At 71.0% G+C, this 57,671-nt stretch carries 46 protein-coding genes and 3 pseudogenes (1 of these 49 running past the window's edge); 37 read left to right on the top strand and 12 right to left on the bottom strand.

Annotated elements, in window-relative coordinates:
- The 3 genes from LCH29_RS21475 to LCH29_RS21465 form a co-directional block, all read right to left on the bottom strand.
- Positions 1 to 493 carry the 5' portion of a hypothetical protein gene (locus LCH29_RS21475; protein ID WP_446463366.1) on the bottom strand. 326 nt of this gene lie to the left of the window's left edge, so only the first 493 of its 819 coding nucleotides appear in the window; it begins with the start codon at positions 491 to 493; its stop codon lies beyond the left edge, outside the window.
- Positions 494 to 779: 286 nt separating this feature from the next.
- Positions 780 to 1,031 (bottom strand): DUF397 domain-containing protein, encoded by a 252-nt coding sequence (locus tag LCH29_RS21470; RefSeq protein ID WP_446463365.1) that lies wholly within the window; start codon positions 1,029 to 1,031, stop codon positions 780 to 782.
- Positions 1,028 to 1,903, bottom strand: coding sequence for a helix-turn-helix domain-containing protein (locus LCH29_RS21465; protein ID WP_446463364.1), 876 nt, complete (start codon positions 1,901 to 1,903; stop codon positions 1,028 to 1,030). The genes LCH29_RS21470 and LCH29_RS21465 overlap by 4 nt, the downstream gene beginning before the upstream one ends.
- Before the next feature lie 45 nt (positions 1,904 to 1,948).
- Here LCH29_RS21465 and LCH29_RS21460 point away from each other — a divergent pair, with 45 nt between their 5' ends.
- The 6 genes and pseudogenes from LCH29_RS21460 (at position 1,949) to LCH29_RS21435 (ending at position 6,590) form a co-directional block, all read left to right on the top strand.
- Positions 1,949 to 2,245 (top strand): hypothetical protein, encoded by a 297-nt coding sequence (locus LCH29_RS21460; protein WP_446463363.1) that lies wholly within the window; start codon positions 1,949 to 1,951, stop codon positions 2,243 to 2,245.
- 30 nt (positions 2,246 to 2,275) lie between these two features.
- Positions 2,276 to 2,491, top strand: a pseudogene (locus LCH29_RS21455) (LOG family protein); the annotation flags it as partial.
- A gap of 186 nt (positions 2,492 to 2,677) precedes the next feature.
- On the top strand, positions 2,678 to 4,225 hold the full coding sequence (locus LCH29_RS21450; RefSeq protein ID WP_446463362.1) for an IS200/IS605 family accessory protein TnpB-related protein: 1,548 nt from the start codon (positions 2,678 to 2,680) through the stop codon (positions 4,223 to 4,225).
- A gap of 49 nt (positions 4,226 to 4,274) precedes the next feature.
- Positions 4,275 to 4,385: pseudogene (locus LCH29_RS21445) on the top strand (TIGR00730 family Rossman fold protein); the annotation flags it as partial.
- 33 nt (positions 4,386 to 4,418) lie between these two features.
- Positions 4,419 to 5,756, top strand: coding sequence for an AAA family ATPase (locus LCH29_RS21440; RefSeq protein WP_446463440.1), 1,338 nt, complete (start codon positions 4,419 to 4,421; stop codon positions 5,754 to 5,756).
- Between the two features lie 51 nt (positions 5,757 to 5,807).
- Positions 5,808 to 6,590 (top strand): RloB family protein, encoded by a 783-nt coding sequence (locus LCH29_RS21435; RefSeq protein ID WP_446463361.1) that lies wholly within the window; start codon positions 5,808 to 5,810, stop codon positions 6,588 to 6,590.
- A 30-nt stretch (positions 6,591 to 6,620) separates the two neighbouring features.
- On the opposite strand, the gene LCH29_RS21430 is transcribed toward LCH29_RS21435, so the two are convergent.
- Positions 6,621 to 7,229 (bottom strand): SRPBCC family protein, encoded by a 609-nt coding sequence (locus LCH29_RS21430; RefSeq protein WP_446463360.1) that lies wholly within the window; start codon positions 7,227 to 7,229, stop codon positions 6,621 to 6,623.
- 138 nt (positions 7,230 to 7,367) lie between these two features.
- Between LCH29_RS21430 and LCH29_RS21425 the strand changes: the two genes are divergently transcribed.
- From LCH29_RS21425 to gatB, 9 genes are all read left to right on the top strand, one after another.
- Complete coding sequence (locus LCH29_RS21425; RefSeq protein ID WP_446463359.1) at positions 7,368 to 8,018, top strand: TetR/AcrR family transcriptional regulator; 651 nt, start codon at positions 7,368 to 7,370, stop codon at positions 8,016 to 8,018.
- 42 nt (positions 8,019 to 8,060) lie between these two features.
- Entirely contained in the window at positions 8,061 to 8,750 is a 690-nt protein-coding gene (locus LCH29_RS21420) for an SDR family oxidoreductase (RefSeq protein WP_446463358.1), read from the top strand.
- A gap of 26 nt (positions 8,751 to 8,776) precedes the next feature.
- Positions 8,777 to 9,790 carry a methionine synthase gene (locus LCH29_RS21415; protein WP_446463357.1) on the top strand — a complete coding sequence of 338 codons (1,014 nt, stop codon included), beginning with the start codon at positions 8,777 to 8,779 and terminating at the stop codon, positions 9,788 to 9,790.
- A gap of 15 nt (positions 9,791 to 9,805) precedes the next feature.
- Complete coding sequence (gene ligA, locus LCH29_RS21410) at positions 9,806 to 12,016, top strand: NAD-dependent DNA ligase LigA (RefSeq protein ID WP_446463356.1); 2,211 nt, start codon at positions 9,806 to 9,808, stop codon at positions 12,014 to 12,016.
- A 327-nt stretch (positions 12,017 to 12,343) separates the two neighbouring features.
- Complete coding sequence (locus LCH29_RS21405) at positions 12,344 to 14,437, top strand: putative bifunctional diguanylate cyclase/phosphodiesterase (protein WP_446463355.1); 2,094 nt, start codon at positions 12,344 to 12,346, stop codon at positions 14,435 to 14,437.
- A gap of 206 nt (positions 14,438 to 14,643) precedes the next feature.
- Positions 14,644 to 14,940 (top strand): Asp-tRNA(Asn)/Glu-tRNA(Gln) amidotransferase subunit GatC, encoded by a 297-nt coding sequence (gatC, locus tag LCH29_RS21400; protein WP_009714835.1) that lies wholly within the window; start codon positions 14,644 to 14,646, stop codon positions 14,938 to 14,940.
- Positions 14,941 to 14,945: 5 nt separating this feature from the next.
- Positions 14,946 to 16,439 (top strand): Asp-tRNA(Asn)/Glu-tRNA(Gln) amidotransferase subunit GatA, encoded by a 1,494-nt coding sequence (gene gatA, locus LCH29_RS21395; protein WP_446463354.1) that lies wholly within the window; start codon positions 14,946 to 14,948, stop codon positions 16,437 to 16,439.
- Positions 16,436 to 16,675 (top strand): hypothetical protein, encoded by a 240-nt coding sequence (locus LCH29_RS21390; RefSeq protein ID WP_179936925.1) that lies wholly within the window; start codon positions 16,436 to 16,438, stop codon positions 16,673 to 16,675. Before gatA ends, LCH29_RS21390 begins: the two co-directional genes overlap by 4 nt.
- A 14-nt stretch (positions 16,676 to 16,689) precedes the next feature.
- Entirely contained in the window at positions 16,690 to 18,195 is a 1,506-nt protein-coding gene (gene gatB / locus LCH29_RS21385) for an Asp-tRNA(Asn)/Glu-tRNA(Gln) amidotransferase subunit GatB (RefSeq protein WP_446463353.1), read from the top strand.
- 345 nt (positions 18,196 to 18,540) lie between these two features.
- Here gatB and LCH29_RS21380 read toward each other — a convergent pair whose 3' ends face one another.
- On the bottom strand, positions 18,541 to 20,025 hold the full coding sequence (locus LCH29_RS21380; RefSeq protein ID WP_446463352.1) for a M81 family metallopeptidase: 1,485 nt from the start codon (positions 20,023 to 20,025) through the stop codon (positions 18,541 to 18,543).
- 85 nt (positions 20,026 to 20,110) lie between these two features.
- Between LCH29_RS21380 and LCH29_RS21375 the strand changes: the two genes are divergently transcribed.
- The 3 genes from LCH29_RS21375 (at position 20,111) to LCH29_RS21365 (ending at position 25,039) form a co-directional block, all read left to right on the top strand.
- Entirely contained in the window at positions 20,111 to 20,500 is a 390-nt protein-coding gene (locus LCH29_RS21375; RefSeq protein WP_446463351.1) for an oligopeptide/dipeptide ABC transporter ATP-binding protein, read from the top strand.
- A 37-nt stretch (positions 20,501 to 20,537) separates the two neighbouring features.
- Positions 20,538 to 22,655 (top strand): phosphocholine-specific phospholipase C, encoded by a 2,118-nt coding sequence (locus tag LCH29_RS21370; protein ID WP_446463350.1) that lies wholly within the window; start codon positions 20,538 to 20,540, stop codon positions 22,653 to 22,655.
- Between the two features lie 146 nt (positions 22,656 to 22,801).
- On the top strand, positions 22,802 to 25,039 hold the full coding sequence (locus LCH29_RS21365) for an MMPL family transporter (protein ID WP_446463349.1): 2,238 nt from the start codon (positions 22,802 to 22,804) through the stop codon (positions 25,037 to 25,039).
- A 19-nt stretch (positions 25,040 to 25,058) separates the two neighbouring features.
- On the opposite strand, the gene LCH29_RS21360 is transcribed toward LCH29_RS21365, so the two are convergent.
- The 3 genes from LCH29_RS21360 to LCH29_RS21350 all read right to left on the bottom strand — a co-directional run bounded on the left by LCH29_RS21360 (position 25,059) and on the right by LCH29_RS21350 (position 27,621).
- Positions 25,059 to 25,226 (bottom strand): DUF6191 domain-containing protein, encoded by a 168-nt coding sequence (locus LCH29_RS21360; protein ID WP_446463348.1) that lies wholly within the window; start codon positions 25,224 to 25,226, stop codon positions 25,059 to 25,061.
- Between the two features lie 72 nt (positions 25,227 to 25,298).
- Positions 25,299 to 26,495: a PQQ-dependent sugar dehydrogenase gene (locus LCH29_RS21355; RefSeq protein ID WP_446463347.1), complete on the bottom strand. Its 1,197-nt coding sequence runs from the start codon at positions 26,493 to 26,495 to the stop codon at positions 25,299 to 25,301.
- Between the two features lie 127 nt (positions 26,496 to 26,622).
- Positions 26,623 to 27,621: an aldo/keto reductase gene (locus LCH29_RS21350; protein ID WP_446463346.1), complete on the bottom strand. Its 999-nt coding sequence runs from the start codon at positions 27,619 to 27,621 to the stop codon at positions 26,623 to 26,625.
- A gap of 73 nt (positions 27,622 to 27,694) precedes the next feature.
- On the opposite strand from LCH29_RS21350, the gene LCH29_RS21345 reads away from it, so the two are divergent.
- The 10 genes from LCH29_RS21345 (at position 27,695) to LCH29_RS21300 (ending at position 41,167) form a co-directional block, all read left to right on the top strand.
- Positions 27,695 to 28,699, top strand: coding sequence for a 2-hydroxyacid dehydrogenase (locus LCH29_RS21345; protein ID WP_446463345.1), 1,005 nt, complete (start codon positions 27,695 to 27,697; stop codon positions 28,697 to 28,699).
- A 342-nt stretch (positions 28,700 to 29,041) separates the two neighbouring features.
- Complete coding sequence (locus LCH29_RS21340; RefSeq protein WP_446463344.1) at positions 29,042 to 31,969, top strand: putative bifunctional diguanylate cyclase/phosphodiesterase; 2,928 nt, start codon at positions 29,042 to 29,044, stop codon at positions 31,967 to 31,969.
- Positions 31,970 to 32,179: 210 nt separating this feature from the next.
- On the top strand, positions 32,180 to 34,039 hold the full coding sequence (locus LCH29_RS21335; protein ID WP_446463343.1) for an acetolactate synthase large subunit: 1,860 nt from the start codon (positions 32,180 to 32,182) through the stop codon (positions 34,037 to 34,039).
- A 35-nt stretch (positions 34,040 to 34,074) separates the two neighbouring features.
- The gene (gene ilvN / locus LCH29_RS21330; protein ID WP_044569623.1) at positions 34,075 to 34,599 is read left to right on the top strand and encodes an acetolactate synthase small subunit; all 525 of its coding nucleotides are present in this window, start codon (positions 34,075 to 34,077) and stop codon (positions 34,597 to 34,599) included.
- Positions 34,600 to 34,674: 75 nt separating this feature from the next.
- Positions 34,675 to 35,673, top strand: a complete 999-nt coding sequence (gene ilvC / locus LCH29_RS21325; protein ID WP_446463342.1) for a ketol-acid reductoisomerase — start codon at positions 34,675 to 34,677, stop codon at positions 35,671 to 35,673.
- A 273-nt stretch (positions 35,674 to 35,946) separates the two neighbouring features.
- Positions 35,947 to 37,548, top strand: coding sequence for a phosphoglycerate dehydrogenase (serA, locus tag LCH29_RS21320; protein WP_123107773.1), 1,602 nt, complete (start codon positions 35,947 to 35,949; stop codon positions 37,546 to 37,548).
- Between the two features lie 209 nt (positions 37,549 to 37,757).
- Entirely contained in the window at positions 37,758 to 38,420 is a 663-nt protein-coding gene (locus LCH29_RS21315; RefSeq protein ID WP_446463341.1) for a TetR/AcrR family transcriptional regulator, read from the top strand.
- Between the two features lie 34 nt (positions 38,421 to 38,454).
- Entirely contained in the window at positions 38,455 to 39,960 is a 1,506-nt protein-coding gene (locus LCH29_RS21310; protein WP_446463340.1) for an MFS transporter, read from the top strand.
- Positions 39,961 to 40,069: 109 nt separating this feature from the next.
- Complete coding sequence (locus tag LCH29_RS21305) at positions 40,070 to 40,654, top strand: Uma2 family endonuclease (RefSeq protein ID WP_446463339.1); 585 nt, start codon at positions 40,070 to 40,072, stop codon at positions 40,652 to 40,654.
- 33 nt (positions 40,655 to 40,687) lie between these two features.
- Positions 40,688 to 41,167: a serine hydrolase gene (locus LCH29_RS21300; RefSeq protein ID WP_446463338.1), complete on the top strand. Its 480-nt coding sequence runs from the start codon at positions 40,688 to 40,690 to the stop codon at positions 41,165 to 41,167.
- A gap of 9 nt (positions 41,168 to 41,176) precedes the next feature.
- On the opposite strand, the gene LCH29_RS21295 is transcribed toward LCH29_RS21300, so the two are convergent.
- The gene (locus LCH29_RS21295) at positions 41,177 to 42,469 is read right to left on the bottom strand and encodes a PucR family transcriptional regulator (RefSeq protein WP_446463337.1); all 1,293 of its coding nucleotides are present in this window, start codon (positions 42,467 to 42,469) and stop codon (positions 41,177 to 41,179) included.
- A gap of 167 nt (positions 42,470 to 42,636) precedes the next feature.
- On the opposite strand from LCH29_RS21295, the gene LCH29_RS21290 reads away from it, so the two are divergent.
- The 3 genes from LCH29_RS21290 to LCH29_RS21280 all read left to right on the top strand — a co-directional run bounded on the left by LCH29_RS21290 (position 42,637) and on the right by LCH29_RS21280 (position 45,822).
- On the top strand, positions 42,637 to 43,563 hold the full coding sequence (locus tag LCH29_RS21290; RefSeq protein ID WP_446463336.1) for a proline dehydrogenase family protein: 927 nt from the start codon (positions 42,637 to 42,639) through the stop codon (positions 43,561 to 43,563).
- Positions 43,564 to 43,621: 58 nt separating this feature from the next.
- A complete protein-coding gene (pruA, locus tag LCH29_RS21285) occupies positions 43,622 to 45,253 on the top strand; it encodes an L-glutamate gamma-semialdehyde dehydrogenase (RefSeq protein WP_446463335.1) in 1,632 nt (543 codons plus the stop codon).
- A 446-nt stretch (positions 45,254 to 45,699) separates the two neighbouring features.
- Positions 45,700 to 45,822 (top strand): hypothetical protein, encoded by a 123-nt coding sequence (locus tag LCH29_RS21280; RefSeq protein ID WP_446463334.1) that lies wholly within the window; start codon positions 45,700 to 45,702, stop codon positions 45,820 to 45,822.
- A 49-nt stretch (positions 45,823 to 45,871) separates the two neighbouring features.
- Here the strand turns inward: LCH29_RS21280 and LCH29_RS21275 are convergent, their stop codons facing one another.
- On the bottom strand, positions 45,872 to 47,455 hold the full coding sequence (locus LCH29_RS21275; RefSeq protein ID WP_446463333.1) for a purple acid phosphatase family protein: 1,584 nt from the start codon (positions 47,453 to 47,455) through the stop codon (positions 45,872 to 45,874).
- 129 nt (positions 47,456 to 47,584) lie between these two features.
- Between LCH29_RS21275 and LCH29_RS21270 the strand changes: the two genes are divergently transcribed.
- The 3 genes from LCH29_RS21270 (at position 47,585) to cimA (ending at position 51,828) form a co-directional block, all read left to right on the top strand.
- Positions 47,585 to 48,622 (top strand): 3-isopropylmalate dehydrogenase, encoded by a 1,038-nt coding sequence (locus LCH29_RS21270; protein WP_446463332.1) that lies wholly within the window; start codon positions 47,585 to 47,587, stop codon positions 48,620 to 48,622.
- A 209-nt stretch (positions 48,623 to 48,831) separates the two neighbouring features.
- The gene (locus LCH29_RS21265; RefSeq protein ID WP_446463331.1) at positions 48,832 to 49,917 is read left to right on the top strand and encodes a branched-chain amino acid aminotransferase; all 1,086 of its coding nucleotides are present in this window, start codon (positions 48,832 to 48,834) and stop codon (positions 49,915 to 49,917) included.
- Between the two features lie 312 nt (positions 49,918 to 50,229).
- Entirely contained in the window at positions 50,230 to 51,828 is a 1,599-nt protein-coding gene (gene cimA / locus LCH29_RS21260; RefSeq protein ID WP_446463330.1) for a citramalate synthase, read from the top strand.
- A gap of 103 nt (positions 51,829 to 51,931) precedes the next feature.
- On the opposite strand, the gene LCH29_RS21255 is transcribed toward cimA, so the two are convergent.
- Positions 51,932 to 52,489 carry a YceI family protein gene (locus tag LCH29_RS21255; RefSeq protein ID WP_446463329.1) on the bottom strand — a complete coding sequence of 186 codons (558 nt, stop codon included), beginning with the start codon at positions 52,487 to 52,489 and terminating at the stop codon, positions 51,932 to 51,934.
- A gap of 145 nt (positions 52,490 to 52,634) precedes the next feature.
- Here LCH29_RS21255 and LCH29_RS21250 point away from each other — a divergent pair, with 145 nt between their 5' ends.
- From LCH29_RS21250 to LCH29_RS21240, 3 genes are all read left to right on the top strand, one after another.
- Positions 52,635 to 55,034, top strand: coding sequence for a polysaccharide lyase 8 family protein (locus LCH29_RS21250; RefSeq protein WP_446463328.1), 2,400 nt, complete (start codon positions 52,635 to 52,637; stop codon positions 55,032 to 55,034).
- A 416-nt stretch (positions 55,035 to 55,450) separates the two neighbouring features.
- Positions 55,451 to 57,034 carry an acyl-CoA carboxylase subunit beta gene (locus tag LCH29_RS21245; RefSeq protein WP_063728229.1) on the top strand — a complete coding sequence of 528 codons (1,584 nt, stop codon included), beginning with the start codon at positions 55,451 to 55,453 and terminating at the stop codon, positions 57,032 to 57,034.
- 25 nt (positions 57,035 to 57,059) lie between these two features.
- Positions 57,060 to 57,302 (top strand): acyl-CoA carboxylase subunit epsilon, encoded by a 243-nt coding sequence (locus LCH29_RS21240; protein ID WP_446463327.1) that lies wholly within the window; start codon positions 57,060 to 57,062, stop codon positions 57,300 to 57,302.
- 132 nt (positions 57,303 to 57,434) lie between these two features.
- On the opposite strand, the pseudogene LCH29_RS21235 reads toward LCH29_RS21240, so the two are convergent.
- Positions 57,435 to 57,671: pseudogene (locus LCH29_RS21235) on the bottom strand (ATP-binding protein); the annotation flags it as partial.

Below are 57,671 nucleotides of genomic sequence, written 5' to 3'. Positions count from 1 at the left end.
CGCGGTGCCGCAGGGAGCCGAGGACGGCGGCGGCGCGGGGATCGGGCGCGGCACCCGGCTTCGGCCCGGGCTCCGGCTTCGGCGCCGGTTCCGCGACGGGCGCCTCGGGCGCGGGTACGGCCGGGGGCGCGTCGCTTTCCGTACGGCCCGGCGCGTCGTACACGAACGTACGGGTGACGATCCGCCCGCCCGGCCCCCGCTCGACGCGCCGTTCCAGCCAGCCCTCCGCCTCCAGCTCGTTGAGCGCGGCGGAGATCCGGGCCCGGCCCTCCTTGAAGTGCGCGCAGAGCGCGTCGATGCGGATGGAGGCGCCGTCGGGCAGGGACAGGATGTACGCGGCGACGCCGACGGTCACCGCACTGCCCGCCCGCTGGGCGAGCCGATTGGAGAGCACGGTGAAGTTGGCGGTGTGCCGGGTGCGGACGTGGATGACGCCGGACGCGGGAGCGTCGGCGCGAGCGCGCATGGGCGCACTAGACTGCGTATCAGCCATCGGGAAGGGTTCGTCTTCCTAGTTGGTCAGGCCCTCGTTTCGGGATGGCAGTCCCGGCGGGGGCCGACGTCTGTGTGCGGTTGTTGCGGCGAGACTAACCCGACCCTTGGCATATTCGCGCCCAAGTCACCCGATGGGGTGATGAGTTGGGTGGGGTGGGTGGGAGTTCTTTTCCGGGGTTCTTAGGTAGGGCGCGGCCCCACCGGCGGTCGGCTCCCCGGCACCTGGCTCCACCCCACCGGCTGTCGGTCACCCGGCAACCGGTGGAGCGTGCGGTTCGGCTGCGCTATGCGATCGGCTGTCGGGCCGCGAAGCCGACGAAGGCCGACCATGCGGGGGCAGTGACGGTGAGGGCCGGTATCGCGGTGTCCTTGGAGTCGCGGATGTGTACGGCATCAGGGCACGCGGCTACCTCGACGCATGCTTCCCCTTCGGCGCCGCTGTAGCTGGACTTGTGCCATTCGACGGCGACTTCGACGCAGGCTTCGTCTTGGCCGCCGCTGTAGCTGCTCTTGAACCAGGTCAGTTCGCTGTTCATTGGTCTCCCGCCAACAGTCGCTTGATGAAGGCCACCGATGCTTCGGGGTCCAGGGCTTGCGACTGGATCGTGCCATAGCGGTGGTTGAGCACGCTCACGTCTTCGGGGTCCGGTAGGAAGTAACTACCCTGTTGGCCTTCGACGTAGCCGATGGTCTGGTGCACCGGCGTTTCCAGCAGGACAAAGGGCCCTGCGACACCGGCGTTGGTCTCCCGGGAGTCCGGCATGACCTGGAGCTGAAGGTTGTGGAGGTCAGCACACTTCAGCAGGTGGCGCAGTTGCTCCTTCCATACCTCCGTACCGCCGATCGTCTTCCGTAGCACGGCCTCCTCCAGCACGAAGGCCAACCTGGGGGCGGGCTTGCGGTGCAAGAGCTGCTGCGTCTCCAAGCGCGTCTGGACGGCAGCCTCGACCTCCTCCTCGTCCAGGCTGGGGCGCAGGGAACGCAACACCGCCCGCGCGTAGTCATCGGTCTGGAGCAATCCGTGCAGGATGTGGGTGCAGTACACGTAGAGCGACAGCGCCTGGGCCTGCAACTCCCGATACTCCTGCGTCCACTCCGGCGGCCCGTCCTGCCACAACAGCTTGGCCGCTTCAATCAGCAGCCCCTGCGCGGCCAGCGCCTCATCCACCGCCACCACATACGGCGGCTTCGGTACCCGCTCGCCGCGCTCCACCTTGGCGATCATCGATTCGGTGTAAGGGACCCGCTTCTCCAGGTCCTTCATCGTCCATCCGAGCCGTTCCCGCATCATGCGGGACTGCGCACCGAACACCCTCGCGGCCGGTGACGGCTTCTTCTTCCGCTGGGTCAAAGCGAACCCTCCCCATCGCACAGATCGCACCGTCGCGGCGATGTCACGCACCGTCACGCCGATTCTGTGACCAGGCTAGACGCGACCTGTGACAGTAGGCACATGTCACGCGAAGTCACCCCAACGACCGGTCTCCGCTTGCTACCCTGGACGACTCCCGACGGCCGCCCCTGCTATCTCTCCACCGACGGCGACGGTCCCGTGGCCGCTCTGGCGGACGAGGTCGAGGACATGCAGCTCTCCACCGGAGACGAACTGCTGACCCACGCCCGCGCGATGCTCGCCGACCCCAAAGTCCCGCTCGGCGAGTTCCGCTTCCTCTCCGCCCGCCTCGCCGAGGCGCTGCACGACGCGATCCGCGTGGCGCGGAGCCGTGAATGTGTCCGACCCGGCTCGTAGGGTGACGGCCATGAAAACCACCCCCGCCCGGTGGAGTTCCTCGCCGCGAAGGCCCGGGAGGGCGCCGACGAGATGGTGGTCACCAAGGATCTTGCCGAGCGCAAGGCGCAGCTGCTCGCCCGGGTCGACGCCGTCGTGATCATGGTGGGCGGGGCCGGGACGCTGGACGAGGCGACGGAGATCCTGGAGCTGAAGAAGCACGGGCTGCACATCAAGCCGGTCGTGCTGCTGAACGCGGCGGGGTTCGGAACTCCTGCCGCTTGACCTTGTACGAGTGCGCTTTTGCGAGCGTAAATGAGCGCTGGCAATCGGCAGCCGAGGCGTATGGGCGGGCGTCGAGCCCATGGGAACGGAGGTGCGCATGTCGAATGCGTGACCTTTGCGGGTGGAGGTCGTTGGACGGGGCGAGAGGGTCTTCGATGATGGCCGGGGGTGAGGGGTTTGGGCGAGGTGCGGGAGGTGGCGGCGCCGTTCGTGGTCCCTGGCCCGACGGGGGTGGCGGTCCGGGCCCGGTTACGCGTGTCGGAGACCGATGCGGCGGTACTGGCAGAGGTCGGCGTGTTCCTCGGTGGACTGGCCGCGGGTGATCTCGCGGTGCGTTCCCGGCAGGGCTTGGAGCACGGCAGCAAGACCTGGGCGGTGCGGAAGCGGGAGCTGACCGGGACCGCATCGGCGCGGTGGGCGGGCAGTATCACCAAGGCCACTCACGATCAGTGGGCTTTGGCCCGGCGCGGACAGGCAGCCGAGATGGCGTGGCTGCGCAAGCAGATCGCGTCGATCCAGGCGCGGCTGGCCCGTCCGCTGGGGGCGAAGGCGGACAAGCGGGAAGGCGTGCCGCGTGGCTACGGTTCGCGGGCCGAGTGGCATGCCAAGTCCCGGCGCCTGCACGCGCTGCGGGCCCGGCTGGCCGGGGTGGAGGCGGACTGGGCAGCGGGTCGCGTCCGGGTGGTGCGCGGCGGGAAGAAACTCGCGCACCTGCGCCACCACCTGGACCAGGCCGGACTGAGCGAGCAGGCATGGCAGGAGCGCTGGAAGACGGCGCGGATGTTCCTGGGCGCCCACGGGGAGTCCGGCAAACGCCTGGGCAACGAAACCATTCGCATCACCGCCACCGGACAGCTCTCGATCAGACTCCCCGCCGCGTTGGTCCGCCTGGCCAACGCACCGCACGGCCGGTACGTGCTGGACGCCACGGTGGCGTTCCACCACCGGAGTGAGGAGTGGCGGGACCGCATCACCGCGAACCGGGCGGTGGCCTACCGCATCCACCACGACGTCGCCCGGGGGCGCTGGTATGTGACCGCCTCCTGGCAGCGCACCCCCGCCCCCGTCCTTCCACTGGAAGCCGCGCTCGCCCGGGGTGTGGTCGCCGTCGACATGAACGACGATCACCTGGCCGCCTGGCGCCTGGACACCCACGGCAACCCGATGGGCGAACCCCGCCGCTTCGTCTACGACCTGTCGGGGGGCGCCCAGCACCGGGACGCCCAGATCCGGCACGCCCTGACCCGGCTGCTGCACCACACCCGCGCCGCCGGGGCGGGGGCGATCGCGGTCGAGGACCTGGACTTCACCGACGGCCGGTGCCGGGAGAAGTACGGCCGTAACAAGCGCTTCTGCCGTCTGATCTCCCGTTTTCCCGCCGCGAGACTGAAGGCGCGGCTGGTGGCGATGGCCGCCGAGCAGAACATCGCGACAGCCCCTGACCACGAGCAACCGCAAGGTTTCCCGGCACGATGCGGCCAGCATCGCGATCGGGCGACGCGCCCTCGGACACCCGATCCGGCGACGGACGGCACCGCCCCCGCACGACCAGAGCGATCGTGCGGGGCATCGGACTGCCCAGGCCCGACCGGAGACCCGACGGCGCGAGGGACCCCGCCCCCGCCTTCCCGGACCACGGACACGATTCGTGCCGCCCGGCAGCGGAGCGAACGCGGGCGACCAGCATGCCCAACACCGTTCGGGGCACGCGGCTGAGCATGGAGCCTGGCATCAGGACTCACTCCCGCTCAGTCTTTAGGAACGGTTCTACGACGGGCTGAAGCAGCAGTTCCAGCGGATGGAAGCGGAGGGCTTCCTGCCGTGCCCGCTCAGCGACCTCGTCCACTTCGCGGAGAACGGTGTGGAGGCTTGTGCTGACACATCCAGTAGCCGCGTCATAGGCTGTCTCATGTGGGTTTTCCGCATCAGAGAGCATAAGGCGGCGATCTGGGCACCGCCTCACGAGGAGGATGCCGTGCTGCTCAGCTTCCGGGTGGCCAATCACCGGTCGATCCGCGACGAGCAAGAGCTGTCGCTGGTGGCGACCGAGTTCAACGACGGTACGGGCCGAGAGACGAGCGCCCGGTTCGAGGGCAAGCCTGTGTCCGTGCTGCCTGCGATCGGGATCTTCGGCTCCAACGCTTCGGGCAAGTCGAACGCGCTGGAGGCCCTGCGATTCATGAGAACGGCCGTACTCGCGTCCTTCGCCGACTGGGGCAAGGAGCCGGATGCCGTTCCCCGCGAGCCGTTCGCGCTCGACCCCGCGGCCCGCGAGGAAACCAGTCTCTTCGAGGTCGAGCTGCTCCTGGGCCGCGCCCAGACCCGTTATACCTACGGGTTCGAGGTGTCCGACCAGCGAGTAGAAGCGGAATGGCTCCACGCCTATCCCTCCGGGCGTCGCCAGATTTGGTTCGACCGGGAGGCCGGGAGGTCGGAGGACGAGGGTGGCGAGTTCAATTTCCCCGGCAGCGGGCTCCGCGGCCGTAAGGATGAAGCCACGGCCCTTACCAGGCCCAACGCCCTCTTCCTCACGGTCGCGGCCACCCTCAACCATCCGCAGCTCTCCGCCGTTCATCGCTGGTTCGTCGACAACCTGTGGTCGGGCGACACTGAGGACCGCACCCACTGGACCCGCAGACAGCTCGGCCGCTCCGACGTGGAGGGGAAGAGGCTGCGGGAACGGCTGACGAGATTGCTCGCCGTGGCGGACCTCGGCATTACCGGGATGGACCACGACCCCGAGAGCGGTGAAGTGCGCCTGCTGCACCGGGCCCCTGGCGGTGGCAGCATTCCCTTGGACTTCTGGGGTCAGGAATCCCGGGGCACCCATGCCTGGTTCGCTTTCCTCGGCCCGCTCTTGTACACCCTGGACCGTGGTGGCTCGCTCCTGGTCGATGAACTGGACTCCAGCCTGCACCCGCTGCTCGCGGCGGAGGTGATCCGTCTCTTCCACGACGGGCAGGCCAATCCACTGGCCGCCCAGCTCATCTTCACCACCCATGACGCGACCCTGCTCGGCAACGCGACCGCCCAGCGCCCGCTCGACCGGGATCAGGTGTGGATCACGGTCAAGAGCCGGGGCGGGGAGACCGAGCTGTATCCGCTGACCGCGGCGAAGGCCCGCAAGGAAGAGCCTCTTGAACGCCGTTACCTCCGGGGTCACTACGGGGGGATTCCTCAGCTCATCACCGGAGAGATCGCGAACGAGCTGGCGAGAGTGGAAGAGGAGCTGAGGGCGACAGCGTGAGCAGGGGGCGGAGAGGACAACAGGACAACGGCGGGCGGCGTAAGCGGCGGCGTGAAGGGGGAGTCTCCCCGGTCGCCTCGTGGGGCGGTCGGTGCGTACGGAAACAGAGCTCAGCGGGTTGTCTACGTAGCGCACGAGGGCGAGAAGACCGAAAAGGACTACCTTCATCTGCTGGAACGCACCTACCGCACCCGTGAGGGCAAGTCTTCCTTCAGGCTTGTCCTGATAGGAGCGGCCGGCGGTCTCCGGCCTATGGCGACCGTCGACAGAGTGTTGGAAGAGGCCGGGCCGCACGACGAGAAGTGGGTGCTCTTCGATCGGGACGCCGCGGACAGCCGTGACGCCGAGATCCCGCGGGCTATGCGCAAGGCCGCCGAGAACGGCGTGCAGGTGGCCCTGTCCCACCCGTCCTTCGAACTGTGGCTGCTGCTCCACTTCAAGCCGTGGACCAGCCCGGAGAGCGGACTCGACGGTGAGATCAAGAAGCAGCTCCGCCAGCACAAGGACGCCAAGGGCTTCGAGGAGTACGACCGCGCTTCCGGCGAACGGGGCAAGGGCCTCGACGGACAGCGGGCGGAGTCACTGCTGGGCCGAGGCCGGGTGAAGAGCGCCATACGCAACGCCCGCAAGTTGGTGAACGCCTGCCCGTACGGGCAGTGCAAGGCCAAGGTCTCCGACGAGAACGGCCCCCTCGATGTGACGAAGTCCCACTCCTACGAGGAATGGACGAAGTACAGCGGCCATGCTGGCGGGTGCGATCCCCTCAAGCGTGACCCGTCCTCCGACGTGTGGCGGCTGCTCGCCGCGCTGGAGATCGACGGCGAAGACGATTGATGACGTACCTGGAGGCGGTCTGATCCGCCCTCACTGACGCCCGCGGGCCTCGGCGGCGGCTTTCAGGTCGCGCAGCCACTGTTCGAGACCCCTGCCGAGGGCCTCGGTCGCGGTGGGGACATCGCCTTCGACCTGGTCGCCGGTCCACGTCTCCTCGGTGTGGACGCGTACACCGCCCTTGACCTTGGTGAACGTCCACAGGTGGACGCCCTCGTCGATGCGCAGCCCGTCGCCGATCGCGGGTCCCTTCCACAGGATGCAGTCGCCGTGCCGGAGTTGGCGGACGGTCGAGGTGATGGTCAGGGTGGTTTCGGGCGTGGTGGGGGTGGCCTGCGCCGGGGTGGTCCACCGGAACTGCGAACCCCTCCGCAGGGGGCCCGAGTCGAGGCGCCTCATGGTGAGGACGGGCGCCTGCCAGGCGGGCCAGCGCTCCACGTCGGTCTGGAGCTTCCAGATGGTGCTCAGCGGCGCCTTGATCACGGTGTCGGTCCGGTAGCGGATCTGCGCGGCGGGGTCGACGCCTTGTCCACGGCACGTGGACGTACCGCCGGGGGTGGCCTGGGCGGACGGGGCGGCCATCCCGAGGGTGGCGGCAACGGCGAGCGGGATCGCGAACGCTAACGGGCGCATGCTCGGCATGAGGTCTCTCCCTTTGCGGTTATGTGCTCTCGTTGTCGTAAGAAGTTCTAATGCGGCGCGAATCGGGGTGTCAATAACCTTCGTGATAACGTCAAACTCAATCTTGAGGGTGTAGTGGCGCAGGAGGGCGGCAGACCTATGGCGGAACCGGGTGCAGGGACCCCGCGCGAGCGCTACCGCGCCCAGGTGCGCGCGGAGATCAAGGAGCGCGCGTGGGAGCAGATCGCCACGGCGGGGGCGTCCGCGCTCTCCCTCAACGCGATCGCCAAGCACATGGGCATGAGCGGACCCGCGCTCTACCGGTACTTCGCCGGGCGGGACGAGCTGATCACCGCCCTCATCAGGGACGCCTACCGAAGCCTCGCCGACACCGTCCAGGCGGCGGCGGCCGAGCCCGGCGCCGACGTGACCGCGCTGGCGCGCGCCTGGCGCGCCTGGGCCCTGGCCGATCCCCAGCGGTACTTCCTCGTCTACGGCACGCCCGTCCCCGGATACCACGCGCCCGACGACATCACCACGATCGCGTCCGAGATCATGGCGGTCCTGCTCGACGCCTTCGCCGCGGTGCCGACGGACGCCCCCGCGACACGGCTCGATGCCCATCTCGAAGAGCACCGCCAGTGGGCCGAACCCCATCCCGCCCCGCCCGCGGCGCTCCGCCGGGCCCTGACCTTCTGGACCCGGCTGCACGGCGTGCTGTCCCTGGAACTCGCGGGCCACTTCACCGGGATGGGCCTCGACCCCGCCGAGCTGTTCGCGGCCGAACTGGACAGCCTGCTCGCGGGCTGACGCGATTCCCTGTGGCCGCGGAAGGTGCGGCAAGCTGGGGGCATGGGAACGCATCTGATCACTGGGGCAGGTTCGGGCATCGGCACGGCGGTCGCCGACCGGCTGGCCGAGCGGGGCGACGAGCTGTGGCTGCTGGCGCGGGACGCCGGGCGGGCGAAGGAGCTGGCCGGGCGGTTCTCGGGGGCGCGTACGGTCGTCGGTGACCTGGCGGACCCGGAGAAGCTGTCGTGGGCGCTGAGCCACCAGTCGCTGCCCGACCGGCTGGACTCGCTGCTGCACATCGCGGGCGTGGTCGACCTCGGCGAGATCGGCGAGCTGACCCCCAAGGCGTGGAACCGGCAGCTCGCCGCCAACCTCGTCGCCCCCGCCGAGCTGACCCGGCTGCTCCTGCCGCAGCTCCGGTTGGGGCAGGGCCACGTCGTCTTCGTCAACTCCGGCGCGGGCCTGCGCGCCAACGCCCAGTGGGGCGCGTACGCGGCCAGCAAGCACGGACTGAAGGCCCTCGCGGACGCGCTGCGCTGGGAGGAGAGCGGAAACGGCGTGCGGGTGACGACCGTCTACCCGGGCCGCACGGCGACGCCGATGCAGGTGAAGGTGCATCAGCAGGAGGGCAAGGAGTACGACGCGGAGCGCTGGATCGCCCCGGAGACCGTCGCGACGACCGTCCTCACCGCCCTCGACCTGCCGCGCGACGCCGAGATCACCGACCTCCAGGTCCGCCCCCGCGGCTGACGCCCGTCACCCCATAGGCTTTCGGGGTGAGCGAGAAGACCAACAAGCACAGCTGGGGCGCGGCGGCCGCGACCGGGGTCGGGTCGATGCCGGGCGACGACGCGCGGGAGGCCGCGAAGACCGTCACCGGGTCGCTGGAGGCGCTGCCGTATCTGCCGGAGCTGCCCGTACGGGGGCCCGGTGCGGACATGATCGGGCGGACCGCCGGGATGCTCGTCGAGGTGTACGCCCATGTGGAGCCGAGCGGCTGGCGGATCAGCGACCGGCCGGGGCGGGACACCCGGCGGGCGCGGTCCTGGCTCGGGGAGGACCTGGACGCGCTGGAGGAGTTCACCCAGGGCCACCGCGGGGCGCTCAAGGTGTCGGCCGTCGGGCCGTGGACGCTGGCCGCGGGCCTGGAGCTGCGGAACGGGGAGGTCGCGCTGAGCGACCCGGGTGCCTGCCGCGATCTGACGGCCTCGCTGGTCGAGGGCGTGCGCGCCCACCTGGCGGAGGTGCGCCGCCGGGTGCCCGGCGCCGAGGTGGCGCTCCAGCTGGACGAGCCGTCGCTGACGGCGGTGCTGACCGGAACCGTCCGTACCGCCAGCGGCTACCGCACCCATGCCGCGGTGGACCGGGGCGTGGTGGAAGGCGCGCTGCGGGATCTGGTGGCGGCGGCGCAGGCGCCGGTGGTGGTGCACTCGTGCGCGCCGAACGTGCCGTTCGGGCTGCTGCGGCGCGCGGGGGCGAGCGGGGTCTCGTTCGATTTCTCGCTGCTCACGGAGCGTGAGGAGGAGGCGATCGGGGAGGCCGTGGAAGGCGGGACGTCGCTGTTCATCGGCGCCGTCCCCGGCAGCGACGCCCCGTTGTCGGACCCTGCCGGTAGCGTCAGGGGTGTCAGGACGCTGTGGCGCAGGCTGGGGCTGTCACCGGGGACTCTCGCGGAGTCCGTGGTGATCACGCCGTCGTGCGGGCTCGCGGGCGCTTCGCCCGCGTACGCGCGCGCCGCGCTGGCCCACTGTGTCCGGGCGGCGAGATCGCTCGCGGACAACCCTGAGTGACGGGAGGACGACACGGTGGCCGGCGAACAGCAGTCGACGGTGCCCACGGAGGCACGGGATGAGCACGCCAAGCTCGCTGAGCAGGTCGAGGAGCACCGCTTCCGGTACTACGTGAAGGACGCCCCGATCGTCAGCGACGCGGAGTTCGACAGGCTCCTGCGCAGGCTGGAGGCGCTGGAGGAGGAGCACCCCGAGCTGCGGACCCCCGATTCGCCCACCCAGAAGGTCGCGGGGGCGTACGAGACGGAGTTCACCGAGGTCGCGCACCGGGAGCGGATGCTCAGCCTGGACAACGCGTTCGACGACGACGAGCTCGGGACCTGGGCCGACCGCATCGCCAAGGAGCTGGGCACCGGCGCGTACCACTTCCTGTGCGAGCTGAAGGTGGACGGTCTCGCGGTCAACCTCACCTATGAGCACGGGCGGCTGACGCGTGCCGCGACCCGTGGAGACGGGCGCACCGGCGAGGACATCACCCCCAACGTGCGCACCATCGCCAAGATCCCCAACCGGCTGACGGGCGACCGCGTCCCGGCGCTGGTGGAGGTGCGCGGCGAGGTCTTCCTGCCCCGCAAGGCGTTCGAGGAGCTGAACGCGCGGCTGGTGGAGGCGGAGAAGCCGCCGTTCGCCAACCCGAGGAACGCGGCGGCGGGTTCGCTGCGCCAGAAGGACCCGAAGATCACCGCCAGCCGTCCGCTGGACATGGTGGTCCACGGGATCGGCGCGCGCGAGGGCTTCGCCATCGACCGGCTGTCGCAGGCGTACGAGCTGCTGCACGAGTGGGGGCTGCCGACCGCCGCCCACTTCAAGGTGGTGGACTCGATCGAGGGCGTGCGGGAGTACATCGCGCACTACGGGGACGGCGAGCGTCGGCACTCGGTGGAGCACGAGATCGACGGCGCGGTCATCAAGCTGGACGAGATCCCGTTGCAGGGGCGGCTCGGCTCCACCTCGCGGGCGCCGCGCTGGGCGATCGCCTGGAAGTTCCCGCCCGAGGAGGTCAACACCAAGCTGGTCGACATCCGGGTGGGTGTGGGGCGCACGGGGCGGGTGACGCCTTATGCGGTGGTTGAACCGATCACAGTCGCGGGATCGGAGGTCGAATTCGCGACACTGCACAACCAGGACGTAGTCAAGGCCAAAGGTGTGCTGATCGGTGACACCGTCGTGTTGCGTAAAGCGGGCGATGTCATTCCGGAGATCCTGGGTCCGGTCGCCGATCTGCGGGACGGCAGCGAGCGCGAATTCGTGATGCCCGCCGAGTGCCCGGAGTGCGGGACCCCGCTCCAGCCCGCCAAGGAGGGCGATGTCGATCTGCGGTGTCCCAACAGCCGGTCCTGCCCGGCGCAGCTGCGCGAGCGGATTTTCTATCTCGCGGGGCGGAAATCCCTGGACATCGAGAACCTCGGTTATGTCGCCGCGGCCGCCCTCACCCAGCCGCTGGAGCCCGCCGAGCCGCCGCTGAGGGACGAGGGCGATCTGTTCGATCTGAAGATCGAACAACTGTTGCCCATCCGTTCGTATGTCATGGACCCGGACAGCGGGCTGCCCAAGCGCGATCCGGAGTCGGGGGAGGAGAAGGTCGTCACCTTCTTCGCCACCCAGAAGGGCGAGGCGAAGAAGAACGCCCTGGCGATGCTGGCCAATATCGAGGCCGCCAAGCAGCGCCCGCTGGCCCGGATCATCACCGGCCTTTCGATCCGTCATGTCGGCCCGGTCGCGGCCGCGGCGCTGGCCCGGGAATTCCGTTCGCTGGACCGGATCGCCGAGGCCGACGAGGAGGAGCTGGCGGCGACCGAGGGCGTCGGCGGAATCATCGCCGCCTCGGTGAAGCAGTGGTTCGCCGTCGACTGGCACCGCGAGATCGTGGAGAAGTGGCGGCGCGCCGGGGTGCGGCTGGAGGAGGAGGCGGGCGAGGACGAGGGCCCGCTGCCGCTCAAGGGGCTGACCGTGGTGGTCACGGGCACGCTGGAATCGCACACCCGGGACGGTGCCAAGGAGGCGCTACAGAACCGTGGTGCGAAAGTCACCGGCTCTGTTTCGAAAAAGACTGATTTCGTAGTCGTCGGCGACAATCCCGGATCGAAGTACGACAAGGCCATGCAGTTGAAGGTCCCCGTGCTCGATGACGACGGATTTGCCGTCCTCCTCGAACAGGGCCCCGACGCCGCCCGCGAGGTCGCCGTAACGCCTCCGGAGGAGTCCGCGGAGGGGACGGAGGAGTAGGTAGTCCGTGAAGTAGGGGGAGTGGTCCGGGAGTAGTCGATGAGCGCGCGAGGAGCTTACGAGGAGTAGTCAAGTCACCCGTCCGGCGCAGTAGTCCGGCCATCTTCGGTGCGATGACCCCGCAAAGCTGGCCGGAATACGACTGGGAGCACTTCCCGGGCACAGCCAGCGGGCATCACCCTTACAGCGCATACCAGAAGGTTATGGATCGTCGGGCGGCATTCGGGCAACCGCTGCCGATCGCCGCCCACCATGCCCTTCTGCCGCCTACTGTTGAGGTGTGCGCCTGCCGTGGCGCTGGCACCGCCGGCTGTGAGAGGGACGGGTATGAAACCGACCGAAAGCGCCGCACCGGCGTCGCGGCTGCGCCGGGTTCTGCTGCCCGCGTTGCCCGCCGCCGCGGTCGCCATGGCCGCTTTCGCACTCGGCATCGGAGTATTCCGAGTGCTCGACGCGGGCCATGCGCTCTTTCCCGACGGCACCGTGGGCTGGTCGCTCGCGGTCCTCACCGGAATCATCGTCGGCCATCTGGTCGCCCTCGGCCGGGACCGCTGGTGGGGCGGCACCGGATCTGGCGCCGCGTTAACCCTGGCCGCGCTGCTGCTCTACGGCTGGATGCCCGCCATGTTCGTCAGCCTCGCCGTGGTGGTCCTGGTCGGCGCCGCCCGACGGCACCGCTGGCGGCAGGCGGCCCTGCACGGCGCGGTCGACATCCTCGGCGTCGGCGCGGCCGCCCTCGTCCTCGCCGCCTTCGGCACCACTCCCTCCGTCGAACAGCCCTGGCACACCGACACCTGGCACGCTTCCGCCATCCCGCAGACGGTCCTCGCCGCCTTCGTCTACCTCACGGTGACCCGCGCCCTGCTGTGGTACTCCCTCGCCCCACCCGGCGCAGGACTCCCCACCGTCGCCCGCACCGCCCTCTTCCGGCAGGCCCTCGTCGGCATCGCCCTGCTCGGCATCGCCCCGCTCATCGTCGTCGTCGCCGGGGACACCCCGCTGCTGCTCCCGCTGTTCGCGGTGCCGCTGGTCGCCCTCGACTCCACGCTGTGGATCGCCCGCGTGCGGGCCGAGGAGCAGTTGCGCGACCCGCTCACCGGGCTGCCCAACCGCCAATGGCTGCTGGAGCGCACCTGGACCGCGCTGGACGAGGCCGAGCGGGCCGGGTCCCGCACCGCGCTCGTCCTGCTGGACCTCGACCGCTTCCGTTCGGTCAACGACACCCTCGGCCACCTGGCGGGCGACCGGCTGCTGCTCCAGATCGCCGAGCGGCTGCGGCTGGCGCTGCCCCGCGGGGCCGAGGTCGCGCGGCTCGGCGGCGACGAGTTCGCCGTACTGCTGCCCACCACCGACTCGCTCACCGCCGCCCAGCGCAGCGCCCGCGTCCTCGTCGGCGACCTCGGCTCCCCGCTCGACCTGGACGGGCTGACCCTGGTGCTGGAGGCCAGCGCCGGGGTCGCCGTCTACCCCGACCACGCGCTCGACGCCGAGGGGCTGCTGCGCCGCGCGGACGTCGCCATGTACCAGGCGAAGCGGGACCGCAGCGGCGTCGAGCTGTACGAGGCGCGCCGCGACGGCAACACCCCCGACCGGCTCGGCCTGCTCGGCGATCTGCGGCGCGCACTGGACGCGGGCGACGTCGAGCTGCACTACCAGCCCAAGGTCGGCTTCGACGGCCATGTCGCCGGGCTGGAGGCCCTGGTCCGCTGGGTGCATCCGGACCGGGGGAAGGTGCCGCCGGACGAGTTCATCTCCATGGCCGAGAGCTCCGGGCTGATGCCCCGGCTCACCGAGTACGTCCTGGAGACCGCGCTCGGCCAGGTCGCGCGCTGGCGCGCCGACGGTCTCGAGGTGCCGGTCGCCGTCAACGTCTCGCCGCGCGATGTGCACACCCCCGGCTTCGCCGGAGCCGTCGCCGGTCGTCTCGCCCGGCACGGGGTCCCGGCCGGGGCGCTCCAGCTGGAGATAACGGAGCACGTGCTGCTGGAGGACCCGCAGCGGGCCGCCGACACCCTCGCCGGGCTCACCGGGCACGGGGTGAAGATGTCCCTGGACGACTTCGGCACCGGGTATTCGTCCCTGGTCCACCTGCGGCGGCTGCCGGTGAGCGAGCTGAAGATCGACCGCTCGTTCGTGGCCCGGCTCGCCGTGGACAACGAGGACGCGGAGATCGTGCGCTGCACGGTCGATCTCGCGCATTCGCTGGGGCTGCTCGTCGTGGCGGAGGGTGTCGAGGACGACGAGACGTGGGAGCGGCTGCGGGATCTGGGCTGTGACGCGGTGCAGGGGTGGCTGGTCGCCGCCGCGATGCCTCCGGAGGAGACGACGGCGTGGCTGCGGGCCCGGGGGGAGAGCGGGTGGCGGCGCGAGGAGTCCACGGACGCTCCTGCGGAGAAGGACGCCGATCAGCCGGTGACGTAACCGGTTGTGGGCAATCGTTCCCCGGGGGCACCTCCCAGCGGTAGCTGGGGGAGGAACGGGTTGGCACAACCCACCCACCGGCCCGCACCCGGCAGCGAAACCCCAGGAGAAGCAGCGCGGCACCGCTAAGCGTTTCGCGCGGGGTGGTGGCGGCGCCATAGGATTGGGCCCGGAAAACACTTCACACTCACCCTGAGGATCGCTGCATGCCTGGCATCACGCGCGAGGAGGTTGCCCACCTCGCACGGCTGGCGCGTCTGGAGCTGAAGGCCGAAGAGCTGGATCACTTCGCCGGACAGCTGGACGACATCATCGGCGCGGTGGCCCGCGTCTCCGAGGTCGCCGACCAAGACGTACCGCCGACCTCCCACCCGCTGCCCCTGACCAACGTCATGCGGCCGGACGAGGTCCGTCCGTCGCTGACCCCGGACCAGGCGCTGTCCGGCGCCCCGGCCCAGGAGCAGCAGCGTTTCAAGGTGCCGCAGATCCTGGGGGAGGACTGACCCGCATGACCGATCTGATCAGGCTCACCGCCGCGGAGATCGCCGCCAAGGTCGCTTCCGGCGAGCTGACCGCCGTCGAGGTCACCGAAGCCCATCTGGCCCGTATCGAGGCCGTCGACGAGAAGGTGCACGCCTTCCTGCACGTGGACCGCGAGGGCGCGCTCGCGCAGGCCCGCGCCGTCGACGAGAAGCGGGCGCGCGGCGAGGAGCTGGGCCCGCTGGCCGGGGTTCCGCTCGCGCTCAAGGACATCTTCACCACCAAGGGGATCCCGACCACCGTCGGTTCCAAGATCCTCGAAGGGTGGATTCCGCCGTACGACGCGACGCTGACCCAGCGGCTGCGGGACGCGGACGTGATCGTCCTCGGCAAGACCAACATGGACGAGTTCGCCATGGGGTCCTCGACCGAGAACAGCGCGTACGGGCCCACCGGCAACCCGTGGGACCTCACCCGCATCCCCGGCGGCTCCGGAGGCGGCTCCGCCGCCTCCCTCGCGTCGTTCCAGGCCCCGCTGGCCATCGGCACCGACACCGGCGGCTCCATCCGCCAGCCCGCCGCCGTCACCGGCACGGTCGGCGTCAAGCCGACGTACGGGGCCGTCTCCCGGTACGGCATGGTCGCCTTCTCGTCCTCGCTCGACCAGGGCGGCCCCTGCGCCCGTACCGTGCTGGACGCGGCGCTGCTGCACGGGGTGATCGCCGGGCACGACCCGCTCGACTCGACCTCCATCGACGCTCCCGTTCCGGCGGTCGTCGAGGCCGCCCGCAACGGCAGCGTCCAGGGGATGCGCGTCGGCGTGGTCAAGGAGTTCGCGGGCGAGGGCTACCAGGTCGGCGTCATGCAGCGCTTCGAGGAGTCGGTGGAGCTGCTGCGCGAGCTGGGCGCCGAGGTCGTGGAGATCTCCTGCCCGTCCTTCGACAAGGCGCTCGCCGCGTACTACCTGATCGCGCCGTCGGAGTGCTCGTCCAACCTGGCCCGCTTCGACGCCATGCGCTACGGCCTGCGGGTGGGCGACGACGGCACGAAGTCCGCCGAGGACGTCACCGCACTCACCCGCGCCGAAGGCTTCGGCGCGGAGGTCAAGCGCCGGATCATGCTCGGTACGTACGCGCTCAGCTCCGGCTACTACGACGCGTACTACGGCTCGGCGCAGAAGGTCCGCACCCTGATCACCCGGGACTTCGAGAAGGCCTTCGAGCAGGTCGACGTCCTGGTCTCGCCGACCACGCCGACCACCGCGTTCCCGATCGGCGAGCGCGCCGACGACCCGATGGCGATGTACCTCGCCGACCTGTGCACGATTCCGGCGAACCTGGCGGGGAACGCGGCCATGTCACTGCCCTGCGGTCTGGCGCCGGAGGACGGTCTGCCGGTCGGATTGCAGATCATCGCTCCCGCCATGGCCGACGACCGGCTCTACCGGGTCGGTGCCGCGGTCGAGGCCGCGCTCACCGAACGGTGGGGCCACCCGCTGATCGAGGAGGCACCGTCGCTATGAGCGCGATCAAGAAGGCCAAGGGCTTCAAGAAGTCCAAGCCCGGCACCTACCTGTCCATCGCGACCTCGCTGTTCGGCGCGGTCAGCGTGATCAAGCAGGCCAAGAAGGCCCGCTTCGAGAACGACAAGCTCCAGCTGGCCGACGCGGTGGTCTCCGCCGCCGCCATCGCCACTGGCGTCGCCCTGCTCGTCCGCGAGCTGAAGCGCATGGGCGACGACGACGTCCTCGCGGGTTGAGAGGTTAGTTTTCCGTGACCGTCACTGAACTGGTGTCGTACGAGGACGCCCTGGCCGCCTACGAGCCCGTGATGGGGCTCGAGGTCCATGTCGAACTCGGCACCAAGACCAAGATGTTCTGCGGGTGTTCGACGTCGCTGGGCGCCGACGCCAACTCGCAGACCTGCCCCACCTGCCTCGGCCTGCCCGGCTCGCTGCCCGTCGTCAACGCGACCGGCGTCGAGTCCGCCATCAAGATCGGTCTCGCGCTGAACTGCGAGATCGCCGAATGGTGCCGCTTCGCCCGGAAGAACTACTTCTATCCGGACATGCCGAAGAACTTCCAGACCTCGCAGTACGACGAGCCGATCGCCTTCAACGGCTATCTGGACGTCGAGGTCGACGGCGAGATCTTCCGCGTCGAGATCGAGCGCGCCCACATGGAGGAGGACACCGGCAAGTCCACCCACGTGGGTGGCGCGACGGGCCGCATCCACGGCGCCTCGCACTCCCTCCTGGACTACAACCGGGCCGGGATCCCGCTCATCGAGATCGTCACCAAGCCGATCGTCGGAGCCGGGGAGAAGGCCCCCGAGGTCGCCCGGGCGTACGTCGCCGAGCTGCGCGAGCTCATCAAGGCGCTCGGGGTCTCCGAGGCGCGCATGGAGATGGGCCAGATGCGGTGCGACGTGAACCTGTCGCTGCGGCCGCACGGCGCCGACAAGTTCGGCACCCGCTCCGAGACGAAGAACGTCAACTCGCTGCGGTCCGTCGAGCGCGCCGCCCGCTTCGAGATCCAGCGCCACGCGGCGGTGCTGAGCGATGGCGGGACGATCATCCAGGAGACCCGTCACTTCCACGAGGAGGACGGCTCCACGACGTCCGGCCGGGTCAAGGAGGAGGCCGAGGACTACCGGTACTTCCCCGAGCCCGACCTCGTGCCCGTCGCGCCGTCGCGCGAGTGGGTCGAGCAGCTGCGCGCCACGCTTCCGGAGCTGCCGCGGGTGCGGCGCACCCGGCTGCGGGAGGAGTGGGGCATCTCGCAGCACGAGATGCAGTCCGTCCTCAACGCGGGTGCCATTGAGCTGATCACCGCGACGATCGACGCGGGTGCGGATGCGGGTGCTGCGCGCAAGTGGTGGATGGGCGAGCTGGCCCGCCGCGCCAACGAGGAGGGCGTCGAGCTCGCCGCCCTCCCCATCACCCCCGTCCAGGTCGCCCGGGTGTGCGCCCTGGTCGACGAGGGCTCCCTCAACGACAAGCTGGCCCGCCAGACGATTGAGGGCGTGCTGGCGGGTGAGGGCGACCCCGATCAGGTCGTGGCCGCCCGCGGCCTGAAGGTCGTCTCGGACGAGGGGGCGTTGGGGACGGCCGTGGACGAGGCGATCGCCGGTAACGCGGCCATCGCCGACAAGATCCGCGGCGGCAAGGTCGCGGCGGCCGGTGCGCTGGTCGGTGCCGTCATGAAGGCCACCCGCGGCCAGGCGGACGCGGCGCGCGTGCGCGAGCTGATCCTGGAGAAGCTGGGCGTCGAGGGCTGAGGCGCTTTCCGCTGGATGCGGTCGGCGGCGGGGTGCGGGGCCGCACCCCGCCGCCGTCGTGTTTTGGGCTTCGTAGCGGGGCGCGGCCCGGTGGGTGGGTGCGGGCTGCGCCGGTGCCCCTCGGGTTTCGTTGCCGGGTGCGGCCCGGTGGCCGGGTTGTGCCCACCCGTTCCTCCCCCAGCTACCGCTGGGAGGTGCCCCCTCCGCGGAACGATGGCCCACAACGGGTCCAATATCCAGCCCCGGCCGGGATATCCCAGCCCCTCCGGCGTTTGAGGAGCGGGGTCCGGGGCGGAGCCCCGGTTTCGGGAAGGGGCGGGGTGGGGAACACAGCCGCCGCAGGCGCTACAGCAGGATCGGCGTCAGGTCCGGTTCCGGCATCTCCGTATCGAACGGGTACAGCGGGCGCACCACCCGCCGATGGCCGAGCCGCAGGAGGTCCTGGTCGACGCCCCCCGGGGTCAGCGCGAGGCGCCAGTCCGCCGCCATCTCGTACAGCTCCGGCTCCAGGTAGCCGATCTTCACCACGACCAGGTCGTACGTCCGCGGATCCAGCTCCCCGAAGTCGGCCAGCCGATGGAACGGCTTCCGCCGACTGGTCAGGATCACGGTCACCCCACCGCACCGCACCGCCGCGAGGTCGCCGCCCACCTCGTCGTCCCGCCGCAAAGAGACCACCTCGCCGACGAGGTCGTACGGGCCGCCGTGCGCCGCGGCACCGCTGAAGTGGCCGCCGACCGCAACCGCGACCGTCGCACCGCGCCCAGCGGCCACGCACCGGGCGACCGCCGCCGGGTCGGTGATGCCGGAGTGGAGGGCGGTGGCACGACCGGCGGCCAGGTCGTCGTGGGCGAGCAGGCGGCGCAGCATGTACGCGAGGTCACCGGCCCCGCCCGCCGTCGGGTTGTCGCCGGAGTCGCTGATGAGGAAGGGGCGGTCGGGCGAGGCGAGGGCGTCGGCGATGCAGGCGTCGGCGCTGCCGGTGGGGCCGACGAAGGCGAAGTCGCGCCGCACCTCCCAGTACTCGCGGGCCAGCGACCGCGCTTGGTCGACGACGAGCGCGGGGTCGTCGCCGGTGACGACCACGGTGGCCCGGCAGCGCGGTTCGTCGGCCCAGGCGTAGCCGACCCAGATGGCCGCGTCCACGACGCCGTCCAGCGCCTCGACGGCGGCCAGCCGCCCGTAGAGCGAGGTGGCGGGCTCCAGCCGGGTGCTGGTCTTCTCGCCGGGCAGCAGCACCGGGATCTGCACCCAGGCCACGTGGGGGCGGCCCTTGCCGGAGACGAGGCGTTCGACGAGTTTGCGGGCGGCGCGTTCGCGCGTCTCCCACGCGTCCTCGTGCGGGGCGAGCCGGTGCGCGGTGAGCAGGTCGAGGCGGTCGGCGAAGCGGCGTGAGACGTTGCCGTGCAGATCCATGGCGGCGGAGATCATCGCGTCGGGCCCGATGGCCTCCCGTACGGCGTCGGTGAGGTCGCCCTCGGCGTCCTCCAGGCCGACGACGCTCATCGCGCCGTGGATGTCGTACACCAGCCCGTCGAGGGGACCGGCCGCGCGGATGCGGTCGGTGAGTTCGGCCTTGATACGGGCGTACGTGGCGGGGTCGACGGGCCCGCCGGGGAGCGAGACGGCATGCACCAGCGGCACCCATTCGACGAGGTCGGCGAGGTCGCCGTCCGGACGGGTCCAGCCGTAGCGGGCCAGCAGCTCGTCGCCGCGGGTGACCCGGAAGTCGTCGTAGGCGGCGCGGTGCGGGCTGAAGGTGCTGGACTCGATGTGCATGCCGCCGATACCGATCCGCAGGCGACGGCCTCGGGAGGTGGTGGGTGCCATGCTGCCTCGCTTCCGGTCGGTCCGCGCTCACCCTATGCGGTGGCATGCGTTGGCCGAATGAAGACGCTGTCACAGCGGGCCTTTGGTGGTTAACATCCGTGGGTTCCCGTACGTGTTCGCCTCGCCCCTCCACCCGTACACCCGTGGCCTGCTGGACACGGCGGACCATGTCGATCCGGGCGACGGCGCGGGCGTACGGCCTTCGGTGGCGCCGCTCGGCGGGGAGACGCCGTCCGCCGCCGACCCGCCCTCCGGCTGCCGGTTCTGCACCCGCTGCCCGCAGGCCCGGGACCTCTGCGCGCGAGGAGCCGATGCCCGCCGAACCGGCCGCGCCGGGGCACGCGGTGGCCTGCCATTTTCCGCTGGGCCCGGCTGCGCGCTGATCCCGCTTTGCTCTGATCCCGGCCGACCTCCGAGCCGGGCTGCCATGCCGCCGTCACGCCGCGGATGTTCACCGGCCACCTGCCCTTGTTAGCTTCCCGGGCGGACGCACACGGACAGGGGAGGCACAGGTGGCATCGGACATCGCACGCCGGAGGCTGGTCGCACTCGGTGCCGGGGCGACGGGCGCGGCCGCGGCGGGGTCGCTGCTGCCGCCGTCGCTCCAGGCCGCCCTCGCCGCGTACCCGACCCCGCCGCCCGGCGGTCTCGACGCCATCGAGCACGTGGTCCTGCTGATGCAGGAGAACCGTTCCTTCGATCACTACTTCGGCACGCTCCGGGGCGTCCGCGGCTATGCCGACCCGGGCGCCGTCACCCTGCCCGGCGGGCAGAGCGTCTTCGCACAGCCGAAGCCGGGCGGCGGCCACGTCCTGCCGTTCGGGGCGCGCGAGGCGGCCGAGGCGCAGCGCGAGGACCTGCGGTTCGTGGGCCAGCTCGACCACTCGTGGGACGGCGGCGCGAAGGCGTGGCACGGCGGCTGGATGGACAACTGGATCGCCGCCAAGTCCCCGGCCACCATGGTCCACTTCGACCGCGCGGACATCCCGTTCCACTACGAGCTGGCGGACACGTTCACCATCTGCGACGCGTACCACTCCGCCATCCACTCCTCCACCAGCCCCAACCGGAACTACTGGGTCAGCGGCACCACCGGCTACGAGCCCGGACCGGGCGGTGGGCGCGCGGTCGGCAACGAGGCGTACGAGGAGGACACCCACCCCGGCTACGACTGGACCACCACCCCCGAGGTGCTGGAGCGGGCCGGGGTGAGCTGGAAGGTCTACCAGGAGTGGGACAACTTCCAGGACAACAACATCGAGTTCTACCGGCCGTTCAAGGCCGTGGCCCGCAAGGCGCTGGCCAGGCTGGGCTTCACCAGCACGAACGCGTTCTACACCAAGGTGCGGGAAGCGTCCGGCGCGGAGCGGCGACGGCTCCTCGACGGGCTGGAAGCGGGCCTGGAGCAGCTGACGGACGACGAACGGCGGCTGTTCGAGCGGGGCTTGCGCCGGGCCCCGGAGGGCGGCTTCGAGGAGGCGTTCCGCGCCGACGTGGCGGCCGGGCGGCTGCCCGCGGTGTCGTACCTGGTGCCCTCCCCCCTGGACTCCGAGCACCCCGATGTCTCCACCCCCGCGCACAGCGCCACCGTGACGTACGCGGTGCTGGACGCGCTCGCCGCCCACCCCGAGGTGTGGCGCAAGACCGCGGTCTTCCTCACCTACGACGAGAACGACGGCTTCTTCGACCACGTGGTGCCGCCCAACCCGCCCGCCGACGTGGCCGAGGAGTGGTGGCAGGGACGGCCGCTGGGCCTGGGGATGCGGGTGCCGATGCTGGTGATCTCGCCCTGGACGGTCGGCGGCTATGTCTGCTCCGAGCTGTTCGACCACACCTCTGCCAACCGCTTCCTGGAGAAGTGGCTGGGCATTGAGGTGCCGAACATCTCCGCGTGGCGTCGGACCGTGTGCGGCGATCTGACCGGCGCCTTCGCCTTCGGCAGTGCCGCCGCCCCGCAGCCCCTGCGCCACCCGGGGCCGCCCCCGGCGGACCGCGAGCACTGGACGCCGCGGCCGCCCGCCGACCAGCGGATGCCGCGGCAGGAGGAGGGCCGGCGCCCGGCCCGCCCGCTGCCGTATCAGCCGGAGGTGTCCGGCGTGTTCGAGCCGCGGGCGGGGGTGATGCGGCTGGCGCTCGCCAACGCCGGGGTGCGCAGCGCGCACGCCATCCTCTTCCCGTACGCGGGCGAGTACGAGGCGCCCCAGCACCGCGACCTGGCGCCCGGCACCCTGTCCACCTGGGACGTTCCGGTGCGGGACGGGGCGTATGACTTCGTCGTCACCGGGCCGAACGGCTTCCGCCGCGCGTTCCGGGGCACGGCCGACGGCGCCGCGGCCGGGCTGCGGGTGCGCGGCGGCATCGACGGCCGCCGTCGGCAGCTGACGCTCGCCATCACCAACAAGGGGGAGCGCACGATCGAGGTCACCGTGCGCCCGCGCGCCTATGTGGCGGACGCGGACGCGCGGCAGCTGAGGGTGAGCGTGCGGGCGGGCTCGACGAAGGCCGTGGAGTTCTCGGCGAAGGAGGGCCGCGGCTGGTACGACCTGGTGCTGTCGGCCGAGGGCGACGCCTCCTTCCACCGCCGCCTGACCGGGCACATCGAGAACGGGCGCCCCTCGGTCAGCGGCTGAGCGGGTCTGAACCGACGGTGATCGGAGGCAGTCACTCCGGATGTGGTGAAGCCCACAAAGGGGACAAAGGATCTTTTCCGGCTGGCACAGTGCTTTGGTCACAAGCACATCACGCCGCACTTGGTGCACAGACCGGAAAGCAGGCCATGGCCGCACTCGCACGATGGTGTATCAGACGCAGCGCCGTCGTGATCGTGCTGTGGCTGGCCGCCTTCGCGGGGGTCGCGACCGCGGCGGCCGTGGCCGGATCCGCGTACTCCAACGACTACGACATCCCCGGCACCGAATCCTCCACGGTCTCGCACCTGCTGGAGCAGCGGTTCCCGGACCGGGCCGGGGACACCGACACCATCGTGTGGCACACCGCCGACCGGACCGGAAGCGTGCGCTCCGCGGACGTCGAGCGGCGGATGACGGCGGCGCTGGGGCGCGTCGCCGACCTGCCCGGCGTCGTCTCCGTCACCGGTCCGTACGGCACCGACGACACCAGCCGCATCAGCGCCGACCAGCACACCGCCTACGCCACCGTCGTCTTCCGCGAACCCGCCGCCGACCTGGGCAAGGACGAGGTGCGCCGGGTCCTGGACACCGCGCGCTCGGCCGCCGTGCCCGGGCTGGAGATCGAGATGGGCGGCGCGGGCGCCGGGCTCACCGAGACGGCCGGGCCCGCCCATCTCAGCGAGGCCATCGGCGTCGCCGTGGCCGCCGTCGTCCTCTTCCTCGCCTTCGGCTCGCTCGCGGCGACCCTGCTGCCGATCGCCACCGCGCTCGTCGGCGTCGGCACCGCGTACGCGGCGATCGGGCTGCTCGGCCACGCCATGAACGTCGCCGACTTCGCGCCCATGCTCGGCATGCTGATCGGGCTCGGCGTCGGCATCGACTACGCCCTGTTCATCGTCACCCGGCACCGCCGGGGGCTGCGGCAGGGGCTGCCGGTCGCCGAGGCCGCACAGCGCGCGGTGACCACCTCGGGCCGCGCGGTGATCTTCGCGGGCGCGACCGTGTGCCTGGCCCTGCTCGGCATGCTGGTGCTGCGGCTGAGCTTCCTGAACGGCGTCGCGGTCGCCGCCGCGCTGACCGTCGCGCTCACCGTCGCCGCCTCCATCACCCTGCTGCCCGCGCTGCTCGGGCTGATGGGGATGCGGGCCCTCAGCCGCCGCGAACGCCGACGGCTGGCCGAGGACGGGCCGCGGACCAGTACGGCGCCCGGCCTCGCCACCCGCTGGGCGTCCTTCGTGGAACGCCACCCCAAGGTGCTGGGCGGGGTCGCCGTCGCCGTCATGCTGGCCCTCGCCCTGCCCACCCTCTCGCTCCGGCTCGGCACCTCCGACCAGGGCAACAACCCCGAGACCTCGACCACCCGGCAGGCGTACGACCTGCTCGCCGAGGGGTTCGGGCCCGGCTTCAACGGACCGCTGACGCTCATCGGCAGCATCGACGGCGCCGAGGACCGGATGGCCTTCACCCGGCTGACCACCACCCTGCGCACCACCGAGGGCGTTGCCTCGGTGAGCGCCGCGGACCTCGGCGGCAGGGGCGACACCGGCGTGATCACGGTCGTGCCCACCACCGCCCCGCAGTCGCCCGACACCTCGGGACTCGTCGAGCGCCTGCGCACCGACGTCCTGCCGAAGGCCGGGGCGGGCACCTCGCTGCGGGTGTACGTCGGCGGGCTGACCGCGGGCTACGACGACTTCGCGGCGGTGATCGTCTCCAAGCTGCCGCTGTTCGTGGGAGTGGTGGTGGCGCTGGGATGTGTGCTGTTGCTGCTCGCGTTCCGCAGCATCGGTATCCCGGTCAAGGCGGCGGTCATGAATGTGGCCGCCGTCGCCGCTTCCTTCGGCGTCGTGGTCGCGGTCTTCCAGTGGGGCTGGGGGAGCGAGCCGCTGGGGCTCGGCAGGGCGGGCCCGATCGAGCCCTTCCTGCCGGTGATCATGGTGTCGGTGCTCTTCGGGCTCTCCATGGACTATCAGGTGTTCCTGGTCAGCCGGATGTACGAGGAGTGGCAGCACACCCGCGACAACCGGGTCGCGGTCCGAGTGGGCCTCGCCGAGACCAGCCGGGTCATCAACTCCGCGGCCGTCATCATGATCGCCGTCTTCTCGGCGTTCGTGCTCAGCGGCGACCGGATCATCGCCATGTTCGGTATCGGGCTGGCGGCCGCGGTCGCCCTGGACGCCTTCGTCCTCCGCACGCTGCTGGTGCCCGCCCTGATGCATCTGCTCGGCGGCGCCAACTGGTGGCTGCCGGGCTGGCTGGAGCGGATGCTGCCGCGCATCAGCATCGAGGCGCCGGATCCGGATCCGGACCCGGATCAGCGGCCGCTGCCCGTGCCCAGGCCGCGCGCGCCCGAGGAGGACACGGCCCGCACGCCCGTGCCGTAAGGCGCGCCCTCCGGGATCGTCAGCCCTCGCGGGGGCGGATCACCACGTGGCCGGAGTCGAGGTCTATCGGCCCCTTCCACGGGGGGTCGCCGTCGCCGACGTCCTCCAGCGTGAACTCCAGCCGGTTGCGCTCCTCTTCGGTGTGCTTGCGACCGGGCGCGAACAACTCCTCGATGAGGTTGAACATGGCGACCCCCGTAGGTGTGGGACTGGGGCCAGTGTAAGCAGACCGCCCGAAAAGGGGCCGGACCCGCCCGCGTCAGCTGATGTCCAGCCGCAGGATCCGGTCATCGTCCTTGCCCGGGTCACCCCGCCCGTCCGTATTGCTCGTGACCAACCACAGCCCCCCGTCGTCCGTGGCGACCACGGTGCGCAGCCGCCCGTACTTCCCGGTGAAGAACGCCTGTGGCTCGGCCACCGGCTTGGTGCCCCGCAGCGGAATCCGCCACAGCCGCTCACCGCGCAGCCCCGCCATCCAGAGGGAGCCCTTGGCGAACGCGATGCCGCTCGGCGAAGCGTCCTCGGGCTTCCACTGCTCGACCGGATCGACGAACCCCTTCTTCCCGGCCTTGCCCTCCGCCTCCGGCCAGCCGTAGTTCTTGCCCGGTTGGATCAGATTCAGCTCGTCCCAGGTGTCCTGGCCGAATTCCGATGCCCACAGCCGCTTCCGGGCGTCCCAGGCCAGCCCCTGCACATTGCGGTGGCCGTAGGAGTAGACGACCGAATCGGCCGACGGATTGCCGTGCGCCGGTTCACCGTCCGGGGTCATCCGCAGGATCTTGCCGCCGAACGAGTCCTTGTCCTGGGCGAGCCCCCGCTCACCGCTCTCGCCCGTGCCCGCGTAGAGCATCTTGTCGGGGCCGAAGGCGATCCGGCCCCCGTTGTGGATCGCGCCCTTGGGGATGCCCTTGAAGATCGTGTCCGGGGCGCCCAGCTGATCGCCCGAGGGGCGCTTGTCGTCGTACACCATCCGCACGATGCGGTTGTCCGAGTCGGTGGTGAAGTACGCGTACACCATGTGGTCCGTGCCGAAGTCGGAGGAGACCGCCAGCCCCAGCAGACCGCCCTCGCCCGCGGGGGAGACGCCGGGCACGGACCCCAGCTCGGTCTGCTTCCCGCTGTCCGCCGCGATCTTGAAGATCCTCCCGGTGTCCCGGGAGGACACCAGCAGGTCCCCACCCGGCAGCGGGGCCACCCCCCAGGGCGATTTCAGGTTGGTGGTGAGCAGACTCGCCACCTTGGCCGACCCCTTCTTCGGCGCGGCCGACTCGCTGCCCGAGGGCGCCGCCGACGACGGGGAGCCGCCCGTGGACCCCTCCTTCCCGGGCGCGGGCGAACTCGACCGCTCGAAGGGGGACCGACCGTCGCCGGTCGAGCAGCCGGTGAGCAGCAGCAGGGCGGCGGTGGCGGCGAGGGCGGGGGCGGCGAGGGCGGGAGTGATGCGAGGACGTCGCACGGTCGGGTTCCTCTCGGTGGGGCACGTGTGCCGCGGCACGGCACTGATTCTTATACACCGCGGCTCCGCGGCGGGTTCCCTTCCCGGATCCGGAGCCCACGTGCCCCAAAACACCACCTGGGCCCCTTCAGTCCCACGACCCCCGGGCGGGCGGCAGCGTCGCGATCTCGGCCAGGTCCTCGGCCGTCAGCATCACCTCCGCCGCCGCGGCGTTCTCCGCCGCCCAGTCCTCCCGCTTGGTCCCCGGCACCGGCACCACGTGCGGCCCCTGGGCCAGCAGCCACGCCAGCGCCACCTGAGCCGCCGTCACCGACTCCCCGTGCCGCCGCGCCACCCGCCGCAGCCCGGCCACGATGGGCTGGTTCGCCGCCATCATCTCCGCCGTGAAGCGCGGGTGCCGGGCCCGCATGTCCTCCGGCTCGAACCCCTGCCCCGGCGTCAGCGTCCCGCTCAGGAAGCCGTTGCCCAGCGGCATCGCCGCCAGGAAGCCCACCCCGCGCGAGGCACACCACGGCACCAGCGCCTCCAGCGCCTCGGGTGACCACACCGACAGCTCCGCCTGCACACAGCTCACCGGGAAGACCTGCTGCACCCGCTCCAGCTGGCGCACCGTCGCGTCGTGCATCCGGGCCCCGGCCCGCCGCTGGGCCCGCGCCCCCACCGCGCACAGCCCCAGCGCCCGTACCTTTCCCGCCGCGACCAGCTCCGCCATCGCGCCCCAGGTCTCCTCTATCGGAACCTCGGGGTCGGCCCGGTGCAGCTGGTAGAGATCGATCACATCGGTCTGGAGCCGCCGCAGCGAGGCGTCGCACGCCCGCTTCACATAGCCGGGCCGCCCGTTGGCCACGATGTGCTGCTCACCGACCAGCAGTCCGCACTTGGTGGACACGAAGGCGTCCGCGCGCCGCTCCTTGAGCGCCCGGCCCACCAGCAGTTCATTGGTGAAGGGCCCGTACATGTCGGCGGTGTCGAGCAGGTTCGCGCCCAGGTCGAGCGCGGTGTGCACGGCGCGCAGCGAGTGCTCGCCGTTGCGCTGCGAAGCGGTGTACGCCCAGCTCATGGGCATGCATCCAAGGCCGATCGCACCCACTTCGAGCGCCGCCGCTCCGATTGTCCTGCGCTCCACCTGGACTGACCCCTCCCGTTTCTCGCACCAAACTAACCTCTGCGGAGAGCCTCACTTCGCATAGCCTCCTGGCATGAGTGCAGATGACAGCGATACGTTCCGGCACCACGATTCGTCTCATGCCACGCCCGGAGACTCGGCCCGCCCCCTCGCCTGGCTGCCCATCGCGCCGGACGAGATCGAGGGCCTGCCCGAGAACCTGGAGTACGCCCACTGGGACGGCGGCCCCGACTACCCCACGGACCCCGCACGCGTCGCCTTCTACTGCGCGCCGTACATGAAGAGCCCCGAGGTGCTGGCCCGTCCGCTGGAGGCCATGACGGGCCTGCGGGTGATCCAGACGCTCACCGCGGGCATAGACAGCCTGCTGCCCGCCATGTCACGTGTTGTCCCCGATGTGCAGCTGTGCAACGCCCGCGGGCTGCACAACGCGAGCACCGCCGAGCTGGCCCTGACCCTGATCCTCGCCTCGCTGCGCGACATCCCCACCTTCGTCCGCGCCCAGGACGCCGGGGAGTGGACCCCAGGATTCCGTCCGGCGCTCGCCGACAAGTCCGTTCTGATCGTCGGGTACGGCTCGATCGGCAGCGCGATCGAGGACCGGCTCGAACCCTTCGAGTGCGAGCGGGTGGCGCGCGTCGCACGCTCCCCGCGTACGACCGAGCGCGGTCCGGTGCACCCGATCGACGCCTTGCCTCAACTGCTTCCGGACGCCGACGTCGTTGTCCTGGTGACCCCGCTGACCGACCGGACCCGGGGGCTGGTCGGAGCGGACTTCCTGGCGAAGATGAAGGACGGAGCGCTGTTGGTGAACGTCGCACGGGGCGCGGTGGTGGACACCAAGGCGCTCCTCACCGAGGTGGAGAGCGGCCGGCTGCGGGCCGCGCTGGATGTGACCGACCCCGAACCACTGCCCGCCGGGCATCCGCTGTGGCACGCTCCAGGAGTGCTCATCACCCCGCACGTGGGCGGTCCCTCGTCGGCCTTCCTGCCCCGCGCCAAGCGGCTGTTGCGCGACCAGCTGCACCGGTTCGCCGCGGGCGAGCCGCTGGAACATCTCATGATGACCACGGGGTAGACGAGGGGGCAACATGCCCCTGGCAGTACATACAGGCATCGATTGACTGCACTCCGTATATACAACGCCGTAGTCGATTACGGTGAGTAGATGGTCTATGTCCCTGAGTGACCAGTCTGGTGTATCGTCCCGAGCGGGGGCTGCGCCAATGACCTGACGGCGTCAGCGATGGACCGGAACTCGAGGGGGGCGACGGGCGATGTATGGCCAATGGACCAACGACCCGACGCAGCTCAGGCGTCGACCGCGACTTTTCCGCGCAGCCGCGCGGCTCTCGATGACGAAGCTCATGGGGATACGGCTCGCCGAGCCGCGCCCCTTCGTGCGACGGGCGGCAGTGCGGTGAGCGCCACTGGAGCGGTGCTCGCCCGCCCGGCGGTCTCCGGCGGCGCCCGGCTGCTGCCGCAGGTCGTCCTGGCCCTGGTCTGCGGTGGATACGCGGTGGGCGCGGTGCTCGGCTGGGGATCGTCCGAACTCGCCGTCTTCATGGGCGACTTCGGCCTCGCCGCGGCCGCCCTCGCCGCCGCCGCGTCCTGTCTGTGGCACGGGCGCCGAAACTCCGGGCGGATGCGCCCGGCCTGGCTGCTGTTCGCGGCCTCGTCCGCCATGACCGCGCTGGGCAACGGCGCCTGGGGCTGGTACGAGGTGGTGCTGGGCCGTCCCGTGCCCACCCCCTCGTTCGCCGACGTCTGCTTCCTCCTCTTCGCGCCGCCCGCGATCGTGGGGATGCTGGTGCTCGCCAAGCGCCCGGAGAACCGGGCCGGGTGGATCTGCCTGGGGCTGGACGCCTGGCTGATCGCCGGATCCCTGATGACCCTGTCCTGGAGTCTCGCGCTCGCCCACACCGGGCCGTTCGGCGGGGACGCCGGGAGCGTGGCCCGCAGGGCCTTCTCGCTCGCCTATCCGCTGCTGGACATCGTGCTGGTCAGCATGGTGATCGTGCTGCACTTCCGGCGCTCGTCGTCGGCCAGCCGACCGGCGGTCAACACCGCGATCGGCGCGTTCGCCCTGACCGTGCTGTGCGACGCGCTGTTCACCTCGCCGCTGCTGCACGACCACTACCGCTCCGGCCAGATCCTGGACGCGGGCTGGTTCGCCGGGTCGATGTTGCTGGCGTACGCGCCCTGGGTGGCCCGGCGGGACGCCGCCGAGACCCCGCCGCCCGCGGCGCGCCGCCCCGAGGGGCGGAGCCGTCCCACCGCGGGTGCCTTCGCCGCCCTGGCGCCGTATCTCGCCGCGGCCGTCTGCACCCTGGGCATCCTGTTCAACGTGATGGACGGCCGCCCGGTCGACGGGGTGGTGCTCTTCACCGCCTGCGCGGTCGTGCTCGCCCTCCTCGTCCGGCAGGCGATCATGCTGATGGACAACATCGCGCTCACCCAGGAGCTGGCGCAGGCGGAGAACCACTTCCGCTCCCTGGTGCAGAGCTCCAGCGATGTGATCATGATCGCCGCGCCCACCGGCATCCTGCGGTACGTCAGCCCGGCCGCCTCCGGCGTCTACGGGCGGGACGCGGGCGAGCTGGAGGGCTCGGAACTGGCCTCGCTCATCCACCCCGAGGACCTGGGCCCGGTGGTCCACGAGGTGCGCCGGTTCCTGGCCGCGTCGCCGTGCGAGGAGCCCACCACCCGTATCGAGTGCCGCTTCCGCTCCGGCTCCGGCGACTGGCTCAACGTGGAGTCGACGGTCAACCGCCACCACGGCGGCCTGATCTTCAACAGCCGGGATGTCACCGAGCGGGTGCGGCTCCAAGCCCAGCTCCAGCACAGCGCCGAGCACGACCCGCTCACCGACCTGCCCAACCGCGCCCTGTTCACCAAGCGGGTCCGGCACGCGGTCGGCGGGCGCCGCCGCACCGACGCGGGCACCGCCGTGCTCTTCATCGACCTCGACGGCTTCAAGGCCGTCAACGACACCGTCGGCCACCAGGCGGGCGACGAGCTGCTGGTCCAGGCCGCCCGCCGGCTCCAGGAGTCCGTGCGGTCCGGTTCCGGCGACTGCGCCGCCCGGCTCGGGGGCGACGAGTTCGCCGCCCTCATCGTGGGCGACGGCGCGGATGACACCAGCACCCGCGAATGCCGCATCCTGGAGATCGCCGACCGGCTGCGGGCCCGGCTCTCCCAGCCCTACCGGGTGGAGGGCGGCACCGAGGTGCGGGTTGCCGCCAGCATCGGCGTCGCCTTCGCCGAGCCCGGCACCAGCCCCGGCGCCCTGATGCGCAACGCCGACCTGGCCATGTACCGGGCCAAGGCCGCCGGGAAGAACCGGGTCGAGCTGTACGCCCCGCAGATGCAGGCCGAGGTGGCGCGCCGCGCCCAAGTCCAGACGCGGCTGCGCGCCGCCCTGCACGACGGCGAGTTCGTGCTGCTGCACCAGCCCGTCGTGGAGCTGGCGACCGGCCGGATCACCGCCGTCGCGGCGCAGCCCCGCTGGCGCTCGGCCCAGGGCATCCTGTTCACCCCGGCCGAGTTCCTGAGGGTCGCCGACAACAACGGGCGCGGCGGCGACCACGGCCGCGCCGGTGAGGAAGGCGCCCGCACCGCCGAGCTGACCCGCTGGACGCTGGAGGCCGCCGTCGAACAGGCCGCCCAGCGCCGCCGCGACGGCCATGTGCTCCCCGTCTGCGTACGGCTGCCCGCCGGGCGGCTGGTCGACAAGTCGATGCCGCCCAAGGCCGTCGAAACCCTGCTCGCCCGGCACGGCCTGCCGTCCGGTGCGCTGATCCTGGAGCTGACCGACAGCGACCCCCGGGTGCCGCTGGACGAGCTGGAGCACCGCCTCGGCGCGCTGCGCCGACTGGGGGTGCGGATCGCCCTCGACGGGTTCGGCAGCGGCTATGCCGCGATCCGGGCGCTGCGCAGGCTCCCCATCGATGTGCTCAAGCTGGACCAGGGGCTGGTCGAGGGGGTGGTGGAGTCGTCCCGGCTGCACAAGATCACCTCAGGGCTGCTGAGGATCGGCGGCGACCTCGGGATGCAGTCCATCGCGGAGGGCGTGGACCTGCCCGAGCAGCTGGTGACCCTGCGCGGCATGGGGTGCACCCACGCCCAGGGCATGGCCTTCAGCGGGCCGCTGGACGAGCACCGGCTGCGCCGGGCGCTGACCCGCGGCAGCTATCCGGTACCGCGCTCGGACGCTCCGGTGCTGGTCGGAGGCGGGCTGCCGGTGCGCCACGGCGGTTACGGCGGGCATGGGCCCCGCCGCCCGGAGGCGGCGCACACCCACCCACCGACCCGCTCAAATACTGAGACTCCTGTCCCACCCACTTGACACCTGATACGCGCGGGGGGGAGGGTCGGAGCCATGCGCACCCGAATTCTCGTACTTGGACAGCGCGTCGGCTGAGCAGGCTCATGTTGAAGACCTGCGGACCCTCTCCGGCGCGCTCCCCTCGCTTGCCTCACGGCACGAGGGGTTTTTTGTTGCACTGACGCCTGTGCACCGCCTTCCTCCCCGCATCACACCTCATTCGAGAAGAGAATGCCGATGACCGAGCAGGCCTCCGGGGCCCATCATCCCCAGCCGCGGGCCCGTAACGGCGGACCGCAGTCCGCCACCGTCGAGCACGTCACGGGCGCGCAGTCCCTCATCCGCTCGCTCGAGGAGGTGGGCGCCGACACCGTCTTCGGAATTCCCGGCGGTGCGATCCTCCCCGCGTACGACCCGATGATGGACTCCTCGAAGGTCAAGCACGTACTCGTCCGCCACGAGCAGGGTGCGGGCCACGCCGCCACCGGTTACGCCCAGGCCACCGGCAAGGTCGGCGTCTGCATGGCGACCTCAGGACCCGGCGCCACCAACCTGGTCACCCCGATCGCCGACGCCCACATGGACTCGGTGCCGATCGTCGCGATCACCGGCCAGGTGGCCTCCAAGGCGATCGGCACGGACGCCTTCCAGGAGGCGGACATCTGCGGCATCACGATGCCGATCACCAAGCACAACTTCCTGGTCACCAAGGCCGAGGACATCCCGCGCACGATCGCCGAGGCGTTCCACATCGCCGCCACCGGCCGCCCCGGCCCGGTCCTGGTCGACATCGCCAAGGACGCGCTCCAGGCGAAGACCACCTTCTCCTGGCCGCCGCAGACCGACCTGCCCGGCTACCGCCCGGTGACCAAGCCGCACGCCAAGCAGATCCGCGAGGCCGCCCGCCTGATCAGCCAGGCCGAGCGCCCGGTGCTGTACGTGGGCGGCGGCGTCCTCAAGGCGCACGCCACCGCCGAGCTGCGGGTGCTGGCCGAGCTGACCGGGGCGCCGGTCACCACCACCCTGATGGGGCTCGGGGCCTTCCCCGACAGCCACCCCCTCCACCTCGGCATGCCGGGCATGCACGGCACCGTCGCCGCCGTCACCAGCCTCCAGAAGGCGGACCTGATCGTGGCGCTCGGCGCGCGCTTCGACGACCGGGTCACCGGCAAGCTCGATTCGTTCGCCCCGTTCGCCAAGATCGTGCACGCGGACATCGACCCGGCGGAGATCGGCAAGAACCGCGCCGCCGACGTGCCGATCGTCGGTGACGCCCGCGAGGTCATCGCGGATCTGGTCGTCGCGGTCCAGGCCGAGCACGACGCGGGCCACACCGGCGACTACACCGGCTGGTGGGAGGACCTGAACCGGTGGCGCGAGACCTACCCGCTCGGCTATGACCTGCCCGAGGACGGCAGCCTGTCGCCGCAGCAGGTCATCCAGCGGATCGGCGAGCTGGCCCCGGAGGGCACGGTCTTCGCCGCGGGCGTCGGCCAGCACCAGATGTGGGCCGCCCACTTCATCCAGTACGAGAAGCCCGCGACCTGGCTGAACTCCGGCGGCGCCGGGACCATGGGCTACGCCGTCCCGGCGGCCATGGGCGCCAAGGCCGGTGCGGAGGACCGCACGGTCTGGGCGATCGACGGGGACGGCTGCTTCCAGATGACCAACCAGGAGCTGGTCACCTGCGCGCTGAACAACATCCCGATCAAGGTCGCGATCATCAACAACGGCGCGCTGGGCATGGTCCGCCAGTGGCAGACCCTGTTCTACAACCAGCGCTACTCCAACACCGTGCTGCACTCCGGCCCGGGGGCGGACACCGCCCAGCCGAGCGCGGGCACCAGGGTCCCGGACTTCGTGAAGCTCGCCGAGGCCATGGGCTGCATCGGCATCCGCTGCGAGGACCCGGCCGACCTCGACGCCGTGATCGAGAAGGCCAACGCGATCAACGACCGGCCGGTGGTCGTGGACTTCATCGTCCACGAGGACGCCATGGTCTGGCCGATGGTCGCGGCCGGCACCTCCAACGACGAGATCCTGGCGGCGCGCGACACCCGCCCGGACTTCGGCGACAGCGAAGACGACTGAGGCCCGGGGCCGAGAGAAGAAGAGAGACGCACCGCATGTCCAAGCACACGCTCTCCGTCCTGGTGGAGAACACCCCCGGCATCCTCGCCCGGATCGCCGCCCTGTTCTCCCGCCGCGGCTTCAACATCGACTCGCTCGCCGTGGGCGTCACCGAGCACCCCGACATCTCCCGCATCACCATCGTGGTCAATGTCGAGGAGCTCCCGCTGGAGCAGGTCACCAAGCAGCTCAACAAGCTCGTCAACGTCCTGAAGATCGTGGAGCTGGAGGACGGCTCGGCCATTCAGCGGGAACTCGTTCTCGTGAAGGTCCGCGCCGACAACGAGACCCGCTCCCAGATCGTCGAGATCGTCCAGCTGTTCCGCGCCAAGACCGTGGACGTCTCCCCGGAGGCCGTGACCATCGAGGCCACCGGCAGCAGCGACAAGCTCGAGGCCATGCTCAAGATGCTGGAACCGTACGGCATCAAGGAGCTGGTGCAGTCCGGCACGATCGCCATAGGGCGCGGCGCCCGCTCCATCACCGACCGGAGCCTGCGCGCGCTCGACCGGTCCGCCTGACGAGACCCCCGAACCTTCACCCGCCCGCCCGTCATACGGTGGGACGCACAACCCACACGCTAGGAGAATCCCGAAGTGGCCGAGCTGTTCTACGACGACGACGCCGACCTGTCCATCATCCAGGGCCGCAAGGTCGCGATCCTTGGCTACGGCAGCCAGGGCCACGCCCACGCGCTGTCGCTGCGCGACTCGGGCGTCGACGTCCGCGTCGGCCTCCAGGAGGGCTCCAAGTCCAAGGCCAAGGCCGAGGAGCAGGGTCTGCGCGTGGTGAGCCCCGCCGAGGCGTCCGCCGAGGCCGACGTCATCATGATCCTGGTCCCGGACCCGATCCAGGCCAAGGTCTACGAGGAGTCCGTGAAGGACAACCTGAAGGACGGCGACGCGCTGTTCTTCGGCCACGGCCTCAACATCCGGTACGACTTCATCAAGCCGTCGGCCAACGTCGACGTCTGCATGGTCGCCCCCAAGGGCCCGGGCCACCTGGTCCGCCGCCAGTACGAGGAGGGCCGCGGCGTGCCGTGCATCGCGGCCGTCGAGCAGGACGCCACGGGCAACGCCTTCGCGCTCGCCCTCTCGTACGCCAAGGGCATCGGCGGCACCCGGGCCGGGGTCATCAAGACCACCTTCACCGAGGAGACCGAGACCGACCTCTTCGGTGAGCAGGCGGTGCTGTGCGGTGGCACCGCGGCGCTGGTCAAGGCCGGGTTCGAGACCCTGACCGAGGCCGGCTACCAGCCGGAGATCGCGTACTTCGAGTGCCTCCACGAGCTGAAGCTGATCGTGGACCTCATGTACGAGGGCGGCCTGGAGAAGATGCGCTGGTCGATCTCCGAGACCGCCGAGTGGGGCGACTACGTCTCCGGCCCGCGGATCATCAACGACTCCACCAAGGCCGAGATGAAGAAGATCCTCGGCGAGATCCAGGACGGCACCTTCGCCAAGAACTGGATGGCGGAGTACAACGCCGGCCTGCCGAAGTACAACGAGCTGAAGAAGGCGGACGAGGACCACCTCCTGGAGACCACGGGCAAGGAGCTGCGCAAGCTCATGAGCTGGGTCGACGACGAGGCGTAAGCGCCCGGACGGCGCGGCGGACCGTGCCCCGGGTGTGGCGGGGGTTCCCTGGAACCTCCGCCACACCCGGTTCGGCTTTGTCCGCCGCGCACCACCACGTGCGGGTGATCCTGCCGCATTGGCGCATTACACAGGCCCGAGCGCTACTACACTTTCCTGCAACAAACGCGTCAGGCTCACAGCGTCGTGCGTCTCCCACGCGGCTGGAACCCTTCACCGCCTGCGGCCGTCGGGACGGCCGTCCGCTGAGGACTAGTGAGGACTGAAGACCACGTGAGCACTGCTTCCCCCGGTAAACCTGTCGTACTCATCGCCGAAGAGCTGTCGCCCGCCACGGTCGACGCCCTGGGCCCGGACTTCGAGATCCGGAGCTGCAACGGCGCGGACCGAGACGAACTGCTTCCCGCCCTTGCCGACGTGGACGCGATCCTCGTCCGCAGCGCGACCAAGGTCGACGCGGAAGCCATCGCCGCGGCGAAGAAGCTGAAGGTGGTCGCCCGCGCGGGCGTCGGCCTGGACAATGTGGACGTCTCCGCCGCCACCAAGGCGGGCGTCATGGTCGTCAACGCGCCGACGTCCAACATCGTCACCGCCGCCGAGCTGGCCTGCGGCCTGCTGGTCGCCACCGCCCGCAACATTCCGCAGGCGAACGCCGCCCTGAAGAACGGCGAGTGGAAGCGCAGCAAGTACACCGGTGTGGAGCTGAGCGAGAAGACCCTCGGCGTCGTCGGCCTCGGCCGCATCGGCGTGCTGGTCGCCCAGCGCATGTCCGCCTTCGGGATGAAGATCGTCGCGTACGACCCGTACGTGCAGCCCGCGCGCGCCGCGCAGATGGGCGTGAAGCTGCTCACCCTCGACGAGCTGCTCGAGGTCTCGGACTTCATCACCGTCCACCTGCCCAAGACCCCCGAGACGGTCGGCCTGATCGGCGACGAGGCGCTGCGCCGGGTCAAGCCGGACGTCCGTATCGTCAACGCCGCCCGCGGCGGGATCGTCGACGAGACGGCCCTGGCCGCGGCCCTCAAGGAGGGCCGGGTGGCCGGTGCCGGTCTGGACGTGTTCTCCAAGGAGCCGTGCACCGACTCCCCGCTGTTCGAGTTCGACAACGTGGTCGCCACCCCGCACCTGGGCGCCTCCACCGGCGAGGCCCAGGAGAAGGCGGGCATCGCGGTCGCGCGCTCGGTTCGGCTGGCCCTCGCGGGCGAGCTGGTCCCGGACGCGGTGAACGTGCAGGGCGGTGTGATCGCCGAGGACGTACGCCCCGGGCTGCCGCTGGCGGAGAAGCTGGGGCGGATCTTCACCGCGCTCGCGGGCGAGGTCGCCGTCCGGCTCGACGTCGAGGTGTACGGCGAGATCACCCAGCACGACGTCAAGGTGCTGGAGCTGTCCGCGCTCAAGGGCGTCTTCGAGGACATCGTCGACGAGACCGTGAGCTACGTGAACGCCCCGCTGTTCGCGCAGGAGCGCGGCGTCGAGGTGCGGCTGACCACCAGCTCGGAGTCGACCGAGCACCGGAACGTGGTGACCGTGCGCGGCACCCTGGCCGACGGTGACGAGGTCTCGATCTCCGGCACGCTGGCCGGTCCCAAGAACCTCCAGAAGATCGTCGCGGTCGGGGAGTACGACGTCGACCTGGCGCTCGCCGACCACATGGCCTTCCTCCGCTACACGGACCGTCCGGGCGTCGTCGGCACGCTCGGCCGCATCCTGGGCGAGGCGGGCATCAACATCGCGGGCATGCAGGTCTCGCGTGCCGCGGTGGGCGGTGCCGCGCTGGTCGCGCTGACCGTGGACGACACGATTCCGCAGAGCGTGCTCACCGAGATCGCCGAGGAGATCGGCGCCACGTCGGCCCGTTCGGTCAACCTGGTCTGAGCCGTGTAGCGCCTGCGCGTCTTCAAGGGCCCGGCCTCCGCTTCCCGCGGGGGCCGGGCCCTTTCGGTTCCCCGGCGGGTTCTTTTTCATCATGTGTTGAATAAGGTGGCGAACGGCGCTACGCTCTCAGCTATGTGGAGAATTTTTCTCCACATAGCTCCGTGTATGCCCTCCGCAGGAGACCCGCCGTGTCCGATGACGCTCCCCCCATGCGCGCCGACGCGCGCCGCAACCGCGAGCAGATCCTGCGCGCCGCCCGTGAGGTCTTCGCCGATCAGGGTCCGGACGCCCCGCTCGACGAGATCGCCCGGCGCGCCGGGGTCGGCATCGCCACCCTCTACCGGCGGTTCCCCACCCGCCCCGACCTCTTCCGAGGCGTGGCCGCCGAGGTCTTCACCGCCGTGGACGAGGCCGCGCGGCACGCCGTCGCCACGGAGGGCGACCCGGCCGACGCCCTGCGGCGCTTCATGCACGCCGCCCTCGACCTCAAGATCGGGTCGGTGGTACCGGCACTGCTGGGCCACACCGCCGACGAACTCTTCGGCCGGATGCGCGGCGACGCCGCCGACCCCGTCTGGACCGTCGACCGCCTCCTCGCCCGCGGCCGTGCGGCCGGTGCGATCCGCCCCGACGTCGTCTTCGGCGACATCGTCCTGATGATCATCCGGCTGACGCGGCCGTTGCCCGGCGGCGGCCGCATCCCGGACGACGACGCCCTCGCCCACCGCCAGCTCGACCTGTACGTGGACGGGCTGCGCCCCACCGGCTCCCCGCGGCCCACCACCGCCCTCGGCGGCCCGGCCGTGGACGCCGCCGCCTTCACCCACATCCGGGAGCGCGTGATCGACGACGCCCGTGCCGACGTCGACTGATCACGTCCGTACGCACCCTCAGAAAGGCACCCTCATGTCCGAGCCCTCAGCCATAGCGCCCGCCGCTCCATCGTCGGAGGCCAACCCCCGGCGCTGGCTCGCCCTGCTCTTCATCGGCCTCGCCCAGCTGATGATCGTTCTCGACATCACCATCGTGAACATCGCCCTGCCGTCCGCCCAGCGCGATCTGGGCATCTCCGCCGGTGACCGGCAGTGGGTCATCACCGCGTACACCCTGGCCTTCGGCGGCCTGCTGCTGTTCGGCGGCCGGATCGCCGACTACACCGGCCGCAAGCGCGCCTTCCTGGTCGGGCTGATCGGCTTCGCCGGGGCCTCCGCGCTCGGCGGCGCCGCCCAGGGGCTCGGGATGCTCCTCGGCGCCCGTGCGCTCCAGGGCGTCTTCGCCGCGCTGCTCGCGCCGTCGGCGCTGTCGCTGCTGGCCGTGAACTTCACCGAGGCGCGCGAGCGCGCCAAGGCGTTCGGCATCTTCGGCGCGATCGCGGCGGGCGGCGGCGCGATCGGCCTGGTCCTGGGCGGGCTGCTGACCGAGTACCTGGACTGGCGCTGGTGCCTGTACGTCAACGTGCCGATCGCCGTCCTCGCGGCCTTCAGCTGGTCCGTCCTGCCCGCAGACCGGCCCGCGGCGGAGCGGGCGCGCTTCGACATCCCCGGAGTGCTGCTGGCCGTCGCCGGTCTGGTGTCGCTGGTCTACGGGTGCAGCGAGGCCGAGTCCGAGGGCTGGGACTCCCGGCTGGTGACCGGGCTGCTCATCCTGGGCGTGGTGCTGCTCGCCGCCTTCGCCCTGGTGGAGCGGCGCGCCGCCCATCCGCTGCTGCCGATCCGGGTGGTCGCGGACCGTACCCGGGGCAGCGCCTATCTGGCGGTCGGCATGTCGGTGGTCGGCATGTTCGCGATGTTCCTCTTCCTCACCTACTACATGCAGATCGTCAAGGGGTACTCGGCGCTGGTCACCGGCGTGGCCTTCCTGCCGATGACCGCGGCGGTGCTGGCCGCCGCGGGCGGCGTCGCGGCCCGCCTCATCCCCAAGGTGCCGCCGCGGGCGCTGGTGGTGCCCGGTCTGCTGATCGCGGCCACCGGGGTGGCGCTGCTGGTCCCACTGGACGCCACCAGCTCGTACGCGGCGGGCGTGCTGCCCTCCGAACTCCTCGTCGGCTTCGGCATGGGCCTGGTGATGGCCCCCTCGATGAACTACGCGACCCACGGCGTGCGGCCGCAGGACGCGGGCATCGCCTCCGCCACGGTGAACACGGCTCAGCAGATCGGCGGTTCGATCGGCACGGCGATGCTCAACACCATCGCCACCAGCGCGACCTCCGACTACCTGCGCGAGCACGCCCGCCGCATGACACCGGAGACCGCCAAGGAGGGACTGGTCGAGGGCTTCTCGCACGCGTTCGTCTGGTCGTCGGTGATCCTCACGGCGGCAGCGGTGGTGGTGGCGGTCCTGATGAACACCCCGCGCCCGCCCCGCGACACGTCCCCCCACGGCGCCCCGTCCGCCGCCGTACATCTCGGCTGACCTCGATCGTCAACGCCGGGGCCGCCCGTCACCCGTGTGAGGGGTGGCCCAGGCATTCCGGCCCGCTAGGCTGGGCTGCGCGGCAAGAATCTCGTCCATGGGAGTAACCATGACTGCTGAACCGCTTCCGGCCTGGGTGTTTCCGCCCCCGGGCGGCTTCACCGCAGACGACCTTGACCGTATTCCGGATCTCCCGCCGCACACTGAGCTGATCGACGGGAGCCTCGTTTTCGTGAGCCCGCAGAGGCGTTTTCATTCGCTGGCGATCACTCTGCTGGAGAACGGGCTCAGGGCCTCGGTACCAGAGTCGCTGCGCGTGTGCCGCGAGATGACGATCACCCTCAACAGCGGCAACCGCCCCGAGCCCGATGTCTCCGTGGTGCGGGCCGAGGCGGTGACTGCTGAGGCTCGGGAGACGGGCTTCGACGTCGCCGATGTCGTCCTCGCGGTGGAGGTTGTATCGCCAGAATCACAAGCCCGCGATCACAACCGCAAGCCCCAGCTCTACGCTGAGGCGGGGATCCGACACTTCTGGCTGGTTGAGCACGGTAAGGGCCGCCATCCGGTTGTCCATGTCTACGAGCTGGACCCGGTGACCGGCTCCTATGTCCCCACCGGCATCCACCACGACCGGCTGAAGCTCACGGTCCCGTTCGACATCGACATCGACCTCACCGAGATCGACCGGATGTGAGGGTCGGGCCCGCCTCGCGCAGCACCGCGGCCCGTGTGGCCGTACGCGGATCGGCGCATCCGACGAGGCCCCCTCAGCCCGCCATCTCATACGCGTAGTCGGCGAGAACGCGCCCGCCGCCCCCGCGCAGCCGTCCAGTTCGCCCGGTGGCTTGACCCACAGTTCGACCCGTCGGTCTCCGGAGCCTCGGGCGAGATCATCTCGACCACCCGCGATCTGAACGTCTTCTTCCGCGCCCTGCTACGCGGCGAACTACTGCCCCCTGCCCAGCAGAAGGAGATGTTCACCGGGCGCGACCTGGGCGACGGCAAGTCCTACGGCCTCGGCATCAGGTCGCAGAAGCTCACGCCGTGCGGCGTGACGGTCTGGGGGCACTCGGGCGAGATCCTCGGCGCGGTGAGCCGAACGGCGGCCACCGCCGACGGGGAACACGTCATCACGCTCAACCAGAACGGGGACTGGGGCGACGACGCCCTCGAACAGGCGGCCATCGAGGCGGAGTTCTGCGGCTGAACACCGCCCCTACCGGAGCCGGGCCGCCTTGAGGGCCATGTGGAGGAGCAGCCGGTCGTCGCCCGCGTCGAGGTCCAGGCCGGTGAGCTGGCGCACCCGGGAGAGGCGGTAGTAGAGCGTCTGCCGGTGGATCCCGAGGACCTGGGCGGTACGGCTCGCCTGGCCCGCGCAGTCCAGGAACGTCTCGGCGGTGCGGGCCAGTTCCGCGTGCGCGCGCTCCAGCAGGGGGCGTACGGCGGCGTCGGGGGCGGTCGGGGGGAGCGTGGCCAGCAGCCGGTACGGGCCGATGGCCGTCCACTCCGCGATCGGGTCGAGCCGGGCGTCCGCCCGCGCGGCCCGGGCGGCGGCCAGCGCCTCGCGCCAGGCGGCGGGCAGCTCGTCCAGCCCGCGCCGCGCCTCGCTGACCCCGGCGGAGCTCTCCCGGCCGCCGCCGCACGGGAGGTCGGCGCCGTGCGGATCGGCGGCCCGGGCCGTCCCCGCGGCGCCGGGCGCGTGGAGGGGATGGGCGGGCGGCGCGCTGTCGGCGGCGGCCGTGCGGGGCGAGCGGAGGAGCTGTTCGGCGGTGGCCCGGGCGGGGGCCAGGGAGGTGGGGGCGCGCAGCCGGACGAGGGCGGCCAGCGCCGTCTCGTCGGGGATCACACAGGCCGCGGCGATGCCCGGCAGATGCGGGAGGCGCGGATGGTCCTCGTCCTCGCCCGTGTCCGGCACCCACGGCAGGACCGCGACCAGGGCCAGCGGCCCGTCGGCCGCTCCGCGCAGCGCGGTGTGCAGGCCCGAACAGGCCGCGTCGCGGGTGGCCGGCGGGCCGGTGAGCAGTTCGCGCAGCAGCTCGCCCAGCTCCTCGCCGGCCCGCGCCTCGGCCGCCAGCAGGGCGCCGATCCGGGCCGTGGTCTCCATCGCCCGGACCAGCCGCGGGTCGGGGGGCGGCCCGGCGGGGCCGCCGAGCTCCAGGTCGGAGAGGTGGCCGTCGTCCAGCAGCCAGACATAGCCGTGGACGACGCCGCGGTGCCGCACCGGCAGGCAGATGCGGCCCATGAAGACCCCGGCCCCCGGGTCCGGCGGGATCCGCAGCGGGGCCTGCGCCCGGGCGATCCCGAACGCCTCGAACCAGGCCCGCACCGCCGCCGTGGAGCGACGCTGGAGGATGGAGCGGGTACGGACCGGGTCCAGCGTCGGTTCCTCCGCGTCGTCGCTGTCCTGCGCCCCGAAGGCGATCAGCGCGAAGTCGCGGTTCTCCAGGGTCGCGGGCGCGCCGAGCGTCGCGGTGATCTCGTCCACCAGCTGTTGATAGTCCTCGCGCATGGCGCCCCGGCCTCCTTCCCAAACGGTGACCTCAGCCTCTCATACAGGTGTCTGAGATCCCGGACACGGATGCGTGACAGCTGTCGATGGCCCCGATTCCGCGCGATCCTTAAGTTTCACGGTGAGTTGTTGGAGCCGTTCACCGGCCGTCATCGTGGAGGTGCCCTGTGCTGGGACCCGTGCTGCTTGCCGCTTCGCGCAGTGCTGCCATCCGTCGGATCGTCTCGGCGGCGCCGGTCACACGCCCCATGGTGGATCGATTCGTCGCCGGTGAGCGGCTGGCCGAATCCATGGCGGCGGTGCGGGGGCTCACCTCGCGCGGCCTGGAGGTCACCCTGGACCACCTGGGGGAGGACGTTACCGACAGGTCCGAGGCGCTGCGCAGCCGGGACGCCTATCTGGCGCTGACCGAGGCGCTCGCCGGGGAGGGGCTCGGGGCCCGCGCGGAGATGTCCGTGAAACTCTCCGCCTTCGGCCAGGCGCTGCCCGGAGGCCATGACCTCGCGCTCGCCAATGTGACGCCGGTCGTCGAGGCCGCCGCGGAGGCCGGGACGACGGTCACCCTCGACATGGAGGACCACACCACGGTGGACTCCACCCTCGCGATCCTCGGCGAGCTGCGCACCCGGTTCCCGCAGACCGGCGCGGTCGTCCAGTCGTACCTCTTCCGGACCGAGGACGACTGCCGCGCGCTCGCCGGGGAAGGCTCGCGGGTACGGCTGGTGAAGGGCGCGTACAACGAGCCCGCCTCGGTCGCCCACCAGGACAAGCGCGAGGTGGACCGGGCCTTCGTGCGCTGTCTGAAGATCCTCATGTCCGGCGAGGGTTACCCCATGATCGGTTCGCACGATCCGCGCATGGTCGCCATCGCCCAGGACATGGCGCACCGCCTGGGCCGCAAAAAGGACGAGTACGAGTTCCAGATGCTGTACGGCATCCGTCCGGCCGAGCAGGAACGGCTGGTCGCGGAAGGTCACCGTATGCGGGTTTACGTCCCGTATGGAACAGACTGGTATGGGTACTTCATGCGGCGGCTCGCCGAGCGCCCCGCGAACCTCGCGTTCTTCCTGCGCTCGCTCGTCGGCCGCGGCTGACAGCCCTCGGCTCACGACCACCACGACGACCCTCACGACAAAGGAGACAACGGCCATCATGGACGCTGTGACCCAGGTCCCCGTGCCGGTGAACGAGCCGGTGCACACCTACGCCCCCGGCAGCGCCGAGCGCACCCGTCTGGAGGCCAAGCTCAAGGAGCTGGCCGACAACCCGATCGATCTGCCGATGACCATCGGCGGCGAGAAGCGCCTGGGTGGCGGGGAGCGCTTCGACGTCGTACAGCCGCACAACCACGCGGCCCGCCTCGGCACCTACGGGAACGCCACCAAGCAGGACGCCCAGGACGCGGTCGACGCGGCGCTGGCCGCCGCCCCCGGATGGCGCGCGCTCAGCTTCGACGACCGCGCGGCGGTCATCCTCAAGGCCGCGGACCTGCTGTCCGGCCCGTGGCGCGAGACCATGGCCGCCTCCACCATGCTGGGCCAGTCGAAAACCGCGCAGCAGGCCGAGATCGACACGCCCTGTGAGCTGATCGACTTCTGGCGCTTCAACGTCCACTTCGCCCGCCAGATCCTGGCCGAGCAGCCGGTCGCCAACGCCCCGGGCGTCTGGAACCGCACGGACCACCGGCCGCTGGAGGGCTTCGTCTACGCGATCACGCCCTTCAACTTCACGGCCATCGCGGGCAACCTCCCCACCGCCCCCGCGCTGATGGGCAACACGGTCGTGTGGAAGCCCTCCCCGACCCAGACCCACGCCGCCGTGCTGCTGATGCAGCTGCTGGAGGAGGCCGGGCTGCCCAAGGGCGTGATCAACCTGGTCACGGGCGACGGCAAGGACGTCTCCGAGGTGGCGCTGACCCACCCGGACCTCGCGGGCATCCACTTCACCGGCTCGACCAAGACCTTCCAGTACCTGTGGAAGACGGTCGGCAACAACATCGAGAACTACAAGACCTACCCGCGGCTGGTCGGCGAGACCGGCGGCAAGGACTTCATCGTCGCCCACCCGTCCGCCGACCCGGCGGTGCTGAAGACGGCGGTGACCCGCGGCGCCTTCGAGTTCCAGGGCCAGAAGTGTTCCGCCGCCTCGCGCGCCTACATCCCGCGCTCCCTGTGGGAGAACGGCTTCAAGGAGGAGCTGGCGGCTGAGGTCAACGGGCTGGCCATGGGGCCGGTCACCGACCTCGGCAACTTCATGGGCGCGGTCATCGACGACCGGTCCTTCGCCAAGAACAAGGCGGCGATCGACCGGGCGAAGTCCGACCCGACGATCGAGATCGTCGCGGGCGGCACGTACGACGACAGCGAGGGCTACTTCGTCCGCCCGACCGTCCTCGTCTCCACCGACCCGGAGAACGAGATCTTCAAGGACGAGTACTTCGGCCCGATCATCGGTGTGTTCGTGTACGAGGACGCCGAGTACGACGCGATGCTGGAGCAGATGGAGTCGGCGTCGGCCTACGGCCTGACCGGCGGCGTCATCGCCCAGGACCGCGCCGCGGCCGCCGCCACCTGCGAGGCGCTGCGCTTCGCGGCCGGCAACTTCTACATCAACGACAAGCCCACCGGTGCCGTGGTCGGCCAGCAGCCCTTCGGCGGCGGCCGCGCGTCCGGCACCAACGACAAGGCGGGCGCGAAGCAGAACCTGATGCGCTGGACCTCCACCCGCTCCATCAAGGAGACGATGGTCCCGCCGACGGACTACCGCTACCCGCACATGGGCTGACCCGCCCGGCGCACCCGCGCCCCCTGGGCCCCGCCCCCGATCTGGCTGCGAGCCGGTCGGGGGCGGCGTGCGTGAAGAGGGGGTGAAACGGCATAAACCTGTGGACGCCCGAGGCGCGCGAATGCTAGCGTCTTGCATTCAAGTCAGCGTTATTTACCGCAGTTTACGTCGATAACCAGCCATGGTCGAGGTCGGACGGGGGTCGGCCTCGGCCATGACTCGTCTCAGATAGTAGGACGTCCGACTAATTGTGCAGACACTGACGCTCTGCTCCCTTACTTTTGTGGAAGCCGAACGTCCCGCTCCATCGAGCGACGGCGGACGCGGCCCGGTGCAACCGCGCAGGTGACCCCTGCCGCACCCAGGCCCCCGCCCCTTTACGGCAGCCACCTTCTCGGGGATTCCACCCGGCCGCGCGCCGGGGTTCAGCAGAGGAGACGTGAACCATGGCCGAGCAGACCATCCGCAGGGTCCGCCGCAAGAGCGACGACACCGACCGGCGGAACGCCGCCGCCGCGCTCCAGCGCGCGCTCGACCGCCGCGACAACGGCGGCTCCACCGGTCACTGAGCCGCGGGACGGCCTTCCGGGCCGCTTCTCACAGCCCCCGGGGCGCTTCTCACCTCCCTCGGGGCGGGGCGATGTCGAAGCGGTCCACCCGCTCCCCGGACTCCGCCAGCGCCGTGACCATCATGCGCGGCACCGGCCCCGGATCGACCTCCACCGCGAGGAACGAGAAGCCGGTGTAGCGGACCCGTGACCACTCCACGGTGTCCTCGTTCTTCTCGCCGTCCTTCGTCCAGTGGTAGCTCTCCACCTCGTCGAGGTCCTTGACGTGCCCCTCGTAGCTGTCGGGCACCGGGAACTCGTACAGGTCCGCCCCGGCGCCGCCCGCCGTGACGTACACGATCCCGTCCCGCGCGGGGTCCACGTGCTCGCCGATCGGCACCTTCTTGGCCACCTTGCCGCCGCGGATGGCGTCGGTGCGCTCGTAGACGTGGTTGTGGCCGTTGACGACCAGGTCCACGCGGTGCTTCTCGAAGATCGGCACCCAGGCGTCGCGCACCCCGCCGTCCGAGGCGTGCGAGCTGGTCGTGGAGAACGCGCAGTGGTGGAAGAAGACCACCAGGAAGTCGATGCCGGACCGCTTGCGCAGCTCGCCCAGGCGGCGGTCCAGCCAGCGGGTCTGGTCGCCGCCCGTGTAGCCCTTGTTGGCGGGGATCTCGTAGCTGACGTCATTGGCGTCCAGCGCGACGACGCCCACGTTGCCGTAGGTGAAGGAGTAGACGCCGGGCGCCTTGCGGGGGTCGGGCCCGTTGTCCGGCAGGGACCAGCGGGCCAGCTGACCGCCGTAGCCGTCGGGGGAGTACCACGCCTCCATGTCGTGGTTCCCGGTCGTCACCATCCACGGCACGCTCGCCGCGACCGAGTCGGTCTGGGCGAGGAAGGAGTCCCAGACCCGGGCGTCGTACAGGTCGGACTTCTTGCCGTGGCCGGTGGTGTCCGCGTAGCAGATGTCCCCGGCGTGCAGATGGAACGACGGATTCTGGCCCAGGATCAACTGGTCGTTGGCGAGCGCGTCATAGCTCACCCCCTGGTCGCCGAAGGCGGTGAAGACGAACTTCTCCGGACGCTCGGGCGCCGTGCGGAACGTGCCCAGCGAGGAGAAGTGGCGCGGATCGGCGGGGTCGTAGCCCTCGTGGCCGACGCCGTAGTAGTAGGTGACGCCGGGGTGCAAGCCGTCCACAGCGGCGTGCAGGTAGTACTGGTCGACCGCGGGCAGCTTGTCGCCGAGCGAGGGGGTGTGCAGATGGCGGACCTCGGCCTCGACCTTCCGGGACAGATCCGTCGGCCGCAGACCGATCCGCAGGTACGGCCGCTTCACCGCGAACGGCACCTGCCAGGAGACCCGCATCTGCGTCGTCGGGTCGGCGCCGAGAGCGAGGTGGCGGCCGAAGGGGGCCACCAGGGCGCCGTTCACGTTCGGCGCCTTGGTGCGGGGGGCCGCTGCGGGCGCCGGGTCGGGCTTGACGGCGGGGGCGCAGCCCGCGCCGCCCAGCGCCACCGCGGCCGCCCCGGCCGTCGCGGCGCCCCCGCGCAGCACCCGTCGGCGGGGGAGGGCGTCGCGCAGGTACTCGTGTTGCTCCGCCATGGTCATCCGGCTCGCGAGCGGCTCCGGGATGCCGAACCGTGGTGTATGCATGATCCGGAATCTCCCCCGCGCGGGCGACTCCACGCCGTACTCCGGGTGAACGCGGCCTGACCGATGAACGATCTGTCCGTATGGCGGACGACCGATGTCATGGGGTGGGACGAGGAGTAGGGTCCGGGTATGTCTCGCAGCATTCGCCTCGCAGTGATCCCCGGTGACGGTATCGGCCAGGAAGTCGTGGCCCAGGGCCTCAAGGTCCTCGGCGCCGCCCTTCCCCAGGACGTGAAGCTGGAGACCAAGAGTTACGACCTCGGCGCCCGGCGCTGGCACGCCACCGGCGAGACCCTGACGGACGCCGAGCTGGAGTCGCTGAAGGACCACGACGCGATCCTGCTGGGCGCGATCGGCGACCCGTCGGTCCCGTCCGGGGTGCTGGAGCGCGGGCTGCTGCTCAAGCTGCGCTTCGCCTTCGACCACTACGTCAACCTGCGTCCGTCGAAGCTCTTCCCGAACACCACGACCCCGCTGGCCGGGCGCCCCGACATCGACTTCGTCGTCGTCCGGGAGGGCACCGAGGGCCCGTACGTGGGGAACGGCGGCTCGCTGCGGACCGGTACCCCGGCCGAGGTCGCCACCGAGGTCAGCCTGAACACCGCGTACGGCGTCGAGCGCGTCGTCCGGGACGCGTACGAGCGCGCCAACAGCCGCCCGCGCAAGAAGCTGACGCTCGTGCACAAGAACAACGTCCTGGTGCACGCCGGTCACCTGTGGAAGAACATCTTCGACACGGTCGGCGCCGAGTACCCCGACGTCACCACGGACTACCTGCACGTCGACGCCGCGACGATCTTCTTCGTCACCCAGCCCGAGCGGTTCGACGTGATCGTGACCGACAACCTCTTCGGTGACATCCTCACCGACCTCGCCGCCGCCGTCACCGGTGGCATCGGGCTCGCCGCGAGCGGCAACATCAACCCCTCCGGCGCCTTCCCGTCGATGTTCGAGCCGGTCCACGGCTCCGCGCCGGACATCGCGGGCACCGGCAAGGCCGACCCGACCGCGACCATCCTGTCGGTGGCCCTGCTCCTCCAGCACCTCGGCTACGCGGACGAGGCGGCCCGCATCGAGGCCGCCGTGGCCGAGGACCTCACCGAGCGGGACGCGGTGCGTACCACCGACGAGATCGGCGACGCGCTCGCCGCCCGAGTATCCGGCTGACCCCAGCCTGTGCCCGTGCGCGGCTGGGGTGCGACCATCGACCTTGGGCCGCGCACTTTCGCACGCATCCGTAACTTGACGGCCCCACGTCGGCGATAATCGCTCGTGGGGCCGCCGTGTGGAGCGGGAAGCTTGGACGTCCTAGTACCGATCACGGGCAGGATGGTGTGAGCGCGGTCCGCCACAACGGAAGTGAAGGACTACCACGAATGACGACGCCCTCGATCGAGCTCAAGCCCTCCTCGCACCCGCTCTCCGTCGCGGAGCGGGAGGAGATTCTGGCCAACCCCGGATTCGGCCGCCACTTCACCGACCACATGGTGACGATCAAGTGGACGGAGGGCCGCGGCTGGCACGAGGCCCAGCTCGTGCCCTATGCCCCGCTGTCGCTCGACCCGGCGAACATGACGCTGCACTACGCGCAGACGATCTTCGAAGGGCTCAAGGCGTACCAGCAGCCCGACGGGACCGTGGCCACCTTCCGCCCCGAGCAGAACGCCGAGCGCTTCCAGGCCTCCGCCCGCCGCATGGCGATGCCCGAGCTGCCGGTCGACCTGTTCCTCGCGGCCTGCGACGCCCTGGTCACCCAGGACCGGGCGTGGGTGCCGGGCAGCGGTGAGGCATCCCTGTACCTGCGGCCGTTCATGATCGCGACCGAGGTGGGTCTGGGCGTCCGGCCCGCCAACGAGTACCTGTTCGTCGTGATCGCCTCCCCGGCGGGCGCCTACTTCCCGCGCGGCGTGCACCCGGTCTCCGTCTGGCTGTCCGAGGAGTACGTGCGGGCGGCCCCCGGCGGCACCGGCACCGCCAAGGCGGGCGGCAACTACGCCGCCTCGCTGGTGGCCCAGGCGCAGGCCGCCGAGCAGGGCTGCGACCAGGTGGTCTGGCTGGACGCCATCGAGCGCCGCTGGATCGAGGAAATGGGCGGCATGAACCTGTACTTCGTGTACGGGAACCGCATCGTCACCCCCGAGCTGTCCGGTTCGCTGCTCCCCGGCATCACCCGCGCCTCCCTGCTGCGGATCGCCGAGGACCTCGGCTACGAGGTCGCCGAGGGCCGGATCTCGGTCGACGACTGGCGCGAGGGGAACGCGGACGGCAGCCTCACCGAGGTCTTCGCCTGCGGCACCGCGGCCGTCATCACCCCGGTCGGCTCGGTGAAGTCCGCCCGCGCGAGCTGGACGGTGGCCGACGGGCAGCCCGGCGAGGTCACGACGAAGCTGCGCAAGGCGCTGCTGGACATCCAGACCGGCGCCGCCCCCGACCCCCACGGCTGGCTCCACCGCGTGGGCTGAGCCCTTCTACGGGGGGAAAGCCCGCATCCTGAGACGGATGGGAGCACGGAGGCGGAATTGTGCTTGACTGCCTCCGTGCTCTCGTTCGCCACGATTATTGGCAGCAGGCGCGCCGGTCCGCAGTGATCGCCCCGTACGACCCGGTACGACGCGACCACCGTGCCCCAGACCCGCGCGCAGACCTCTCGCACCCGCGAGGGGTCTTTTCGTTTTCCGGACCATCCCACCGGATGCGGAGCGTGCGGGACCATGGAGGGCGCGGAACCGGATATTCCGGTAGCCCCAGATCCATCCGACAGGAGCCAGACCACCATGAAGGATCGGCCCGACGACAGCTTCCACGTCTTCGACACCACGCTGCGCGACGGCGCGCAGCGCGAGGGCATCAACCTGACGGTCGCCGACAAGCTCACCATCGCCCGTCACCTGGACGACTTCGGCGTGGGCTTCATCGAGGGGGGCTGGCCGGGCGCCAACCCGCGGGACACGGAGTTCTTCGCCCGTGCCCAGGCGGAGATCGACTTCAAGCACGCCCAGCTCGTCGCGTTCGGCGCCACCCGCAAGGCGGGAGTGAAGGCCGAGGACGACGCACAGGTCAAGGCGCTGCTCGACTCGGGCGCCCCGGTGATCACCCTGGTGGCCAAGTCCCATGACCGCCATGTGGAGCTGGCCCTGCGCACCACGCTGGAGGAGAACCTGGCGATGGTCCGCGACACCGTCGCGTACCTGCGGTCCCAGGGCCGCCGGGTGTTCCTCGACTGCGAGCACTTCTTCGACGGCTACCGCGCCAACGCCGACTACGCCAAGCGGGTCGTCGCCACCGCGCACGAGGCGGGCGCCGACGTGGTGATCCTCTGCGACACCAACGGCGGCATGCTGCCCGGCCAGATCGACGCCGTGGTCCGTACCGTCCTCGCCGACACCGGCGCCCGCCTGGGCATCCACGCCCAGGACGACACCGGCTGCGCCGTCGCCAACAGCCTGGCCGCGGTCGACGCGGGCGCCACCCACGTCCAGTGCACCGCCAACGGCTACGGCGAGCGGGTCGGCAACGCCAACCTGTTCCCGGTCGTCGCCGCCCTGGAGCTGAAGTACGGCCGCCGGGTGCTGCCGCCCGGTGCGCTGGAGGAGATGACCCGGATCTCGCACGCGATCGCCGAGGTCGTCAACCTGACGCCGTCGACCCACCAGCCCTATGTGGGAGTCTCCGCCTTCGCCCACAAGGCCGGACTGCACGCCTCCGCGATCAAGGTCGACCCGGATCTGTACCAGCACATCGACCCCGAGCGGGTCGGCAACACGATGCGGATGCTGGTCTCCGACATGGCGGGCCGCGCCTCGATCGAGCTGAAGGGCAAGGAGCTGGGCATCGACCTCGGCGGCGACCGGGCGCTGGTGCAGCGGGTGGTCGAGCGGGTCAAGGAGCGCGAGCTGGCGGGCTACACGTACGAGGCCGCCGACGCCTCGTTCGAGCTGCTGCTGCGCGCGGAGGCCGAGGGCCGGGCCCGGCGCTACTTCCGGGTCGAGTCCTGGCGCGCGATCGTCGAGACCCGCCCGGACGGCACCCACGCCAACGAGGCGACGGTGAAGCTGTGGGCCAAGGGCGAGCGCATCGTCGCCACCGCGGAGGGCAACGGTCCGGTCAACGCGCTGGACAAGGCGCTGCGCGTGGGCCTGGAGCGGATCTACCCGCAGCTCGCCAAGATGGAGCTGGTCGACTACAAGGTCCGCATCCTGGAGGGCAAGCACGGCACGGAGTCCACGACCCGGGTGCTCGTCTCCACCACGGACGGACAGGGGGAGTGGTCCACGGTCGGCGTCGCGGAGAACGTGATCGACGCCTCCTGGCAGGCGCTGGACGACGCGTACGCGTACGGGCTGCTGCGGGCCGGAGTGGAGCCGCAGGAGTAGCCGCCGGTACGCGAGGTTCCGCGGCCCCGGCAGAACCCTTCGGGGGTGTAGCCCTGCCGGGGCCGCGGAGTGTGCGGGGGTGAACCGAGCCCTGAAGGCGGATTCAGCCCTGTGCGGTGTTCTTGATCGCGGAGATGTCGAAGGTCAGCTTGGCCTTGTCGCTGACCATCACCCCGCCGGTCTCCAGTGCGGCGTTCCAGGTCAGGCCCCAGTCGGAGCGCAGCAGCTCGGCACGGCCCTCGAAGCCGACGCGCTCGTTGCCGAACGCGTCGGTGGCCGAGCCGTTGAATTCGAGGTCGATGGTGATCGGGCGGGTGACGTCCTTGATGGTCAGGTCGCCGGTGATCCGGTAATGGTCCTCGTCGACCCGCTCCGCGGCGGTGCTGCGGAAGGTCATCAGCGGGTAGGTCTCGGCGTCGAAGAAGTCGGCGCTGCGCAGATGGGCGTCGCGGTCCGCCTTGCCGGTGTCGACACTGGCGATCGTGACGTCGATCGAGGCGGTCGAGCGGGACGGGTCGGCGCCGTCCAGGTGAAGGGTCCCCTCGTGTTCGGGGAAGGACCCGCGGACATTGGTGACCATGGCATGCCGCACCGTGAAGCCGATGCTGCTGTGCGCGGGATCGACGGTGTAGTCCCCGGTCAGTGCGGTGAGATCCCCCATGGCTCCTCCTTGACGGATATTTTTGTTCAATATTGAACAAGGGTGAGAGTAGACCTCTTCGGTTCAAACCTCAACATCCGTGGCGTATGGAAGACGGAGAACCCGGGCATCACCCCACCGCCCGTCCGTCCCCGCAGGAGGTCACATGCCACCGCGCCCGCTCAGACCCTGGTCCCGGCGAGGCTTCCTGGCCGCGGCCGCCACCGGAGCGTTATCCCCGGCCCTGGTCCCGGCCCTGCCCGCGCCCGCCGCGCACGCCGCCGCGCCGGACTTCGCCGCCCTGCGCCGCCGCTGGACCGACCTCACGCTCGGCACCGGCTACGACCCCGCCGCCGAGCCGTACGCGGCCCGCCTCGCCGAGACCGGCCGCCTGGCCACCCGGTTCCGGACGAGCATGGCGCCCGCCGCCGCCTCGCTCTGGCCCGATCAGCCCTTCGACCCGCCCGCGGGCATCACGCAGAGCTACCAGCGGCTGAACACCATGGCCCAGGCGTACGCCCAGCCCGGCACCGGCCTCACCGGCGACCCCGGTCTCGCCGACGACGTCGCCCGCGGCATCGACCACCTCGGCGCCACCGTCTACAGTCCCGCCACCACCCGCTACGGCAACTGGTGGGAGTGGCAGATCGGCAGCCCCCGGCTGCTCCTGGACACCCTCACGATCCTGTACGACCAGCTCGGCGACGAGCGGCGGGAACGCTGTCTGGCCGCCGTCGACCACTTCGTCCCCGACACCATGCTCGGCGAGTACACCGGCACCAGCACCGGCGCCAACCGGGTCGACCTCTGCCGCGTCGTGGCCCTGCGCGGCATCCTCGGGGCGGCGCCCGCCAAGGTCGCGCTCGCCCGGGACGCGCTCTCGCCCGTCTTCCCGTATGTGACGCAGGGCGACGGGCTCTACGCCGACGGATCGTTCATCCAGCACACCTGGGTCGCCTACTCCGGCACCTACGGCTACGTCCTGCTCGACGGCCTCGGCCGGCTCTTCGCCCTGCTCGCCGGGTCGGAGTGGGAGGTCACCGACCCCAACCGGCGGATCATCCTGGACAGCGTGGAGCACGCGTACGCCCCGCTGCTGCACGACGGGCTGATGATGGACGCCGTCTCCGGGCGGGCCGTCAGCCGCGGCGTCCAGGTCAATGACCCGCGGTCGATCCTCCAGAGCGACCATCAGCGCGGCCATCTGTTCCTCGCCGCCATCGCCCTGCTCGGCGCGGGCGCGGACGATGCCGCGCGGGAGCGCTGGAACGGCATGGTCAGGGGCTGGATCGCACGCGACACCAGCAACCCCGTGCTGACCGACCCGCAGTTCGGCGTCGCGGACCTGGCGCGGCTGGCGGCCGTGGCCAAGGGGCCGGGCCCGGCACTGCCCGAGCCCGTGGGGCACCGGCTGTTCCCGGCCATGGACCGGGCCGTGCACCGGCGTCCCGGCTGGACCGCCGCCCTGGCCATGGCCTCGGACCGGATCGCGTACTACGAGAACGGCAACGGCGAGCACCCGCGCGGCTGGCACACCGGCGCCGGAATGCTCTCCTGGTGGGCGGGCGAGGGCACCGCGACCCAGTACACGGACGCCTTCTGGCCCACCGTCGACCCCTACCGGCTGCCCGGAACCACCGCCTCCGCCCGGCCGCTCGCCGACAACGAGGGCGGCGGCTGGGGCGAACCCAAACCCGCCGCGCGGTGGGTCGGCGGCACCACCGACGGCGAGTTCGCCGCCATCGGCCAGGAGTTGCGCGGGCTCGGCTCCACCCTGCGCGCCAAGAAGTCCTGGTTCTGCGTGGCCGACGCGGTCGTCTGCCTGGGTGCGGACATCACCGCCCACGATGGCGCGCCCGTCGTCACCGTCGTCGACAACCGCAACCTGGGCGCCGACGGCACCCCCACCCTCACCGTCGACGGCGTCCCCCAGCCCGCCGCACCGGAGCGGACCCGCACCTTCCGGCGGGCGCGCTGGGCCCATCTCGCCGGGCACGGCGGCTATGTGTTCCCCGGCGGCGCCACCCTCCACGCCCGGCGCGAGGCCCGCACCGGCTCCTGGCGGGACATCAACACCGGCGGCTCCCCGGGCCCCCTCACCCGCCGCTACCTCACCCTCTGGCACGACCACGGCACCGACCCCGAGGGTGCGTCCTACGCCTACCTCCTGATGCCGGGCGCGGGCCCGGCCGCCCTCGCCGCCCGTGCCGCCGACCGCCGCTGGCTGACCGTGCTCGCCAACTCGGGCGCCCGGCAGGCCATCGCCATCCCGTCGCTCGGCGTCACGGCGGCCACCTTCTGGGCCCCGGGCACGGCCGGTCCGCTGACCGCGGGCGCCCCGGCGAGCGTGCTGCTGCGCCGTACCGTACGGCACACCGCACACCTCGCGATCGCCGAGCCGCTCCGGACCGGGGAGCCGTTCGACGTGCTCTGGGCGCATCCGGTGCGCGCCGTGACCGCCCACGACGCCACGGTCGAGGTGCTGGCCACCGGCGGCGCCCTGCGGCTGCGCGTCACCCCCGGCACGGCCTGCGCCACCCACCACTGCGAGGTCGCCTTGCGCTAGGGGGTGTCTCGCCGATCATGCCGGGCTCGCGACGCCTGGCACGGCACCTCGCGGCCCCGCGCTCGTCGCGCGCAGCGCCGCTGCGCTCTCCTCACGCGGGTTGCGATGCTCCCCCAGCTACCGCTGGGCGGTGCCCCCTGCACCAGACGCCGCTCGCTGATCCGGCCTGATCGACAAGACACCCCCAGGCGAGGCCGACATCCGCCCGGCTGCCGACCATCCGGGTGGTCGGACCCCGCCGGTTACGGTGCGTCGCCCGAAAGATTGTGGGGTGCCGACAGGGCTCCTCACCCTTGGGGGTGCCGGGTAAGGGGAAATCCGCTGTCCAGTTCTGTTCCGCCTGCCCACGAAAACGGGCCCGACGTTGTATGGAATTGACATGCGTTTCCGGGGGTCAGGGAACGTACCGTCGTTCCATGACCAATCTCGAAGGTGCGCCCGAAGAGGCGAGTGACGTCCGCGGGCGCGTCGCCGAGCTGCACGCGATCCGCGAGCAGGCTCGGCGCGGCCCGAGCGAGCGGGCGACCGAGGCCCAGAAGGCCAAGGGCAAGCTGACGGCTCGCGAGCGGATCGATCTCCTGCTGGACGAGGGGTCCTTCAACGAGGTGGAGCCGCTGCGGCGGCACCGCGCGACCGGATTCGGGCTCGAGGCGAAGAAGCCCTACACCGACGGGGTCGTCACCGGCTGGGGGACCGTCCACGGGCGGACGGTGTTCGTGTACGCACACGACTTCCGGATCTTCGGCGGGGCGCTGGGCGAGGCCCACGCCACCAAGATCCACAAAATCATGGACATGGCCATCTCGGCCGGGGCGCCGCTGGTGTCCCTCAACGACGGCGCCGGGGCCCGCATCCAGGAGGGCGTCTCGGCGCTCGCGGGCTACGGCGGCATCTTCCAGCGCAACACCAAGGCGTCCGGCGTCATCCCGCAGATCAGCGTGATGCTCGGGCCGTGCGCCGGTGGCGCCGCCTACTCCCCGGCGCTCACGGACTTCGTGTTCATGGTCCGCGAGACGTCCCAGATGTTCATCACCGGACCCGATGTGGTCCAGGCGGTGACGGGGGAGAAGGTCACCCAGAACGGCCTGGGCGGCGCGGATGTGCACGCCGAGACCTCGGGCGTGTGCCACTTCGCGTACGACGACGAGGAGACCTGCCTGGAGGAGGTGCGCTACCTCCTCTCGCTGCTGCCGCAGAACAACCGGGAGAACCCGCCGGTCGCCGAGGCCGACGACCCGGTCGACCGGCGTGGCGAGTCGCTGCTCGACCTCGTCCCGGCCGACGGCAACCGCCCGTACGACATGCGCAAGGTCATCGAGGAGATCGTCGACGACGGCGAGTACCTGGAGGTCCACGAGCGCTGGGCGACCAACATCATCTGCGCGCTGACCCGGCTCGACGGCCAGGTCGTGGGCATCATCGCCAACCAGCCGCAGTCGCTGGCCGGGGTGCTGGACATCGAGGCGTCGGAGAAGTCCGCGCGCTTCATCCAGATGTGCGACGCATTCAACATCCCGCTGATCACCTTCCTCGACGTGCCCGGCTTCCTGCCCGGCGTCGACCAGGAGCACGGCGGGATCATCCGGCACGGCGCCAAGATGCTGTACGCGTACTGCAACGCGACCGTGCCGCGGATCTCGGTCATCCTGCGCAAGGCGTACGGCGGCGCGTACATCGTCATGGACTCCCAGTCCATCGGTGCCGACCTGACCTACGCCTGGCCGACCAACGAGATCGCGGTGATGGGCGCCGAGGGCGCCGCCAACGTGATCTTCCGCCGTCAGATCGCCGACGCGGACGACCCCGAGGCCATGCGCGCGCGCATGGTCAAGGAGTACAAGTCCGAGCTGATGCACCCCTACTACGCGGCCGAGCGGGGCCTGGTGGACGACGTCATCGACCCGTCCGAAACCCGTGAGGTCCTGATCCGGTCCCTGGCGATGCTGCGCGACAAGCACGCCGACCTGCCGTCCCGCAAGCACGGCAACCCGCCGCAGTAACGCCCACGAGGGAGACGAAGACACCGTGAGCACGCCCACCGACATCGCCGACACCGCCTCCGCGGCGGCCACCCTGGTCCGGGTCGAGAAGGGCCACGCCGACGCCGAGGAGCTGGCCGCGGTCACCGCCGTGCTGCTCGCCCGCGCGGCCGCCACCGCCGGGCACTCCCGTGACGGCGCCGCGGCCCGCCCGCGCCGCAGCGCCGCGCGCTGGCGCCGGCTGGAGCGCCGCCCGGCGTTCAGCGCCCCGCACAGCTGGCAGGGCTGACGCCCGCACCGCACACGCGAAATCCCCCGCTCTCCGATGGAGGGCGGGGGATTTCTCCGTATCCGATACCGGTGGATACCGGCGCGTTCCGGCTGGTTCCGGCGGGCCGGGGCCCGCCGGAACCGGGCGCGGCTAACGCAGCCGGGCCATCAGCGCGTGCTCGACCAGCGTGATCAGCGCGCTCTTGGCCTCGCTGCGGTGGCGCGCGTCCGTGATGATGATCGGCGCGTCCGGGCCGATCTGAAGGGCCTCACGGACCTCTTCGGGACTGTACGGCTGGTGTCCGTCGAAGCCGTTGAGGGCGATGACGAAGGGCAGGCCGGAGTTCTCGAAGTAGTCGACGGCGGGGAAGCAGTCGGCGAGTCGGCG

The sequence above is a fragment of the Streptomyces sp. BRA346 genome, from assembly GCF_052851135.1.
The sequence above is the reverse complement of the archived record's forward strand: the minus strand, read 5'-3'. Positions and strand labels throughout refer to the sequence as shown.

Bases quoted from the DNA above. Each gene is read 5' to 3' on its own strand.
- LCH29_RS21470 (WP_446463365.1), bottom strand. From the start codon at position 1,031: ATGAACAGCGAACTGACCTGGTTCAAGAGCAGCTACAGCGGCGGCCAA.
- LCH29_RS21460 (WP_446463363.1), top strand. From the start codon at position 1,949: ATGTCACGCGAAGTCACCCCAACGACCGGTCTCCGCTTGCTACCCTGG.
- LCH29_RS21440 (WP_446463440.1), top strand. From the start codon at position 4,419: ATGTGGGTTTTCCGCATCAGAGAGCATAAGGCGGCGATCTGGGCACCG.
- LCH29_RS21430 (WP_446463360.1), bottom strand. From the start codon at position 7,229: ATGCCGAGCATGCGCCCGTTAGCGTTCGCGATCCCGCTCGCCGTTGCC.
- LCH29_RS21425 (WP_446463359.1), top strand. From the start codon at position 7,368: ATGGCGGAACCGGGTGCAGGGACCCCGCGCGAGCGCTACCGCGCCCAG.
- LCH29_RS21420 (WP_446463358.1), top strand. From the start codon at position 8,061: ATGGGAACGCATCTGATCACTGGGGCAGGTTCGGGCATCGGCACGGCG.
- LCH29_RS21405 (WP_446463355.1), top strand. From the start codon at position 12,344: ATGAAACCGACCGAAAGCGCCGCACCGGCGTCGCGGCTGCGCCGGGTT.
- gatC (WP_009714835.1), top strand. From the start codon at position 14,644: ATGCCTGGCATCACGCGCGAGGAGGTTGCCCACCTCGCACGGCTGGCG.
- gatA (WP_446463354.1), top strand. From the start codon at position 14,946: ATGACCGATCTGATCAGGCTCACCGCCGCGGAGATCGCCGCCAAGGTC.
- LCH29_RS21390 (WP_179936925.1), top strand. From the start codon at position 16,436: ATGAGCGCGATCAAGAAGGCCAAGGGCTTCAAGAAGTCCAAGCCCGGC.
- LCH29_RS21380 (WP_446463352.1), bottom strand. From the start codon at position 20,025: ATGGCACCCACCACCTCCCGAGGCCGTCGCCTGCGGATCGGTATCGGC.
- LCH29_RS21365 (WP_446463349.1), top strand. From the start codon at position 22,802: ATGGCCGCACTCGCACGATGGTGTATCAGACGCAGCGCCGTCGTGATC.
- LCH29_RS21360 (WP_446463348.1), bottom strand. From the start codon at position 25,226: ATGTTCAACCTCATCGAGGAGTTGTTCGCGCCCGGTCGCAAGCACACC.
- LCH29_RS21345 (WP_446463345.1), top strand. From the start codon at position 27,695: ATGAGTGCAGATGACAGCGATACGTTCCGGCACCACGATTCGTCTCAT.
- LCH29_RS21335 (WP_446463343.1), top strand. From the start codon at position 32,180: ATGCCGATGACCGAGCAGGCCTCCGGGGCCCATCATCCCCAGCCGCGG.
- ilvN (WP_044569623.1), top strand. From the start codon at position 34,075: ATGTCCAAGCACACGCTCTCCGTCCTGGTGGAGAACACCCCCGGCATC.
- LCH29_RS21315 (WP_446463341.1), top strand. From the start codon at position 37,758: ATGCGCGCCGACGCGCGCCGCAACCGCGAGCAGATCCTGCGCGCCGCC.
- LCH29_RS21310 (WP_446463340.1), top strand. From the start codon at position 38,455: ATGTCCGAGCCCTCAGCCATAGCGCCCGCCGCTCCATCGTCGGAGGCC.
- LCH29_RS21305 (WP_446463339.1), top strand. From the start codon at position 40,070: ATGACTGCTGAACCGCTTCCGGCCTGGGTGTTTCCGCCCCCGGGCGGC.
- LCH29_RS21295 (WP_446463337.1), bottom strand. From the start codon at position 42,469: ATGCGCGAGGACTATCAACAGCTGGTGGACGAGATCACCGCGACGCTC.
- pruA (WP_446463335.1), top strand. From the start codon at position 43,622: ATGGACGCTGTGACCCAGGTCCCCGTGCCGGTGAACGAGCCGGTGCAC.
- LCH29_RS21280 (WP_446463334.1), top strand. From the start codon at position 45,700: ATGGCCGAGCAGACCATCCGCAGGGTCCGCCGCAAGAGCGACGACACC.
- LCH29_RS21275 (WP_446463333.1), bottom strand. From the start codon at position 47,455: ATGCATACACCACGGTTCGGCATCCCGGAGCCGCTCGCGAGCCGGATG.
- LCH29_RS21270 (WP_446463332.1), top strand. From the start codon at position 47,585: ATGTCTCGCAGCATTCGCCTCGCAGTGATCCCCGGTGACGGTATCGGC.
- LCH29_RS21265 (WP_446463331.1), top strand. From the start codon at position 48,832: ATGACGACGCCCTCGATCGAGCTCAAGCCCTCCTCGCACCCGCTCTCC.
- cimA (WP_446463330.1), top strand. From the start codon at position 50,230: ATGAAGGATCGGCCCGACGACAGCTTCCACGTCTTCGACACCACGCTG.
- LCH29_RS21255 (WP_446463329.1), bottom strand. From the start codon at position 52,489: ATGGGGGATCTCACCGCACTGACCGGGGACTACACCGTCGATCCCGCG.
- LCH29_RS21250 (WP_446463328.1), top strand. From the start codon at position 52,635: ATGCCACCGCGCCCGCTCAGACCCTGGTCCCGGCGAGGCTTCCTGGCC.
- LCH29_RS21245 (WP_063728229.1), top strand. From the start codon at position 55,451: ATGACCAATCTCGAAGGTGCGCCCGAAGAGGCGAGTGACGTCCGCGGG.